This window comes from Pseudoalteromonas sp. CO342X, from assembly GCF_004208915.1.
Classification (GTDB): Bacteria; Pseudomonadota; Gammaproteobacteria; order Enterobacterales; family Alteromonadaceae; genus Pseudoalteromonas; species Pseudoalteromonas maricaloris.
Window position 1 is genome coordinate 230,686 of the sequence record NZ_SGPH01000035.1, and the last position, 57,671, is coordinate 288,356.

General features: G+C 43.8%; 59 protein-coding genes and 1 other RNA gene (2 of these 60 only partly in view). 22 read left to right on the forward strand and 38 right to left on the reverse strand.

Annotation, left to right across the window (positions count from 1 at the left end):
- From EXT47_RS16410 to rsmI, 9 genes are all read right to left on the reverse strand, one after another.
- Positions 1-181, reverse strand: the 5' portion of a protein-coding gene (locus EXT47_RS16410) for a PspA/IM30 family protein (RefSeq protein ID WP_130127083.1). The gene continues 476 nt to the left of window position 1, outside the view; the window shows 181 of its 657 coding nt (coding positions 1-181); the start codon lies at positions 179-181; the stop codon falls past the left edge of the window.
- A 179-nt stretch (positions 182-360) separates the two neighbouring features.
- A complete protein-coding gene (dusA, locus tag EXT47_RS16415) occupies positions 361-1,380 on the reverse strand; it encodes a tRNA dihydrouridine(20/20a) synthase DusA (protein WP_130127084.1) in 1,020 nt (339 codons plus the stop codon).
- A 264-nt stretch (positions 1,381-1,644) separates the two neighbouring features.
- Positions 1,645-3,120 carry a serine hydrolase gene (locus EXT47_RS16425; protein ID WP_130127085.1) on the reverse strand — a complete coding sequence of 492 codons (1,476 nt, stop codon included), beginning with the start codon at positions 3,118-3,120 and terminating at the stop codon, positions 1,645-1,647.
- A 304-nt stretch (positions 3,121-3,424) separates the two neighbouring features.
- Positions 3,425-3,673: a hypothetical protein gene (locus EXT47_RS16430; protein ID WP_039492891.1), complete on the reverse strand. Its 249-nt coding sequence runs from the start codon at positions 3,671-3,673 to the stop codon at positions 3,425-3,427.
- Between the two features lie 445 nt (positions 3,674-4,118).
- Complete coding sequence (locus tag EXT47_RS16435; protein ID WP_130127086.1) at positions 4,119-5,522, reverse strand: MBL fold metallo-hydrolase RNA specificity domain-containing protein; 1,404 nt, start codon at positions 5,520-5,522, stop codon at positions 4,119-4,121.
- A 136-nt stretch (positions 5,523-5,658) separates the two neighbouring features.
- A complete protein-coding gene (locus tag EXT47_RS16440) occupies positions 5,659-6,423 on the reverse strand; it encodes a hypothetical protein (RefSeq protein WP_130127087.1) in 765 nt (254 codons plus the stop codon).
- 22 nt (positions 6,424-6,445) lie between these two features.
- Entirely contained in the window at positions 6,446-6,865 is a 420-nt protein-coding gene (locus tag EXT47_RS16445; RefSeq protein WP_130127088.1) for a hypothetical protein, read from the reverse strand.
- Between the two features lie 267 nt (positions 6,866-7,132).
- Positions 7,133-7,503, reverse strand: an RNA gene (gene rnpB / locus EXT47_RS16450) — RNase P RNA component class A.
- A 54-nt stretch (positions 7,504-7,557) separates the two neighbouring features.
- The gene (gene rsmI, locus EXT47_RS16455; protein WP_130127089.1) at positions 7,558-8,418 is read right to left on the reverse strand and encodes a 16S rRNA (cytidine(1402)-2'-O)-methyltransferase; all 861 of its coding nucleotides are present in this window, start codon (positions 8,416-8,418) and stop codon (positions 7,558-7,560) included.
- A 60-nt stretch (positions 8,419-8,478) separates the two neighbouring features.
- On the opposite strand from rsmI, the gene EXT47_RS16460 reads away from it, so the two are divergent.
- The 4 genes from EXT47_RS16460 to dolP are packed head-to-tail and all read left to right on the forward strand — an operon-like array spanning position 8,479 to position 11,892.
- Entirely contained in the window at positions 8,479-10,365 is a 1,887-nt protein-coding gene (locus EXT47_RS16460) for a penicillin-binding protein activator (protein ID WP_130127090.1), read from the forward strand.
- A gap of 9 nt (positions 10,366-10,374) precedes the next feature.
- Complete coding sequence (locus EXT47_RS16465; RefSeq protein ID WP_069020035.1) at positions 10,375-10,740, forward strand: YraN family protein; 366 nt, start codon at positions 10,375-10,377, stop codon at positions 10,738-10,740.
- Between the two features lies 1 nt (position 10,741).
- Positions 10,742-11,329 (forward strand): SIS domain-containing protein, encoded by a 588-nt coding sequence (locus EXT47_RS16470; protein ID WP_010376705.1) that lies wholly within the window; start codon positions 10,742-10,744, stop codon positions 11,327-11,329.
- Positions 11,326-11,892, forward strand: coding sequence for a division/outer membrane stress-associated lipid-binding lipoprotein (gene dolP, locus EXT47_RS16475; protein ID WP_017219053.1), 567 nt, complete (start codon positions 11,326-11,328; stop codon positions 11,890-11,892). Before EXT47_RS16470 ends, dolP begins: the two co-directional genes overlap by 4 nt.
- 44 nt (positions 11,893-11,936) lie before the next feature.
- Here dolP and EXT47_RS16480 read toward each other — a convergent pair whose 3' ends face one another.
- From EXT47_RS16480 to zapE, 8 genes are all read right to left on the reverse strand, one after another.
- On the reverse strand, positions 11,937-12,362 hold the full coding sequence (locus EXT47_RS16480; protein WP_130127091.1) for a ClpXP protease specificity-enhancing factor: 426 nt from the start codon (positions 12,360-12,362) through the stop codon (positions 11,937-11,939).
- Positions 12,362-12,988: a stringent starvation protein SspA gene (gene sspA, locus EXT47_RS16485; protein WP_017219052.1), complete on the reverse strand. Its 627-nt coding sequence runs from the start codon at positions 12,986-12,988 to the stop codon at positions 12,362-12,364. Before sspA ends, EXT47_RS16480 begins: the two co-directional genes overlap by 1 nt.
- Before the next feature lie 96 nt (positions 12,989-13,084).
- Positions 13,085-13,822 carry a cytochrome c1 gene (locus EXT47_RS16490; RefSeq protein WP_029215832.1) on the reverse strand — a complete coding sequence of 246 codons (738 nt, stop codon included), beginning with the start codon at positions 13,820-13,822 and terminating at the stop codon, positions 13,085-13,087.
- A complete protein-coding gene (locus EXT47_RS16495) occupies positions 13,819-15,120 on the reverse strand; it encodes a cytochrome b N-terminal domain-containing protein (RefSeq protein WP_045987630.1) in 1,302 nt (433 codons plus the stop codon). Before EXT47_RS16495 ends, EXT47_RS16490 begins: the two co-directional genes overlap by 4 nt.
- Positions 15,120-15,710 carry a ubiquinol-cytochrome c reductase iron-sulfur subunit gene (gene petA / locus EXT47_RS16500; RefSeq protein WP_039492902.1) on the reverse strand — a complete coding sequence of 197 codons (591 nt, stop codon included), beginning with the start codon at positions 15,708-15,710 and terminating at the stop codon, positions 15,120-15,122. Before petA ends, EXT47_RS16495 begins: the two co-directional genes overlap by 1 nt.
- A gap of 514 nt (positions 15,711-16,224) precedes the next feature.
- The gene (gene rpsI / locus EXT47_RS16505) at positions 16,225-16,617 is read right to left on the reverse strand and encodes a 30S ribosomal protein S9 (RefSeq protein WP_161796706.1); all 393 of its coding nucleotides are present in this window, start codon (positions 16,615-16,617) and stop codon (positions 16,225-16,227) included.
- Positions 16,618-16,625: 8 nt separating this feature from the next.
- Entirely contained in the window at positions 16,626-17,054 is a 429-nt protein-coding gene (gene rplM / locus EXT47_RS16510; RefSeq protein WP_010376694.1) for a 50S ribosomal protein L13, read from the reverse strand.
- Positions 17,055-17,408: 354 nt separating this feature from the next.
- Positions 17,409-18,497 (reverse strand): cell division protein ZapE, encoded by a 1,089-nt coding sequence (gene zapE / locus EXT47_RS16515; RefSeq protein WP_130127092.1) that lies wholly within the window; start codon positions 18,495-18,497, stop codon positions 17,409-17,411.
- A 123-nt stretch (positions 18,498-18,620) separates the two neighbouring features.
- Between zapE and EXT47_RS16520 the strand changes: the two genes are divergently transcribed.
- The 3 genes from EXT47_RS16520 (at position 18,621) to EXT47_RS16530 (ending at position 21,726) form a co-directional block, all read left to right on the forward strand.
- A complete protein-coding gene (locus EXT47_RS16520; RefSeq protein WP_010376689.1) occupies positions 18,621-19,076 on the forward strand; it encodes a YhcB family protein in 456 nt (151 codons plus the stop codon).
- Between the two features lie 115 nt (positions 19,077-19,191).
- Positions 19,192-20,544: a DegQ family serine endoprotease gene (locus EXT47_RS16525; protein ID WP_010376687.1), complete on the forward strand. Its 1,353-nt coding sequence runs from the start codon at positions 19,192-19,194 to the stop codon at positions 20,542-20,544.
- Positions 20,545-20,646: 102 nt separating this feature from the next.
- Positions 20,647-21,726 carry a trypsin-like peptidase domain-containing protein gene (locus tag EXT47_RS16530; protein ID WP_130127093.1) on the forward strand — a complete coding sequence of 360 codons (1,080 nt, stop codon included), beginning with the start codon at positions 20,647-20,649 and terminating at the stop codon, positions 21,724-21,726.
- A 70-nt stretch (positions 21,727-21,796) separates the two neighbouring features.
- Here EXT47_RS16530 and murA read toward each other — a convergent pair whose 3' ends face one another.
- The 7 genes from murA to EXT47_RS16565 are packed head-to-tail and all read right to left on the reverse strand — an operon-like array spanning position 21,797 to position 26,453.
- Positions 21,797-23,056, reverse strand: a complete 1,260-nt coding sequence (murA, locus tag EXT47_RS16535) for a UDP-N-acetylglucosamine 1-carboxyvinyltransferase (RefSeq protein WP_130127094.1) — start codon at positions 23,054-23,056, stop codon at positions 21,797-21,799.
- 12 nt (positions 23,057-23,068) lie between these two features.
- Entirely contained in the window at positions 23,069-23,326 is a 258-nt protein-coding gene (locus EXT47_RS16540; RefSeq protein WP_045987632.1) for a BolA family protein, read from the reverse strand.
- 5 nt (positions 23,327-23,331) lie between these two features.
- A complete protein-coding gene (locus EXT47_RS16545; RefSeq protein WP_039492913.1) occupies positions 23,332-23,637 on the reverse strand; it encodes a lipid asymmetry maintenance protein MlaB in 306 nt (101 codons plus the stop codon).
- Positions 23,624-24,310: a phospholipid-binding protein MlaC gene (locus EXT47_RS16550; RefSeq protein WP_130127095.1), complete on the reverse strand. Its 687-nt coding sequence runs from the start codon at positions 24,308-24,310 to the stop codon at positions 23,624-23,626. The genes EXT47_RS16545 and EXT47_RS16550 overlap by 14 nt, the downstream gene beginning before the upstream one ends.
- A 2-nt stretch (positions 24,311-24,312) precedes the next feature.
- Positions 24,313-24,858 carry an outer membrane lipid asymmetry maintenance protein MlaD gene (gene mlaD, locus EXT47_RS16555; RefSeq protein ID WP_010376676.1) on the reverse strand — a complete coding sequence of 182 codons (546 nt, stop codon included), beginning with the start codon at positions 24,856-24,858 and terminating at the stop codon, positions 24,313-24,315.
- Between the two features lie 12 nt (positions 24,859-24,870).
- Entirely contained in the window at positions 24,871-25,650 is a 780-nt protein-coding gene (gene mlaE / locus EXT47_RS16560; protein ID WP_010376675.1) for a lipid asymmetry maintenance ABC transporter permease subunit MlaE, read from the reverse strand.
- A gap of 2 nt (positions 25,651-25,652) precedes the next feature.
- A complete protein-coding gene (locus tag EXT47_RS16565) occupies positions 25,653-26,453 on the reverse strand; it encodes an ATP-binding cassette domain-containing protein (RefSeq protein ID WP_205991266.1) in 801 nt (266 codons plus the stop codon).
- A gap of 174 nt (positions 26,454-26,627) precedes the next feature.
- Here EXT47_RS16565 and EXT47_RS16570 point away from each other — a divergent pair, with 174 nt between their 5' ends.
- The 12 genes from EXT47_RS16570 (at position 26,628) to mgtE (ending at position 36,260) form a co-directional block, all read left to right on the forward strand.
- Complete coding sequence (locus EXT47_RS16570) at positions 26,628-27,587, forward strand: calcium/sodium antiporter (protein WP_010376669.1); 960 nt, start codon at positions 26,628-26,630, stop codon at positions 27,585-27,587.
- 9 nt (positions 27,588-27,596) lie between these two features.
- The gene (locus EXT47_RS16575) at positions 27,597-28,568 is read left to right on the forward strand and encodes a KpsF/GutQ family sugar-phosphate isomerase (RefSeq protein WP_045987635.1); all 972 of its coding nucleotides are present in this window, start codon (positions 27,597-27,599) and stop codon (positions 28,566-28,568) included.
- Complete coding sequence (kdsC, locus tag EXT47_RS16580; protein ID WP_045987636.1) at positions 28,568-29,119, forward strand: 3-deoxy-manno-octulosonate-8-phosphatase KdsC; 552 nt, start codon at positions 28,568-28,570, stop codon at positions 29,117-29,119. The genes EXT47_RS16575 and kdsC overlap by 1 nt, the downstream gene beginning before the upstream one ends.
- Complete coding sequence (gene lptC / locus EXT47_RS16585; protein WP_017219042.1) at positions 29,116-29,670, forward strand: LPS export ABC transporter periplasmic protein LptC; 555 nt, start codon at positions 29,116-29,118, stop codon at positions 29,668-29,670. Before kdsC ends, lptC begins: the two co-directional genes overlap by 4 nt.
- Positions 29,660-30,202, forward strand: a complete 543-nt coding sequence (gene lptA, locus EXT47_RS16590; RefSeq protein ID WP_130127096.1) for a lipopolysaccharide transport periplasmic protein LptA — start codon at positions 29,660-29,662, stop codon at positions 30,200-30,202. The genes lptC and lptA overlap by 11 nt, the downstream gene beginning before the upstream one ends.
- Positions 30,202-30,927, forward strand: a complete 726-nt coding sequence (gene lptB / locus EXT47_RS16595; RefSeq protein WP_010376664.1) for an LPS export ABC transporter ATP-binding protein — start codon at positions 30,202-30,204, stop codon at positions 30,925-30,927. The genes lptA and lptB overlap by 1 nt, the downstream gene beginning before the upstream one ends.
- Positions 30,928-30,973: 46 nt before the next feature.
- A complete protein-coding gene (locus EXT47_RS16600) occupies positions 30,974-32,473 on the forward strand; it encodes an RNA polymerase factor sigma-54 (RefSeq protein ID WP_039492928.1) in 1,500 nt (499 codons plus the stop codon).
- A gap of 29 nt (positions 32,474-32,502) precedes the next feature.
- The gene (gene hpf / locus EXT47_RS16605) at positions 32,503-32,790 is read left to right on the forward strand and encodes a ribosome hibernation promoting factor (protein ID WP_010376661.1); all 288 of its coding nucleotides are present in this window, start codon (positions 32,503-32,505) and stop codon (positions 32,788-32,790) included.
- A gap of 1 nt (position 32,791) precedes the next feature.
- Positions 32,792-33,250: a PTS IIA-like nitrogen regulatory protein PtsN gene (gene ptsN / locus EXT47_RS16610; protein ID WP_010605936.1), complete on the forward strand. Its 459-nt coding sequence runs from the start codon at positions 32,792-32,794 to the stop codon at positions 33,248-33,250.
- Positions 33,243-34,109, forward strand: a complete 867-nt coding sequence (gene rapZ, locus EXT47_RS16615; RefSeq protein ID WP_010605937.1) for an RNase adapter RapZ — start codon at positions 33,243-33,245, stop codon at positions 34,107-34,109. Before ptsN ends, rapZ begins: the two co-directional genes overlap by 8 nt.
- The gene (locus EXT47_RS16620) at positions 34,110-34,379 is read left to right on the forward strand and encodes an HPr family phosphocarrier protein (protein ID WP_010376658.1); all 270 of its coding nucleotides are present in this window, start codon (positions 34,110-34,112) and stop codon (positions 34,377-34,379) included.
- 522 nt (positions 34,380-34,901) lie between these two features.
- Positions 34,902-36,260, forward strand: coding sequence for a magnesium transporter (mgtE, locus tag EXT47_RS16625; protein ID WP_039492930.1), 1,359 nt, complete (start codon positions 34,902-34,904; stop codon positions 36,258-36,260).
- 67 nt (positions 36,261-36,327) lie between these two features.
- Here mgtE and pmbA read toward each other — a convergent pair whose 3' ends face one another.
- The gene (gene pmbA / locus EXT47_RS16630; RefSeq protein ID WP_130127097.1) at positions 36,328-37,677 is read right to left on the reverse strand and encodes a metalloprotease PmbA; all 1,350 of its coding nucleotides are present in this window, start codon (positions 37,675-37,677) and stop codon (positions 36,328-36,330) included.
- 136 nt (positions 37,678-37,813) lie between these two features.
- Between pmbA and yjgA the strand changes: the two genes are divergently transcribed.
- Positions 37,814-38,332, forward strand: a complete 519-nt coding sequence (gene yjgA, locus EXT47_RS16635; protein WP_039492934.1) for a ribosome biogenesis factor YjgA — start codon at positions 37,814-37,816, stop codon at positions 38,330-38,332.
- A 277-nt stretch (positions 38,333-38,609) separates the two neighbouring features.
- Here the strand turns inward: yjgA and tldD are convergent, their stop codons facing one another.
- From tldD to EXT47_RS16680, 9 genes are all read right to left on the reverse strand, one after another.
- Positions 38,610-40,049: a metalloprotease TldD gene (tldD, locus tag EXT47_RS16640; RefSeq protein WP_039492936.1), complete on the reverse strand. Its 1,440-nt coding sequence runs from the start codon at positions 40,047-40,049 to the stop codon at positions 38,610-38,612.
- Positions 40,046-40,861, reverse strand: coding sequence for a carbon-nitrogen hydrolase family protein (locus tag EXT47_RS16645; RefSeq protein ID WP_039492938.1), 816 nt, complete (start codon positions 40,859-40,861; stop codon positions 40,046-40,048). Before EXT47_RS16645 ends, tldD begins: the two co-directional genes overlap by 4 nt.
- Positions 40,854-44,783 (reverse strand): YhdP family protein, encoded by a 3,930-nt coding sequence (locus EXT47_RS16650; protein ID WP_130127098.1) that lies wholly within the window; start codon positions 44,781-44,783, stop codon positions 40,854-40,856. The genes EXT47_RS16645 and EXT47_RS16650 overlap by 8 nt, the downstream gene beginning before the upstream one ends.
- Before the next feature lie 13 nt (positions 44,784-44,796).
- The gene (gene rng, locus EXT47_RS16655) at positions 44,797-46,269 is read right to left on the reverse strand and encodes a ribonuclease G (protein WP_045990521.1); all 1,473 of its coding nucleotides are present in this window, start codon (positions 46,267-46,269) and stop codon (positions 44,797-44,799) included.
- A 3-nt stretch (positions 46,270-46,272) separates the two neighbouring features.
- Positions 46,273-46,839: a nucleoside triphosphate pyrophosphatase gene (locus EXT47_RS16660; RefSeq protein WP_039492943.1), complete on the reverse strand. Its 567-nt coding sequence runs from the start codon at positions 46,837-46,839 to the stop codon at positions 46,273-46,275.
- On the reverse strand, positions 46,839-47,321 hold the full coding sequence (gene mreD, locus EXT47_RS16665; protein ID WP_026001073.1) for a rod shape-determining protein MreD: 483 nt from the start codon (positions 47,319-47,321) through the stop codon (positions 46,839-46,841). The genes EXT47_RS16660 and mreD overlap by 1 nt, the downstream gene beginning before the upstream one ends.
- Positions 47,311-48,153 (reverse strand): rod shape-determining protein MreC, encoded by an 843-nt coding sequence (gene mreC / locus EXT47_RS16670; RefSeq protein WP_010376644.1) that lies wholly within the window; start codon positions 48,151-48,153, stop codon positions 47,311-47,313. Before mreC ends, mreD begins: the two co-directional genes overlap by 11 nt.
- On the reverse strand, positions 48,153-49,196 hold the full coding sequence (locus EXT47_RS16675) for a rod shape-determining protein (protein WP_010376642.1): 1,044 nt from the start codon (positions 49,194-49,196) through the stop codon (positions 48,153-48,155). The genes mreC and EXT47_RS16675 overlap by 1 nt, the downstream gene beginning before the upstream one ends.
- 67 nt (positions 49,197-49,263) lie before the next feature.
- Positions 49,264-51,276, reverse strand: a complete 2,013-nt coding sequence (locus EXT47_RS16680; RefSeq protein ID WP_010376640.1) for a formylglycine-generating enzyme family protein — start codon at positions 51,274-51,276, stop codon at positions 49,264-49,266.
- A gap of 299 nt (positions 51,277-51,575) precedes the next feature.
- Here EXT47_RS16680 and EXT47_RS16685 point away from each other — a divergent pair, with 299 nt between their 5' ends.
- Positions 51,576-52,487 (forward strand): 1-aminocyclopropane-1-carboxylate deaminase/D-cysteine desulfhydrase, encoded by a 912-nt coding sequence (locus EXT47_RS16685; protein ID WP_039492944.1) that lies wholly within the window; start codon positions 51,576-51,578, stop codon positions 52,485-52,487.
- Between the two features lie 21 nt (positions 52,488-52,508).
- On the opposite strand, the gene EXT47_RS16690 is transcribed toward EXT47_RS16685, so the two are convergent.
- From EXT47_RS16690 to EXT47_RS16705, 4 genes are all read right to left on the reverse strand, one after another.
- Positions 52,509-54,095, reverse strand: coding sequence for an EAL domain-containing protein (locus tag EXT47_RS16690; RefSeq protein WP_130127099.1), 1,587 nt, complete (start codon positions 54,093-54,095; stop codon positions 52,509-52,511).
- A 255-nt stretch (positions 54,096-54,350) separates the two neighbouring features.
- On the reverse strand, positions 54,351-55,004 hold the full coding sequence (ssb, locus tag EXT47_RS16695; RefSeq protein ID WP_130127100.1) for a single-stranded DNA-binding protein: 654 nt from the start codon (positions 55,002-55,004) through the stop codon (positions 54,351-54,353).
- 17 nt (positions 55,005-55,021) lie between these two features.
- Complete coding sequence (locus tag EXT47_RS16700; protein WP_130127110.1) at positions 55,022-56,389, reverse strand: MFS transporter; 1,368 nt, start codon at positions 56,387-56,389, stop codon at positions 55,022-55,024.
- A gap of 139 nt (positions 56,390-56,528) precedes the next feature.
- Positions 56,529-57,275: an ABC transporter substrate-binding protein gene (locus EXT47_RS16705; protein WP_039492948.1), complete on the reverse strand. Its 747-nt coding sequence runs from the start codon at positions 57,273-57,275 to the stop codon at positions 56,529-56,531.
- 180 nt (positions 57,276-57,455) lie between these two features.
- On the opposite strand from EXT47_RS16705, the gene uvrA reads away from it, so the two are divergent.
- Positions 57,456-57,671 carry the beginning of an excinuclease ABC subunit UvrA gene (gene uvrA / locus EXT47_RS16710; RefSeq protein WP_010605951.1) on the forward strand. Its footprint extends 2,607 nt past the window's final position, so the window shows 216 of its 2,823 coding nt (coding positions 1-216); it begins with the start codon at positions 57,456-57,458; its stop codon lies off the right edge, out of view.

The window sequence follows — 57,671 nt, forward strand, 5'->3', positions numbered from 1 at the left end:
CTTGGCGCTGCGCTACTTTTTGTTGGCAAATAAGCTCTGCTGCCGTTGCACGACAATCAGATAGCGCTTCTTCTAAATCACGCACTAACTGAGTTGCCATTTTTTGTGGGTCTTCGGCTTTGTCTAGTAACGCGTTAAGTTCTGCTTTGATAAGATCTTCAATTCTGTTGATGATGGTCATTGTTCGGCTCCTTTTATAATATAGTTAGACTATTCCAAGAGCCGTGCCAAAAATAAAAACAAAATTAAATCATTGAGTTAAGGTTTTTTGAAAAGAAAAATAAATTTATTGAGATACATTAAATAGTGAAAAAGACGATAAAATCGTCTTTTTCACACACAGGATTGGAGCAATATATTTTACGCTTCAGGTACAAAAGACAGCGCCTTTTCCATCACCTCTATGCCAGCCTCTTTTTTGTGACCATTTTCTGATAAGTGACGACGGAATCCTCTCGCTCCGGGCTGATTTTGAAAAATACCCAACATGTGACGCGCAATATGCCAAAAGTTTGCACCATTCGACATTTCACTTTCAAAGTAGTCATACATGCTTCTTACGACTTGATGGCGAGTTTGCGTAAACGCAGCTTCGCCATACAATAGCTCATCAACCTGCGACAACATAAACGGGTTGCTGTAGGCTTCACGGCCAACCATTACGCCGTCAAGGTGAGCCAAATGATGCTGGCATTCCTCAAGAGTTTTAACACCACCATTAATACTGATATGCAGATCTGGATAGTCTTTCTTTAATTGATAAACGCGAGGATAATCTAATGGTGGGATCTCACGATTTTCTTTCGGGCTTAAGCCTTGCAACCATGCTTTACGGGCATGAATGATAAAGTCATCACAGCCCACCGCCTGCGAGGCTTCAATCAACGCTGTAAGAAACTCATAGGAATCTTGTTCATCAATACCAATGCGCGTTTTTACCGTTACCGGAATATTCACTTCTGCCTTCATCGCCGCCACACAATCAGCAACGAGCTGAGGCTCAGCCATTAAACACGCACCAAAGCGCCCATTTTGCACGCGATCTGACGGGCAACCCACGTTTAGGTTTACCTCACTGTAGCCATATTGCTCAGCACGCTTAGCACACTCTGCCAACGCCTTAGGATCAGAGCCCCCCAACTGCAACGCCACTGGTAACTCATGCGCACCAAATGCCAAATAATCCCCTTTACCAAAAATAATCGCACCTGTAGTGATCATCTCAGTATAAAGCACCGCATGTTTAGTCAGCTTACGGTGAAAGGTTCTGCAATGTCGATCCGTCCAATCTAACATGGGTGCAACGCTAAAGCGGCGAAAGGCATCAACGCAGTGGTTCGGTGTTTGTGGCTCTAAGGGTGGAGTAGGTTGTTGGCTCATGGTATGACTTTCTCAATCAGGTTTACTATCAATGACCTGTACTAGTTATGTCCATAGCAGTACATAGCTCAAATAGGTGATTGCGTAGTATACCGTAGCTTCTAATACTTCGTTAAGTATAGACAGCAATTTATTGCCAATAGTAAATAACCTGAGGTTTGGATAATTTCTTATCCAAACCTCAGGTTATTTACTAAAAAGCCGCAAGTAATTGAACTTGCGGCTTTCGATTTGCTTAGACTGCCTTCACAGTCTTATGGTAAGTTAAAGATACTCCTTCACTACCGCTACTTTATTTTTTGCGAACTGACTGTTTGGGTTTATCGCAAGTAACTGCTGATAATGCTCAAGTGCTTGTGCATACTGCTTATTTAACTCATACGCTTGCGCGATGCTGTTATGGTAATATGGCTGCTCGTTATTTTGTGTCAGCGCAAATTTAAAGATTTCGATACCATTATTAACTTGACCATCTTCAACAAGCTTATTGCCCCACTCCACCAAGATCTCTAAGTCATACATTACACCGATATCTTGCTGCGCTTTTGCAAACGTAGTCGCAAAGTCGGTAAAGCCATGTTTATCTGTAAACTGCTTTAAGTACACCATCGGCTGATAGGTCTTTTGCTTACTAGCGTCGTTAAAGTTGGGAATATAATACGCGGCAATGTCATCAACAAACTCAATGGGTAACCCGCCTAAAAGGTTGGTGAGTACAACCACAGAAAGCTTGTCTTCAGGGTAAGTGATCACTGTAGTCGCATTCCCACCACTTGCGCTAATTGCTGGGTGATATTTACGTTGGATCACTTGCCAGCCCATAGCATAGCCGTTTTCTTTGTTGTTAAAGGCTTCAGTACGGCCATTGTTAAGCTTTACTGGCGTCCATAGCATATCTAACTCTTTAACCAACTCGCCTTGTTGTAGTGATACAACATAGTTAGCTAGTTCCGTTGCGGTTGAACTCATTCCCGCTGCGGTTCTCAACATATAAGGGAATTCGCCGTAAAAGTTTTTGTAATTCCCCTCACCTAAATGAATATATTGGCGAGCCTGATTTGGCACCATAAGTTCAAGATAATCAAAACCTGCCTGCGCAGTTTGCGGCATGTTAGCACGTGCTAACTGCATCTTGGTGATAAAAGCAGGAAACCCTTCAGGTGCATATTTATCAATGACTTTACCCAAAATCACATAGCCGGTTTGGTTATAACTAAAACGCGAGTTAGGTGTAAATTGAAGAGGCTGCTTTTGCACAGCTTGCCATGAGGCTTCCGCATCATTCGGTACAATGGTTTCTAGGGCATAATTTGATGCCAGGATCGGCGGCAGACCTGTGGTGTGACCCATTAATTGATTAATTTTGAGTTGCAGCCAAGCTTTAGGTAAATCAGGTAAGTGTTTACCAATTTCATCGTCAATGTTTAGATAACCTTGCTCAGCTAACTGTACAATCGCAACACCGGTAAACGCCTTTGTCATCGAATTAATCGGAAATAACGTCTGCTCAGTCACAGGCACTTGATGCTGTAAGTCTGCAAAACCATAACTTCCTTGCTTAATAATTTTATCGTCTTTAACTACGGCTAACTGTAATCCGGGAATATGCCTTTCTTTCATGAGGGTTTTGATCAGCTTGTCTACCGACTCAGCCTTCACCAAGGATGAAAATAATGCCGACCATAAAAGCGTGCCAAACCATAACACGGTTGATAGTAAAACTTTGTTGTTCTTGTACATGATTGTTCCATCGTTCATTTACATTAAGAGATGGTTAGTTATTTTCAAGTCTTATGCCAAAACAGAATTCACTTTATTTTCAATAGTTTAATTAAAAATTATTGCTTCCAGTTAAGCCTACATAAAAACAAAATAGTGAAAAAGATAAAGAAATAGTGAATTTGACGAACACATCAGGGGATTTCGGTGAACAGTTGAATAATGAGGCATACAGCACGATCATTCTCTTTCAACGGCAAGGTATTGTTGCTGTATTTGTTTAAACGCTGCTGTTTGTTTAAAAGAGAGCATCGCGGCATCAAACTCATTTGCTCGTTCGGCCAAACGCCCAAACTTGGGTAACGTGATATAGGGCTTTTAACTCCATAATTGCAGTTAAATCATTTTCAAATACAGCATCAACCCGCCCTAATAGCAACATTTGCAAACTACTTTGGGACGTATTGGTTAATTGGATATGCTTCGCTAAGTGTTGACGCGTACGCTGATACTCGTCATCAATCGCTTTGTTTCCGTCAAATGTGATGGTGCTATCTTTTCTGACTATGATCACGTTTTTTGATTTAGGATGGGCTGATTTTGAAAAACCATATAACTTGCGTAACCTCGCCGCATAAGTACCGTCAAGACAATATTACACAGCCCTTTTGCGCCATGTATGACACTCTGGGCCACGGAAAATATTCAATCTTTATCGGCCAATCAAGTCGCTGAACTAATGTTTGCAACACCTTTACCGCATAGCCATCCGGCTCACCGCCAGTATTAAGCATTGTTTTAGGGGCCAGTGTTAGACTCCAGATAAGGTGCTAATGGCTTATCTGACGCGCGCGCTTTTGCACTACCAAGAGTACAAGCTAAAACACTGAATAAATATAAGATAAAGCAAAGTCTCAAACTCAAAATCTCATTAGTTGGCACTGCAATGACACATACTACTATTTGCTATCACTTATTATTGTGTCGTTAGTTATATAACTATTTTTAGCAGATAGCCGCTAAAACTCTATTGTTTCCCCCAATACGGGAATTTCAGCCTGAATGTTATGTTGCAGCTTAAGCGCTTCTGCTAGTCCTTCCAATGCGTCGGGTTCACCGTGAACAAGTATCACTTTAGGACAACTTTTAAAATGGCTAACCCATTCAATCAATGCCGCTTGCCCGGCATGTGCTGAAAAGCCGTTTAGTGTTTCGATATTTGCTTTCACTATAATATCATCGCCAAATAATTTGATGTGTTGGGCGCCGTCAACCAATATCCTTCCTAAGGTGCCTTTGGCCTGATATCCGACAAAGATGATGGTATTGCGACTATCCCAAATGCGATGTTTAAAATGATGCGTGATCCGCCCACCTGTGCACATTCCACTACCCGCGATGATTAATGCCCCGCCGCTTATTTTGTTGATTGCCATTGAGTCTTCGGCATCTACCATCAAATGCAATGTAGATAAGAAATTCTTGAGTAAGCTTTGCTCTCCGGTATGAAGTTTTTTAACGCCTTCACAATCCAAAGTCGGGAGCCACTGATCGTATACTTCAGTGACCTTAATAGCCATTGGACTATCGAGAAAAACTTGCCAATTATCAAGCTCACCGGCGTGCTGTAACTTACCTAGATAAAGCAATAGTTCCTGCGCTCTGCCCACTGCAAACGCGGGGATCATCACATTACCACCGCGTGCAAACGCATCGTCCAAAATGCCTTTTAGTTGAGTTTGTGTATCACCTAAAGACTTATGTTCACGGTCCCCATAGGTACCTTCCATTAATACAATATCAGCTTGTTCTAGCAACGTAGGATCATTCATCAACAGTGTATCTTTATTACCAAGATCACCCGAAAAAACCACCTTTTTCTGTTTCCCTTGCTCATCAAAGGTTAGCTCTGTGATTGCCGAGCCAAGAATGTGCCCAGCATCGTGAAAGCGCACACTCGCGACTTTTGCAATTTTTACTTCTTGCTGATAAGCAATAGGCTTGAGACAGTCCAATACATCCAGTACATCTTCTTTCGTGTACTGTGCGGGAATATCATCGAGCCCCTTACGCGCACGCTTTCTGTTTTCTCTACGCAAATCATTTTCGTATAAACTTAACGCATCAAATAGCATAATGGGCAACAATTGCGACGTCGCCTCTGTGCAATAGATTGGGCCTGTAAAGCCATCATGTAATAAGTAAGGCAGCCTACCCGAATGGTCCAAGTGCGCATGGGAGAGAATAACCATATCAATACTATTTGGATTAAATTCAAATTGCTCACGCGAGATAAGGTGCTTTGCTCTCATCCCTTGATGCATACCGCAATCAAGTAGTACATCACCTAATGAAGGCGAGCTAATAAGGTGGCAAGACCCTGTAACTTCTTGCGCAGCCCCATGGAAGGTAATTGTTGCCATCGCTTTTACTCATTTCTTCGCTCGGGGTAGTTCCCCTTGGGTTTATGTAAGTTTAGTTACAAAAATCCGAGTTGCTTATGTGCTGCATCAAAAGAGTTACAGATGTGAGTTTTATAGTTTTAGCTGGTATAACCAATTAAAGTAGATACTCAATGTCATTGTCATTAGCTATCACGGTTAGCTTTGGCATTTTCCCTTCTAAAGCCTGTAGACGAGATATGTTTTGCTGAGGGTGGCCATAACTATTGTCGCCAACAGATATAGGGCACTCAATATTTGGAAAAGCAGTTTGCCACCTAGAGACACTTAAATAACCCGCTTCACCACCATGGTGAGGGGTCACTAGGATCACTCCCCTATCACTAAATGAGGAGGTGCTTACCGCGTCCAATATCTTCGGATAATGATGATCCCCTGTAAGTAGAGCCACTTTATTTTTACCTTTGATCGCTAACATGATACCAGTTTGATTTCTTGAGCTGCCGGCGCTAGCTCTGTAGACATCTATCGTTGCTGAAGAGTAAATCGAGCTGAGCGTGATTTCTCTTCCTTTTCGCGAAATTGTTGAACGTAAACATACAATAGCAACATTATTACTCTCTAAGTGCTCTATGGTATCTCTGTAAACTAAAGTATCGGGAATATTATCTGGACCAAATACAGCGTCACAATCAGCGAGCTGTGTGGGGCTGCAAAACTTTAACGCTTGAAAATGATCCATATCCCAGTGACTGATGATAACGGTATAGCGACGACCATTCATTGCACGCATTCTTCTAGAAATGAGATCTTTCACTTGCCTGTCACTATATCGTTGAGATGCTCCAAAATCATAAACTAAGACATGCTCGGAGCTGTGCACTTCATTCCAATTACCTTGGCCACAATTAACAACGGTCAAACTATTCCACTGACGCTCTAACTTAATAAACGGGAGAGTAGGAGTAGAGGGAGAAATAAATTGCGTATCGGTGAGATACTGACTGACTGAATGAAAAATGAGAGCGTGTGCGTAGTGAGTATGCGACAAAAGCACTTCCCTCACCGTCTTCTAATTCAAACTCCTCATTTTCTAATTCAAACTCCTCAAAAAAGGTATACGGCATGCTATAGAAAGAACCAGCAGCTAGACGGCTATGTCTCATATGTGGAGTAGTCAGCCGGTAAAACCTTGCCACTTCAGGTATCAACTCTTGCCCAAACAACCGAGCTACCGCCTGAGCATCTTGATAGCAACAAAAGTCGATAATATACTCTACTTTGTCACCTTCACCCGGCCTGCTATAGCTCTCTATATAAATCACAATATTTCGGGCTGATTGTTTAGTTTGGTTGCTGCTCACAACTTCTCTCTCTTATTCCATTTTATTGAGCAAGCCTACTTTATAAAATTGAGCTAACTTACTCGACTCAATAGCCTATGCAAAATCTAACGCTGCTATTACTATGATTACATACTAGCAAAATAGTGCATTGGCGCAAAAATCAAAAAGTTAGATGAAAGTGATTAAGTTTAAAGATACAAAGTCAGTTAGGAAGTTAATACTAAAAGTTGGTAGTTTGAGAGAACCACTCGATTTACTTCAGCAAATCAAGCGGTTCTCTTGAATAGGGTGAGTCAGCCTATAAGCCGGGTTCTGTTCACTCCCGAAGGAGATCGATAATCATTCGTCTAGGCCTAGGATCGCTCCTAGGCTCGAGCAACCTACCCGGTTCCGATGCGGGCCACACCATAAGGAACCCTATTTGGTCTTGCTCCGGGTGGAGTTTACCTTGCAACCAACTGTTACCAGTGGTCCGGTGCGCTCTTACCGCACCCTTTCACCCTTACCGGTCCCGAAGGACTTAGGCGGTCTTCTCTCTGCTGCACTTGTCGTAGGCTCACGCCCCCCAGCCGTTAGCTGGCACCCTGCCCATTGGAGCCCGGACTTTCCTCCCCCTGATCATTTTCGTCACAGGCAGCGATTATCCGGCTGACTCAGGCGGGCGATTATACGCACTTTAATGCAATAACGCACGCGATAAATTGCGTGTATTACGCTTCTCGTTCAGCAATGATAGCCTTATACAAAGCATTCTTTTTTAGCCCTAAATATTCAGCTGCTACGCCGCAGGCCTTTTTCAATGGCATTTCTGGCTCTAGTAACTCAATCAGCTTTTTCGCTTCTGGCGTTAATGCTTGTTCATCTCTTTGTTCACCAGATAGCATCAACACCAGTTCACCTTTTTGCTTTTCAGGCGTTGCGGTTAAAAACTCAATGAGCTCGGTAACCGTGCCACTGAAAAAGGTTTCATAGGTTTTGGTCAGTTCTTTAGCAAAAACAACTTGTTGTGTTTCGCCCAGCGCGATTTTCATATCTTCTAGACTTGCCATAATGCGGTGGGTGCTTTCGTACAAGATACTAGTGATGCCAGACGCGACTGCATCTTTAAAAAATTGCTGACGTGCTTGGCTTTTTGCAGGTGAAAATCCCACGAATTGGAATTTATCTGTTGGTAAGCCAGAACAACTCACCGCAGCAATGGCGGCACACGCGCCAGGAACGGGAGTCACTGTGGCACCTGCTTCACGGCACAGGTTTACCACGGCATAGCCTGGATCGCTGATAAGCGGCGTCCCCGCATCAGACACTAGCGCGATGTCTTTACCTTCGTTTAACCAATCTAAAATTTGCTGCGCTTTTTGCTTCTCGTTGTGATCATGCAGTGCAAAAGTTTTTGCTTTAATGCTAAAGTGGCTCAATAATTTACCGGTGTGGCGCGTATCTTCGGCAGCGATTAAATCGACCTGACTTAACACTTTCAGTGCACGTTCACTGATGTCATCTAAATTACCTATTGGTGTCGCTACAATATGTAGGGTGCCGATTTTGTTTTCGTTGTGAAGATTAGCCATTGAGCTCTCCAATATCAGTCAGTAAGATATCCACTCAGTCGTGAAAAAGAAGGTTTGCCTGTGCAGTTTAAAAAGATAGCGCTTTTAGTTGCCATATTGTCGGGGTTATCCGCTTGTAGTACAAGCACAAATGTCACCAAATCCGCCCAAGAAACTAAAACAACTAAAGCCGTTAGCCAATCGGATGACAATGCCGCGTCGTTATTTGCAAAGGCGCAGACTAAAGAAGGCGTTGCCAAAATCCAATTGCTATATGCAGCCAGAGACGCTGCTATCTTAGAAAAAGACTGGCAAATGTTAGAGCAAATTGGTTTAGCGATGGAAGCAAAAGCCAGTGTTGATCATATTCAAAACAAATTATACATCGCACTTGCTCGCAAAGAATTGTCGCAGTATGCCAATGCGTTAGCCATCCTGAACACACTAGAGGGTAGGCTCAACACCCCTGAACACCAAGCTTGGTATGAGTATTTACTGGGTAGTATTTATGCCTCTCAGCAACTACCAAAAAAAGCATTGGTTGAATACTTTAAAGCGGCCGATATTGCCAATGAACATAACTTAGCGGTGGCGGGGCTAAACGAAGAGATTTGGCTCGCGCTACAGCAGCTATCAAGTTACGCCCTAGAGCGCTTTGATTCTGGCTCGGTTTTACAACGTGGTTGGGTAACACTGGCTAAATATCAACAAATTTATTTGGGTTCGAGCGTCCAGCTCGACCAAGCCATGAATAATTGGCGTCGTCGTTTTACTAATCACCCTGCGGTTGCTTTGCTGCCTAAAGATTTACAAGGCGCGGTTGCGCTTGAACCTTACCAAGTTAAAAGACTTGCGGTGTTGTTACCACAATCAGGTGCGAGCGAGCGACTCGGTACAGCGCTTAAAAATGGTTTCTTGGCTGCTACTGACGAAGGGACGATTGAAGAGGTCTTCTTCATTGATGAAATGGCATCCGAGTCTGAAATAGTAACGCAACTTGCTGAGGCAAATGTCGATTTTGTCATTGGTCCATTATTAAAATCCAACGTTGAAAAACTACTCGCAGATAAAGGTTTTGCGGCTTACCCAACTTTGTTTTTAAATGCACGCGAAACGCTTACGCCTAGCAGTAGTGAACAGTACTTTTTTGCGCTTAACCCTGAGCATGAAGTCGAGCAAGCAATGAAGCACTTTCTTGCTAAAGGCTATAAAAAACCCATGTTACTGGCTCCAGCGAATGCCTCTGGTAAGCGTTTAATTGAGTATTTTGATCAAGGTTGGAAACGCTACAGTGAGACCGCACCAGAAGTGGGTTATTATACCAATAGTACCAACATGGCGGATGTCATCACGGATATTTTAGAGGTCGATGCATCCAAAGCACGCACTAGCGTCATCAAAAGTCTATTTCGCAAAGAGGTCAAAAGCGAAACACGCTCTAGACGCGACATTGATGCCATCTATATTTTAGGTGATACAATGGAAACTAGACTGCTCAAACCTTATTTAGACGTCAATGTCAGTACATTCGCCGATAGGATCCCTTTATATGCAAGCTCTCGCAGTTATAGTAAACAAATTGATGTTACTGATAAGGGCGATTTAGAAGGGCTTTATTTTACCGAGCAGCCTTGGATGCTACCGGGTGCTGTTGAAAAAGCACCGCTTCGAGATGCCTATCAATCTTTATGGCCTGAGCAGGCCGACTTAGAGCAGCGCTTGTTTGCAATGGCATATGACGCCACGAATTTAGTCCCCGAGCTGCGCCAACTGGCTTGGCTCTCGGGTAAAAGTTTTGATGGCTTAACCGGCCAACTCAGCATCCGTGGTGGCAGTGATGTTGTGCGAAAGCTCAGTTGGGCACAGTATCATAATAAACAAATTCGTTTAGTGAGCTTAGATGAACAGCCTCCACTACCATTATTTATGCAACAAGAGAAACCTGCGGGAGACTCTTTGATCAGATAGGATATCTGGATGTTTAAAGGACTATTTAGCAACACACGGAGTAAGGGCGAGCATTTTGAGGTGATTGCGGAGCAATTCTTGGTAAAACAAGGATTAACCCCCGTCACCAGAAACTATCTCTGTAAATACGGAGAGATAGATCTCATTATGCGAGAGTCGCAAACCTTAGTGTTTATTGAAGTAAAGTATCGCGATAGCAGCCACTTTGGTGGCGCAATTAACGCACTATCAAAAACTAAGCTTCAAAGATTAAAGCGTAGTATTTATAATTATTTAGCACAGCAAAATTTGCATAACACGCAACTTAGAGTCGACTTTGTTGCCATTCAAGGGGCCGATCCCCCTGAAATAAACTGGATTAGAAATATTTTTTAGCATGCAAGAATCTATAAAATCTATATTTACAGAGTCAATTCAAGCGCAGATAGCGGCAGGCGAAGTATTGCCTAAAGCGCTAGAAACCGCAGCTATGACCATGGCTCAGAGCCTGATCAATGGCAATAAAATCATCTGCTGCGGCGCGCCAAGTAATCATATGTTGGCGCACCACTTCGCAACCATCTTAAGCAACTTTTACGAAACCGAACGCCCGTGTCTGCCCGCAATTGCACTAACGAATGAGCAATATAATTTGGCGTCACCAGAAAATGGCAAAGCCAGAGAGCGCTTTGCCAAGCAAATACGCGCATTCGCGCAGCAAGGAGACTTGCTGGTGGCGTATGCCATAAACGGGCAAGAAAAGGCGGTTATTGGCGCAGTGGAAGCGGCTCTTACGAGAGATATGAAAGTCATCGCGCTAGTTGGCGATGATGGTGGTGAAATTACCGGCCTGTTGGGCCCTCAGGATGTAGAGATCCGGATCCCAAGTAAACGCCCAAGCCGGATAATCGAGTCACAACTATTCAATACTCACTGTTTAAGTGAGCTAATCGACGCAATTTTATTCCCTCAGGACGAAGTATGATGATGAGAATAACCTCTTTACTTGCCGCCATCTTGTTACTACAAGGGTGTGCTGCTGCGGTAGTTGCTGGTACAGCCGGTGCGGTGTCTGCAGCAAATGATAGACGCACTATCGGTGCACAAATTGACGATAACAATATCGAGATCAAAGGTACACTTGCTATCAAAGAGATTAAGCGCCTTGCTGATCATGCCAATATCACGCTTGTAAGTGTTAATGGCGTAGTATTAATGATTGGTCAGGTCACTAATCAAGAAATGAAAACGGAAGCTGAGCGTGCGCTACAGAACGTTGCAGGGATTAAGCAAGTACATAATCAGTTGAGAATAAGCTCAAACATCGGCATCACGACGCAAACACATGATACTTGGCTGACCTCCAAAGTTAAAACCAAACTGCTGGCGGCCGACGAAGTCAATGGCGCAAATATTAAGGTAGTTACCGAGAATGCCGAAGTGTTCTTGATGGGCTTAGTCTCTAAGCAAGAAGCAAACTCAGCGGTAGAAATCGCCAGAAATATTAATGGTGTAAAACGTGTGATCAAAGCCTTTGAGTACATCTAAACAATAACGTATAGCCATAAAAAAACCTGCATCCGCAGGTTTTTTTATTTTATCACTCGAAGGTGAGAACCTTTTTTCTTTTCAGGTTCTGGCTTAGTCTCTGGCGATTGTGAGACTTCCGTCTCTTCTACCAAATCAAGCTCTTCATCTTCAAAGATTTCTTCTTCAGGTGTAAATACCGTGCCTTCACCATTTTCTCTTGCATAAATAGCCAATACTGCACCATTAGGCACGTATACCTGCATTGGTTGGCCACCAAACCGGGCGTTAAAGCTCAGCGCTTGATTGTCCATTGAGAAGTTCGTCACAGCAGACGGGCTTACGTTCAACACAATTTGCCCTTCCTGCACAAATTGTGTTGGAACCTGTACCGAGGGAAAGTCTGCGTTCACCACTAAATGGGGCGTACATTCGTTATCGACAATCCACTCGTAAAATGCGCGTAGTAAGTAAGGACGATTAGACGTCATTACGATCTGATCTCACGCTCTGCATCCGTTAGCGATGCTTGGAATGAGTCACGCTCAAATAAACGCAGCATATATTCTTTTAGCTCTTTGCTACCAGCGCCATTCAGCTCAATACCAAGCTGTGGTAAACGCCAAAGTAGTGGAGCTAAATAACAATCAACTAGGCTGAACTCTTCACTCATGAAGTAAGGTGCTTCATTGAAGATAGGTGCTACAGCTAGCAGCGCTTCAGTTAACTCTTTACGAGCTTGAGCCGCTTCATCACCACCCGCAGTGATCTTTTCAGCAAGCGAGTACCAGTCAGTTTCAATGCGATGCATCATTAAACGACTACGACCACGCATTACTGGATACACAGGCATCAGAGGAGGATGCGGGAAGCGCTCGTCTAGATACTCCATAATGATATTCGCTTGGTACAAGCCAAGCTCACGATCGATTAGCGTAGGAACAGTGCCATACGGGTTAATCTCGTGTAGAGCTTCTGGTAAGTTGTCCTTTTCAGCCTGATGAATATCAACACTTACACCTTTCTCAGCAAGTACAATACGTACCTGGTGACTGTACATACAGTTTGACCCAGAAAAAAGTGTCATTACAGGGCGCTTATTGGCAGCAACGGCCATGCCTACCTCCATTAAAAAACTAAAAGTAATTAAATCACTTTAAACAGCAAAAGGGGCGAACGCCCCTATTGCAAAAATTACCTTTGAATATTCAAATTAATGAACATCTCTCCAGTATTCTTTCTTCAAGAAGAATGCCAGGATGAAGAAGATAACTAAGAAACCAATAACCTTAATACCAATAGCTTCTGATTCTAGGCGAGAAGGCTCACCTACATAAGCTAAGAAGTTTGTAAGGTCACGTGCTGCTTGGTCATATTCATCAACACTCATCTCACCGGTACCATCTGTTTCAGTGCCGACAACTTTAGTCACTGTGTGACCATGTTCTTCCACTTCTTCAGTGATCGGTGTTGGCAAGCCTTGTAACTCTTGTAGTACGTGAGGCATACCGACCAATGGGAAAACAACGTTGTTCACACCAAATGGGCGAGACTCATCTTTATAGAATGACTTCAAGTAAGTATAGATGTAGTCCGGAGACTTAACACGAGAGATAAGTGTTAAGTCAGGTGGCGCAGCACCAAACCATTTTGCTGCATCATCTTTAGCCATAGAGTTTTTAATATGACTACCTACTTTTGAACCATCGAAAATAAGCGTTTCTTGACCAATTTCAGTTGGAATACCGATGTCACGGAAAGTACGCTCATAACGCTGATATTGCATTTGGTGACAGCCAAGGCAGTAGTTCATAAATAACTTAGCGCCACGCTGTAGAGATGCTTTATCAGTTAAGTCATTGTTTGCTTCCATCAAAGGCACTGATGGGCCCGCTGCCATCGATAACGTTGGCAACAATGCGAATAAACCGATTACTAGCTTTTTCATCATTTCGTCAACCTCGTTGGTAGTGGCTTCGTCTTCTCGTTTTTACTGTAGAAGAATAGCAACACGAAGAACATAAAATAAGTTACTGTCGTGATTTGCGACAATAGCGTTTTAAAGTCAGTTTGCGGTGTTGCACCAATCCAGCCAAGGATAACGAATGTGACAACAAACTGAGCAATGTTCAACTTATGGAAACCACAACGGTAGCGAATTGAACGAACCGAACCACGGTCAATCCAAGGCAGTAGTGCCAATGCTACGATTGAAGCGCCCATTGCAATTACACCAATCAACTTATCAGGGATAGCACGAAGGATCGCATAGAATGGCGTAAAGTACCAAACTGGGAAAATGTGCTCTGGTGTTTTAAGCGGGTTTGCCGCTTCAAAGTTTGGTGCTTCAAGGAAGAAACCATTCATTTCCGGTGCAAAGAACACAATGGCACAGAAGAAAATTAAGAAGCCAGCAACACCTAAGACATCTTTTACTGTGTAGTAAGGGTGGAATGGAATTGCATCCACAATGTCTTTTTTATCAGTGTAGTATTCATGGAATTTAAACTTAGGTTTGTCTTCCTCAGCTACAGAGCCTTTCTTGCGCTTGATCTCAACACCGTCAGGGTTGTTTGAGCCTACTTCGTGCAGTGCAACAATATGAAGGAATACTAAGATAACCAGTACTAATGGTAGTGCAATAACGTGTAGTGCAAAGAAGCGGTTAAGCGTCGCACCAGAAATAACGTAGTCACCACGGATCCAAAGCGTTAAGTCATCACCAATTACAGGGATTGCACCGAATAATGAAATGATTACCTGAGCACCCCAGAAAGACATCTGACCCCATGGTAATAAGTAGCCCATGAAAGCTTCAGCCATTAGTGCTAGGAAGATAAACATACCGAACAACCACAGTAATTCACGTGGCTTTTGATAAGAACCGTAGATCATACCGCGGAACATGTGAAGATAGACCACGATAAAGAATGCGGATGCGCCGGTAGAGTGTAGGTATCGCAATAACCAACCATATTCAACATCACGCATGATGTATTCTACTGATGCAAATGCACCTTCAGCAGAAGGCACAAAGTTCATGGTTAGCCAGATACCCGTTACAATCTGGTTTACCAGTACTAGAATGGCGAGTGAACCAAACAAATACCAGAAGTTAAAGTTTTTTGGCGCTGGGTATTGAGCAATGTGCATATTCCAGACGCGAGTCATCGGAATACGAGCATCAATCCAATCAACAACTTTACCCACAACGCCCGTATTTGCTGCTTTATCTACATTAACAGACATTATGCAACCCCTTCTTCTTCACCTACCAAAATGGTAGTGTCGTCAATAAAGGTATACGGAGGGATCTCTAAGTTTAGTGGTGCAGGTACGTTTTGGAATACGCGCCCCGCCATATCAAACTTCGAACCGTGACAAGGACAGAAGAAACCACTATCAGTGCCTTCTACTTTTTCACCAAAGCTTCCGTTAAGGAAAGATGGTGAACACCCTAAGTGAGTACAAATCCCAACCGCGACGAAAAGCTCAGGTCGCTTAGAACGGTAACCGTTCTGCGCTGATGCCAACTGCTGTGGCTCTTCAGAGTTAGGATCACGAAGTTTGTCTTCGTGTTGCTTCATTTGTTCTAGCATTTTTGGTGTACGATTAACAATCCAAACTGGTTTGCCTCGCCACTCAACACGAATAAGTTGTCCAGACTCAAGCTTGCTGATATCTACTTCTACAGGCGCACCTGCAGATTTAGCTCGCTCACTTGGATTCCAGGACGCAATAAAAGGAACAGCAGCTCCAACCGCACCAACGCCACCTACAACAGAGGTAGCGATAGTTAAAAAGCGACGTCGGCTGTTGTCTACAGGCGCATTGCTCATCCACTTATCTCCACTTGATTCCCAACACTTGCTATATTGAGAACATCAGTTACAGCAGGTTAATTTAAGAAATTACAAAATAGACGCGATCATAAATAAATACCTTGATTAAAACAAGGTTATTCCAGATCCATGCCCGAATAAACCCGCAGAAAATCATCTATGATTACTTCGAGCATGAAACCGAGTATTTATGATATCGCATCTGACACAACAATATACTGACTAAGATCAACCCCCCGACTAAGGATACGCACCAAATCGCGTGACTGGATCTCAGGTCTTTCTACTTGCTTCGCCAATTGTAGCAAAAAAAACCGCCAAGTTACCGCTCGATTTGCACTAATTATTATATTTATTGAACTTTTTTAACTCGACGCGATATTTTTGAGCAAATAAGCAGGATAAAACGAACGAGATGCCTCGTTAACTCGAGAGATGGATGTGCATAGGAGATGCTAAAAACAAAAAACCCAGCATAAGCTGGGTTTTTGAATTCTTGAAACGTAATAAATTAACGCTTAGAGAACTGTGTCTTCTTACGTGCTTTCTTAAGACCAACTTTCTTACGCTCAACTTTACGAGCATCGCGAGTAACAAAGCCAGCTTTACGTAGAGCTGGACGTAGAGACTCGTCAAACTCCATTAGTGCACGTGTGATACCGTGACGGATAGCACCCGCTTGACCAGTTGTACCACCACCTGCAACAGTGATGTATAGGTCAAACTTTTCTGTCATTTCAACTAGCTCTAAAGGCTGACGAACAACCATGCGAGAAGTTTCACGACCGAAGAACTCTTCTAAAGAGCGCTTATTGATTACGATGTTGCCAGTGCCTGGGCGTAGGAATACGCGAGCACTTGAACTTTTACGACGACCTGTACCGTAGTATTGATTTGCCATGATAGTGCTCCTTAAATGTCTAGAACCTGAGGCTGCTGTGCAGCGTGGTTGTGCTCGTTACCAGCGTAAACTTTAAGTTTACGGAACATTTCACGACCTAGAGGACCGCGAGGTAACATGCCTTTAACCGCTTTCTCGATGATCATTTCAGGCTTTTTAGCTTGAAGTTTCTCAAAGTTGATAGACTTAAGGCCACCTGGGTAACCAGAGTGAGCATAATACATTTTGTCCTGAGTTTTGTTACCAGTTACAGTAACTTTCTCAGCGTTGATTACGATGATGTAGTCACCAGTGTCAACGTGTGGAGTATACTCAGCTTTGTGCTTACCGCGAAGGCGACGAGCGATTTCAGTAGCGATGCGACCTAAAGTTTTACCTTCAGCGTCAACTACGTACCAGTCACGTTTTACAGTTTCTGGTTTAGCAACAAACGTTTTCATTATAAAAATCCAAAGTTTTCAATTTTAAAACCACAGGCAGTCCTTGGACTACCGCTCTACTTGTATTTGCTTTAACCCCTTCGAGTTTAAGACTTTTATGCCGCTCAAGTCAGTGGCTAAGCCGACGAGGGCAATAGAACGCAACGTGGCAGGCCGCGGATTATAGCAAGCCTTCTGGGTGAAAACCAGCGCTTGGTGCTTTTTTCTACAAGAAAATCGGAAGAATTTCGAAAAAAATAGAAAAGGCAAAAAATCCAACGAAATGACGACGTGTGCGTGACAAGGACTCGTTCAAATAGGATATTTACAAACACCCACACTGAACAAGTCCTCTTAACAAAAAAGTAATTGCCGTTAGGCTAAATGCTCTCTTGCTAAATACTCATGGGATTGCATTTCTTGCAAGCGGCTAATGCAGCGTTTGAACTCAAAATTCAATGTACCTTCAGTATAAAGTTCAGTAATAGGCACTGCAGCCGAGATAATAAGCGTTACATTACGCTCATAAAACTCATCGACGAGCGCAATAAAACGCCTTGCTGCATCATCGTTTTGCTGACCCATTTGCTTCACATTAGATAGAATCACGGTGTTATATAAGCGACTGATCTCCATGTAATCCACTTGCGAACGAGCGGTTTCACATAGCGCAGGGAAATCAAACATAACAATACAATCAGACACCATCCGAGTGTGGATCATCCGACCTTCAATCTCAATCGCCTGTCCGGCTTTACCTGGCTCCGGAGAGAGTTTGTTAAAGTAGTCGAATAAGTTTTCATCCGCTTGTTTATCAAGTGGGCTGTGAAAAATTTCCGCTTGCTCCAACGTGCGCAAGCGATAGTCAATACCCGAGTCCACATTGACTACCTCAGTATTGGCTTTTACCAACTCAATGGCTGGTAAGAATCGCGCACGCTGCAAGCCATTTTTATACAAATCATCAGGCACAATATTCGATGTGGCCACTAACACGATACCGCGCGCAAACAGCGCCTGCATTAATCCACCCAGTAACATGGCATCAGTGATGTCTTGCACGAAAAATTCATCGAAGCAGATAATGTCAGTTTCAGATTTGAAGGTATCAGCGATGCTTTCTAGAGGATTTTTCACTTCATTAAGCTTTTTCAGCTCTGCGTGAACACGATGCATAAAGCGGTGAAAATGCACTCGCATTTTACGCTCCGTCGGCAACGCATCGTAGAAAGTATCAACTAAATAAGTTTTACCACGCCCTACTCCACCCCAAAAGTACAACCCTTTCACTTTTGGCGGCTCAGCTTTACCAAACAAACGCGAGAAAAAGTTTTGTTTAACCGGGGGCTGATTGATAAGGTCGTCATACAGTCGCTGTAAATGCTTTACGGCATTTTCTTGCGCGCTGTCATATTGAAAATCATCACGTTGTAGATCTTGCTGATATTTTTCCCAAGGCGTCATCGACTTAAATATTTTTTTACGATTTGTTTGTAGGTTATATTAACACGACTGTATTCACAGCGTATATTTAACTCTAACTGAGTTTTAATTTTATTTGCCGTTTAGGCACACAGGGAGAAACCTATGACTACCGTTACTTGGCTTGGATTACTGATCATTGTTGCCATTGCTGCATTCTTTTTAGGTGGCTTTGTAACGAAAAAGCAGTTCAAACATGACGAACTGGAAGTGCAAGCACAACAAGCTAAACACGACCTTGAGCAATATCGTCAAGACGTATCAGATCACCTAGCTAGCACCAAAAAACTAGTAAATAAAATGCAGGATAGCTATCAGCAACTGCTTACCCATGTAGAAGAAACCAATCAACTACTGACACAGGATCGTCCATCTCATCCTGCGGATCCTTTTTTCTCGAAAGAAACCACAGAACAACTACAAGCTTCTCTTCAAGCACGCCCAGAGAGAAGACGTAAGCAAGACCCAAGTTTTGAGGCTCCACCGAGTGACTATGCCGAAGGTGAAACTGGGTTATTTTCTGGTCAAAAAAAAGAAAGTGAGCAAATTAAAGCCTCTTGATGAAACTTTTTGTTGACCCCATAGTCTTTAAAAGAAGTTATTGATTACTCATAAGGGGCTAATTATCAGCCCCTTATGACTTATATTAACGCTAATAGCGGAGTACTTCACGACTATGAAATTTAAACTATCTTTGTTATCGGCCGCTTTACTTTCTTCTAGCTTATTGCTGTTACCGCAGCAAAGCATGGCCAAACTTCCTGTTGCCGTAGACGGCCAACAACTACCAACGCTAGCACCTATGCTCGAAAAGGTCGCTCCGGGCGTTGTTAGTATCCAAGTAAAAGGCGCTAAAGAAGTGCGTCGCCGTGTCGACCCTTTCGACTTTTTCTTTGGACAACCGCAGCCTCGTAGCCAAAAGCGCCCTTTTAGTGGCCTCGGCTCAGGTGTCATCATCGATGCAGATAAAGGCTATGTCGTTACAAATAATCACGTTATTGATGATGCAGACGAAATGCTGGTCACTTTAAAGGATGGCAGAGAGTTTGAGGCCAAATTAATCGGTAGCGACGCCGAATCCGATATCGCATTGCTACAAATCGACGGCGAAGACCTAACAGAAATCAAACTCGCTAATTCAGACAAGTTGAGAGTGGGTGATTTTTCCGTTGCTATTGGTAACCCATTTGGATTAAGTCATACAGTCACCTCAGGAATAATCAGTGCACTAGGCCGTAGCGGCTTAAATATCGAAGGCTATGAAGACTTTATCCAAACAGATGCGGCAATCAACCAAGGTAACTCAGGTGGTGCGCTAGTTAACTTAAACGGCGAACTCATTGGTATCAACACTGCTATTTTAGGCGCGTCTGGCGGTAATGTCGGGATCGGCTTTGCTATTCCATCAAACATGATGAAAAACCTAGTGGATCAAATTGTTGAGTACGGAGAAGTTCGTCGCGGTTCACTGGGCATATTGGGTCGTACCTTAGATGCTGGTCTTGCTAAAGCACAAGGCTTTGATGTTAAGCGCGGTGCTTATGTCATGCGCGTAGTGGAAGATTCAGCAGCGGACAAAGCGGGTCTGAAAGCCAATGATGTCATTGTCAGCCTCAACGGCGACGACATTGAAAGCTTTAATGAACTCCACGGTAAAGTGGCTACGATGGGTGAAGGTCGTGAAGTACGACTTGGTGTCTACCGTGATGGCAAAACCAAGTTTATCGACGTAGAGCTTGGTGGTAAGCAAGAAGAACAAGCGAATGCAGAGGATGTACATCCAAACCTACGAGGCGCGGTACTAGAGAGTGGCGAGCGCAATGGCAATGAAGGTGTCGTCATTACCTCAGTAGAACCTCGCTCACCAGCTGCACGTGTTGGCCTTGAAGAAGGCGATGTGATCATGCAAGTGAATCGTCAACGTGTCACTAGTGTTAAAGATATGTCTAAACTAATTAATGGTATTAAAGGTAATATCGTACTTGGGATTAAACGCGATCGCGAGACGGTTTTCTACCTCATTCAGTAACGAAATAGACAAATATTAAAAATGAAACACAGCGAAACTTGTCGCTGTGTTTTTTTTTGTGTCATTATTAGCAGTATTAGATAACGATAAATATAAGCTCTTGTGTTCAAATTAATTAAATTCATTTTTCCACCGCTGCTTGCCGGACTTGGGATCGCTTTTATCATCATTTGGTTTAATCCTGAGCTGAGGGATAACTTGCCAAAACTTGAGGCCCCACATATTCAGGCCCATCATATGAGTTTTGCTGATGCTGTAGAAAAAACGGCTCCAGCGGTCGTAACGATTTTTTCCGAGGGCTTTAGCAGTCAGCCAAGATATCAGCGCCAAAGCACGGTTAGAGAACTTGGCTCTGGCGTAATCATGAGCCGAGATGGCTACATACTGACAAACTATCATGTGGTGAACAATGCCGACCAAATCATTGTGCTTCTTCCTGATGGCCGCCAGTATAGCGATACGCAACTGATAGGCTTTGACACGATTACGGACTTAGCTTTATTAAAAATTCCAGCTGAGAATTTGCCTGTCATTCCTATCGATCATGACTACTCACCACGTGTTGGGGATGTGGTGCTCGCAATTGGTAACCCATTGAACATTGGACAAACCATTACGCAAGGCATTATCAGTGCAACTGGCAAACAGACTCTCACAGAAAGCCAGTTCAATAATTTGCTGCAAATGGATGCCGCGATTAATGTTGGTAATTCAGGTGGTGCCGTTGTCAATTCTAATGGCGCACTAGTTGGCATTACCTCTGCACAATTTCGCACGCGTTTGAATATTGATATCCAAGGTATCTCTTTTGCGATCCCTTATGATCTTGCAATGGACGTCATGCATAAACTCATTATGGATGGCAGAGTGATCCGGGGCTATCTCGGCTTTAGAGGCACGCCAGTTGACAATACAGGTAAAAGCGTAACGGATCTCTACACACCAATTGTCGGCCTTGCTGTGAGCGAATTAGACCCGCTAGGTCCCGCATGGCAAGCTGGCATGAAAGAGCATGATATTGTGGTTAAAGTAGGTGGAGAACCTGTGACTAATCCGCAAAGGACACTGAAGACGATTGGCAATACCGCGCCGGGTACTAAACTCGAGTTTGAAGTACTCAGAGGTGGTCAGCGCCTCACCATTACGGTGGAAGTCGCTGAACTCGAAACAGGGTTATATTAGGCAAAAAGGTTAAGCAAAAAGCGTCCAAAGGGACGCTTTTTCGTTTTTATACCAATTTGCTTAATTGAGCTCAGGTTTTACGGCGTTTTATATTTGCACCTAAACGACTTAGCTTATCTTCTATCTTCTGATAGCCCCTATCAACGTGATAGATGCGATCGACTATGGTTTCGCCTGTTGCCACAATACCCGTTAGGATAAGACTCGCTGAAGCGCGTAAATCGGTTGCCATTACCTGCGCACCAGATAACGACTCAGTCTCACCACAGATTGCAGTGTTGCCTTCTAAACGAATATTCGCGCCCATACGCTGTAGCTCTGGTACGTGCATAAAACGGTTTTCAAAGATAGTTTCTGTGATTGTCGCGCTCCCTTCAGCCACCACATTTAATGCGGTAAACTGAGCTTGCATGTCTGTTGGAAAACCAGGATGTGGCATAGTTTTGATATTAACGGCTTTCAAAGCGCGTTGACGCATATCCACGTAAATACTGTCTTCACTTACCTCCACAATCGCATTGGCGGCGCGTAGCTTTTCAAGCACAGGTTCAAGGCTATGATAATCCGTGTTTTTACACAGCACTTCGCCTTTTGCCATTGCCGCAGCAACCAAAAAGGTCCCTGTTTCGATGCGATCAGGAAGGATTTTATGCTCACAACCATTAAGACGCTCAACGCCTTCTATCTCAATTCGGCTCGAACCTGCACCGCAGATCTTAGCACCCATCGCAACTAAGCATTCAGCTAAGTTAATAATCTCTGGCTCTCGCGCAGCATTATCTATCACAGTTTTACCATCGGCGAGGGTTGCAGCCATCAGTAAGTTTTCAGTAGCACCAACGCTGACGGTTTCCATAAAGATCTCAGCGCCACGAAGACGACCTTCGGTTACCGCATGGATATAACCATTTTCAACTTTGATCTTGGCACCCATTTTCTCAAGGCCTGAAATATGCAGATCGACTGGACGAGCACCAATCGCACAGCCTCCCGGTAAGGATACTTGCGCTTGACCGAATCTTGCGACTAATGGGCCTAACGCCAGTACCGACGCACGCATTTGCTTAACGAGTTCATAAGGTGCAAGCACGCTATTTACCGTTGCTCCGTTGATTTCTAAGATATCGCCGTCCCACTCAACTTCAGCGCCCAGTGTTTTTAATAAGGCTTCAGTGGTACCTATATCGCGTAAGTGCGGTACATTAGAAAAACGACTTTTACCATCGCCAAGCAGAGCGGCGAATAAAATAGGTAGGGCTGCGTTTTTAGCCCCTGAAATAGTGACTTCACCGGCTAAAGTGGTGCCACCTTGGATAACAAACTGATCCATTGCGGCACTCCGTTATTGTGGAAGAATAAATTTGCGCTCTTTTTGCCATTCATCAGGTGTGAATGCACGAATACTAACAGCATGGATGGTGCCGTCTTTAATAGTATCCATCAGTGGGCCGTAGATTAGCTGTTCTCTTTTCAGCCTTCTTAATCCGTCAAAACACGTTCCAACAGCAATGACTTCGTAGTGACTACCATTAGCTTTAACGATGATCTCGTCAAGCGATAGTACATCTCTCAATAAAGTTTCGACTTGATTTGTTTCCATTAGACTCACTCAAATAGGGTTGTCACCTGCCCCAACTCCATTAAATTTTGCAGTTGCTCAGGCGTATTTTTCAGCTCGAGACGAATGTCGCGCTGTTTCAATTGACCTAAAGAGTGAATTAACCAAGCTAAGCCCGCGGTGTCAACCCTTGTCACCTCAGAAAGGTTAAAATAGACGGTTGATTGTGCATTTTTCAACACTTGAACGATGGTCGACTGTTTCAGTGCGCTTGGTAAACTCGCTCTCGTAAGTTCACCAGTTAACACGATTTCACCTTTACTTTCGGTGAATGAAATACTAGGCGTCACCATCATCTCCTCTAAATTGCACCGGAAGCTTGCTCTTCTTATCTAACAGTTGGATCACATGCTCAATACCCTGCTGGCGTAAAATACCATGTAGCTCCGATTGTTTGGCATCGAGTAAACTAATGCCTTCCGCCATCATGTCAAAAGCACGCCAGTCACCGTCTTGACCGCGTCTAACTTTGAAATCAATTTTGATATCAGGCTTACCAGGCTCTACAATTTTGGTCTTAACAACCACCACACCTTCATTTTCAAATGGGCGATGCTCACCAAACTCTACCTTTTGGTCTTTATATTGAGTAAATACACCAGCATAAGTCGCTACCAAGTAATTTTTGAATACCTCAATAAACTCTCTAATATGCTCGACAGCAGCAGCTTTCTCCTCTTTACTTTCGATGTTGCGAACCTTTTGAATATAAGAACCTAATACACGATACGCAGCATATTTGTAATCAATGTAAGGCAAGAGCTCTTCTTCTACGATAACGCGTAAGTGTTCTTTGTCTTCTTCAATGATGTTTTGCTCTTTCGTAACACGCTGAAAAGTTTGCGCCGCAACTTGCTCAACCATTTTATAAGGATCACTTGAGTCCACTTCTTTCGCCTGAACCAATGCGGTAGCCATCAATGCTACAAGCAAAGTCAGACATTTTGCATAGATGTTTTTTAACATATTTACTCGCTCCCTTGATTAAATAGGAACTGACCAATTAGCTCTTCTAATACCAGTGCCGATTTTGTATCTGTGATCATGTCACCGTCTTTTAGCGCTTTTGTTTCCACACCAAAAAGAGACTCAAGATCAACGCTATCTTCACTCGTTACCTCCTGACCAAGACATTTTTGCTTCGCAGATTCAGCAGCAATAACGGGAGAAATACCTAAGTATTGCTCTCCCAAAATGCCCGAAGTCAAAATCGAAACCGACGACGTATCGGAAAACTGACACTCGTAGTTTTTATCTAAACTCATTGAAACTACCGGCACGAACTCTTGTGGATGGATGTGAATTCCATCAACACGACCAATCACAACCCCACCCACCTTAATTGGGGCGCGGGTTTTCAACGAGCCTATATTTTCGAACTTAGCATGCAAAGTGTAAGTTTCACCATTGCCGCTTAAGCCTGAATTAGCTACCTTTAGCGCCAACATAACAAATGCAGCAATGCCCAATGCCACGAACAACCCAACTAAAATTTCTATTTTCCGTGTATTCATTTTTAAAACCTTTTAACTTGAGAACATAACCGCTGTTAATACAAAGTCAAAGCCAAGTACAGCCAGTGAAGAATGTACTACCGTCTCTGTCGTCGCTTTACTTATTCCTTCAGAAGTGGGAATACAGTCATAGCCTTTGTATAGCGCGATCCAAGTTACTAATAGTGCAAATACGAAACTCTTAATAAGACCATTTAAGATGTCTTGTTGAAACGACACTTGCGATTGCATAATTGACCAGAAGCTACCTGAATCTACGCCTAACCAATCAACCCCCACCAAGTGTGCGCCTAAAATAGCGATCGCAGAGAATATCAATGCGAGTAACGGCATACTAATAAAACCGGCCCAGAAACGAGGAGCAACCACGCGTTTAAGCGGGTCTATCGCCATCATTTCTAAACTAGATAATTGTTCCGTAGCCTTCATCAAACCGATTTCGGCAGTTAACGCACTGCCTGCACGTCCTGCAAATAAGAGTGCAGTTACCACAGGGCCCAGCTCTCTAAGTAAACTCAAAGCAACCAAAGGTCCAAGGCTATCTTCAGCGCCATACCCAACTAACACGGTATAGCCTTGTAATGCCAATACCATGCCGATAAATAAACCAGACACCATGATAATCAACAATGATTGATGACCAACCATGTAAAGTTGCTTTATCAACAGCGGCGTGCCTTTTCGGAAATTAGGTAAGCTACATAGCGCACCAAAAAGCATTGTTGTGGCACGGCCAAGTGCAGCAAAACGGCTGAGGGTTTTGTGGCCTAGTTTTTGTAAAAAGTCGACCATACTCACTCTCCTTGCAACAGCGCTTGCTGATAATCAGGCGCTCTAAAGTGGAATGGCACCGGCCCATCCGCAAGGCCCTGTAAGAACTGCTGCACTAATGGCGATTCATGTTCAAGCATCTGCTCAGGGGTTCCTGTACCAATCACACCTTGCTCAGCAATAATAACGACGTGGTCGGCAATGCTCAGTACTTCAGTAACGTCATGAGTGACTATCAGCGACGATAATCCCAATACTTCATTAAGGGACTTAATCAAGCGAACTAGAACCCCCATGGAGATCGGATCCTGACCTGCAAACGGTTCATCGTACATAATTAATTCAGGATCAAGCGCGATAGAACGTGCTAAAGCTGCGCGTCTTGCCATACCGCCAGAGAGCTCTGCCGGCATTAAATCTTTTGCACCACGAAGACCAACCGCTTGAAGCTTCATTAGCACCACTAAACGGATTAGTTCTTCAGATAACTCGGTATGCTCGCGTAGAGGAAATGCCACATTGTCAAACACGCTCATATCGGTAAACAAAGCACCGCTCTGAAATAACATACTCATGCGCGTTCGAGCTTGATACAAAGCTGCTCGTGACATGTTAGGGATACTGTTTCCAGCAAAAAGAATATCACCGCTATCAGGCTTAAGCTGACCACCGATTAAACGCAGCATGGTGGTTTTACCAATGCCACTCGGTCCCATTATTGCGGTAATTTTGCCCTTTGGTACAGAAAAGCTCATGTTTTTGTAGATGATCCTTTCACCCCGAGAGAAGGTTACATCCTTGATTTCTACAATTGACTGCGACAAGTCGCTCTCCAGATCCAGACTATATTCATCCAAGTATGATACTTTTTTTTCAAACAAGATGGAAAATCGTTTTGGTAAAATTTTGTAAGTAGTGAAATGTAACGGTTTGCTTATACTTTCCAGAGCGCTTTTGGTAGTATCTATCGAAATTTTAATCCTATTGGCTAGAGGTTCATGGTTTTATCGTTTGTTATTCTCATTCTTGGCTTTATTGCACTGGTTTGGAGTGCTGACCGCTTTGTTTTTGGTGCGGCCGCTCTTGCACGAAACTTTGGTGTGCCAACATTAATTGTTGGTTTAACTATCGTGGCCATGGGTTCTTCAGCACCAGAAATGATGGTTGCTGCGCAAGCCGCTCTTGCAGATAAAACAGACACCGCCGTAGGCAATGCCATAGGTTCTAACATCGCTAATATCTTACTCGTTTTGGGTCTCACTGCGTTATTAAGGCCACTCTCCGTAGGCTCTGGTATTTTGCGCCGCGAAATGCCGCTGTTAGTCATCGTTTCATTGGCTGCTTGGTATATCGTTAGTGATAACCACTTTAGTTTCGTAGAAGGTGTTTTGTTATTAGTCGGTTTCGCCGCTTTTCTTCTTGCACTTATCATTATCACCAAGCGTGGTGGTGGAGATAATGATGACCCATTTGTCAGTGAAGCCTGTGAAGAAGTGCCAAATAATATTCCAACTCAAAAAGCCGTTTTCTGGTTAATCGTGGGTATGATTTTACTGCCTATTAGCGCGGACTATCTCGTTGGCGCTGCGGTTGACATCGCCAAATATTTTGGCATGAGTGACCTGCTAATAGGATTAACCATTATCGCCGTTGGTACTAGTTTACCCGAGCTTGCGGCATGTGTTGCTGGCGTACTTAAAAAAGAAGACGATCTAGCGCTTGGCAATATTATTGGCTCGAACATCTTTAATATATTGGCAGTGCTATCTATTGCTGGGATTATCAACCCATCTGTCCTCGACGCCAATATTGCGTCACGTGATATCTTTATTATGCTTGGCGCGACACTGCTGCTTATCCTAATGAGCCTCAGCTTAACAGGCCAGCGCCGCATCAACCGCTTGGAAGGTGGCATACTTGTCGCAAGCTTCGTCGGTTATATTTACTACATCATTTAAGGAAGCCTTGTGACAACGAACCCATTTATTGATTCTGCAAATCAAGTTTTTGCTACCGAACTTGCAGCAATAGAAGAAGTGCAACAGTTTGTTGATCAACAATTTGTAAAAGCCTGTGAAATTATGTTTGGCTGCCAAGGCCGGATCATCGTGATTGGCATGGGTAAATCAGGCCACATCGGTAATAAAATTGCAGCGACACTCGCAAGTACTGGCAGCCCCGCATTTTTTGTTCATCCAGGTGAAGCAAGTCACGGCGACTTAGGTATGATCACCAAAGATGATGTGGTTTTGATGATCTCCAACTCAGGGGAAACCCAAGAGGTGATCTCTATCCTACCTGTGATTAAGCGTTTAGGTGCCCCGGTAATCTCTATGACGGGCAACCCGAGCTCTACAATGGCTCGTAATGCGACAGTTCACCTTTGTGTTAGAGTATCGAAAGAAGCCTGCCCATTAGGACTTGCACCCACGGCCAGCACCACAGCTACGCTAGTGATGGGTGATGCACTCGCAGTTGCGCTACTTGAAGCCAGAGGTTTTACGGCAGATGATTTTGCACTTTCCCACCCTGGTGGTAGTTTGGGAAGACGTCTACTACTAACCGTTGCTGATGTCATGCATCAAGGAGATGCAATCCCTATGGTCAATAGTCATTGCACAGTTAAAGAAGCTTTATTTGAAATGTCCGCTAAAAGTTTAGGTATGACGGCAATCGTAGATGAAAGCTCGCAATTACAGGGTATTTTTACCGATGGTGACTTGCGCCGTATTATCGAACAAAAGGTCGATATTCACACCACCCCAATCACGCAAGTAATGACGGCTAAAAGTACGACTGCACGCGCCGATATGCTCGCAGCTGAGGTACTCAATATCATGGAAACCAAACGAATTAATGGCTTGATTGTGGTAAACGAAAACAACATACCGGTTGGCGCCTTGAATACGCAAGATTTACTTAGAGCGGGGGTGCTGTAATGCAATTTGAAGATTTATATCAGACGATTTCACCTGAAGCTTGGGAAAAAGCAAAACAAATCAAATTATTGATTTGCGATATTGATGGCGTATTCTCAGATGGACGTATATACCTTGGTAATAATGGAGAAGAACTGAAAGCATTTAATACCAAAGATGGGTTTGGTATTAAGGCCTTGATTGATAGTGGTATCGAAGTCGCCGTTATCACAGGTAGGCATTCACAAATAGTTCAGCAACGCATGACTAGTTTAAATGTAACTTATATTTACCAAGGCCAAGAAAACAAGTTAGTGGCATATGATGAACTGAAGACTAAGCTCAGCCTTAGTGATGACGAAATTGCATATATTGGTGATGATGGCCCAGATCTACCCGTAATGGAGCAAGTCGGTTTTGCCGTTGCCGTCAATGATGCACACCCTCTTGTTAAACATATCGCCCATTACACGACCTTGATGCCTGGTGGTTTTGGTGCCGTGAGAGAACTGACTGATCTTCTAATGCTCAGCCAAAATCACTTATTGACTTCCAAAGGATCAAGTACATGACCGTATTACGTGTCATCTTACTCATTGTTTTCGCTTCTCTAATGGTATGGATGTGGTCGCCCATGTTTAATCCATCAGAGGCGGACTCAGCAAAAGAAGATGAACCGTTAGCTAAGCCCGATTATGTTGCAACCACGCTTCAGCAAACGACCTATAGTGAAAATGGCTTATTAAACTATCAGGTAACTGCTGATAAGATGGAGTTGTATCAAGATCTTGGCTTTAGTCACTTTGAAAAGCCTATTTTCACCTTATATAACGGTGAGCAGAATTGGCAAATAAGTGCATTAGAAGCAACACTGTACGAAAACAATACCTTGATATTAGAAGGCAATGTGCTGGCAAAGAATTTAACGCCTAACGCCATGATCACCGATATCAATGCCGATAATGTAAGAGTTGAAATTAAGCAAAAATTGATGAAATCGGAACACCCTGTCGTTATCACAGGTCCTAGTCTTAGGATCACGGGTAAAGGGCTGCATGCAGATCTACAAAAGCAAGTGATCGAACTCATCAACCACACAAAGACAATTTATTATGACCAGTAAAATCATTAACAAACTAATTTTCATCGGCTTGCTTGCAAGTTCTACTTTAGCAATTGCTGCAGAACAAAATGAAGTCATTATTGATGCTGGCCGTCAGCAAGCTCAACTGCAAAGCAACATCGGTATTTTTGAACAGAATGTTGTTATTATTCATGGCAACAGAAAAATAAATGCCGATCGCCTAGAAGTCCACCGCCGCGCGGAGCTTGGTACTAACAAGCAACTGCTTGTTGCTACTGGCAGCCCAGCTATTTTCAGTGAACGTCAACCTGATGGTAATTTGCTAGAAGCCAAAGCAAACGAAATTCGTTACGACGTTGCGAAAGGCACCTTAGTCATTTCTGGCGATGCGGAAATCAATCAAACTGGGCAAAAAATCAATGCGCAAGTCATCACCTATGACATTGAAAAGCAATTGATCAGTGCTGAGCGCTCAGACCAAGAAGATTCTCGGGTAAGAACCATCCTTGTTCCTGTTGATGACAAAAAAGACGCAAAAGATAAAAAAGCGCAGGAAGAAGGTAACAATTAATGAGCGAGCTCAAAGCAACTGGTCTAGCAAAGAGTTATAAAGGTCGTCAGGTCGTCAAAAATGTTGGTTTAAGTGTTCAGGCTGGCAGCATTGTAGGCTTATTAGGACCAAATGGAGCGGGTAAAACCACTACGTTCTACATGATTGTAGGGTTAGTACCAAGCGACAAAGGTTTTATTCAGATTGATGATGAAGATATCACTTTGCTACCAATGCACAGCCGCGCGCGACTTGGTATTGGCTATCTACCACAAGAGTCTTCAATCTTTAGAAAACTCACGGTCTATCAAAATTTGATGGCGATTTTAGAAACTCGAAAAGACTTATCTAAAGTTGAGAGAGAAGCTGAACTAAACGAGTTACTGGACGAATTTAATATTCAACACATTCGTGACTCACAGGGCATGGCATTGTCGGGAGGCGAAAGAAGACGCGTAGAGATTGCTCGCGCTTTAGCCGCTAATCCTAAGTTTATCCTGTTAGATGAACCTTTTGCTGGTGTTGATCCTATTTCGGTGTTAGATATAAAGACAATCATAGAGCACCTAAAAAACCGCGGTATCGGTGTGCTAATCACCGATCATAACGTTAGAGAAACACTGGACGTATGTGAAAAAGCCTACATCGTTTCACATGGTGAGTTAATCGCTGCAGGCACGCCAGAACATGTTTTGGCAGATCAAACCGTAAGAGATGTCTACCTAGGCGAACAATTCAAGCTATAGTTAAGACGTAGTATTAATAACTGTTAAAAAGGATTGTTAGAGATACATGAGGCAATCATTACAGCTGCGCATGGGGCAGCAACTTACAATGACTCCACAACTGCAACAAGCCATTCGCTTGCTGCAGCTTAGTACATTGGATCTGCAACAAGAAATACAAGAAGCATTAGACAGCAATCCATTGTTGGAAGTGGAAGAAGGTGATAATACTGACGGCGAAAACGCTGACCAACACAGCCAAGAAAAGAGCAGTGCTGACGACAATCAAGATTCAAGCGATGAAGCGCAGGTTAGTGACTATGAAATAGACTCAGATACCGCCATGAGCAAAGACACTGTCAGTGATGACCTTGCCATGGATGTCACTTGGGACGAATATATGAGTGCAGCACCCGCTGCAAGCTCAGGCCCACTTCCCGATGACGATAATGTTTATCAAGGGGAAACCTCTGAATCTCTCCACGACTATCTCATGTGGCAACTTGAGCTGACACCATTTAGTCCAACAGATAGAGCGATTGCGATTGCGATTATTGAAGCGGTCGACCTGTCAGGCATTTTAACACTGTCTTGCGAAGACATTTTAGAAAGCATTAATGATGAGAGTAGCGAAGAGCCTATTGAGCTGGATGAAGTCGAAGCCGTGCTCAAACGTATTCAGCTTTTCGATCCTGTCGGTATCGCAGCGCGCAGTTTACAAGAATGCTTGTGTATTCAGCTAAATCAATTCGCCCCAGATACACCATGGATTGCCGAAACGAAAATGATCCTGACAGAGCATATCGACTTGCTTGCCAGCCGTGACTATCGAACTTTGGCAAAGAAAACGCGCCTTAAAGAAGCCGATCTCAAAGAGGTCATGACGTTAATTCATAGCCTTAACCCAAAACCAGCGGCAAGCATTATTCATGAAGAGCCTGAATATGTGATCCCTGACGTATCAGTGAAAAAAGTAAAAGGTCGCTGGGTCGTAGAGCTAAATCCTGATGCTATGCCTAAAATAAGAGTAAACGACCATTACGCTGCGATGTCTAGAACGGCAAAATCCAGTACGGATAGTCAGTTTATTCGCTCACATTTACAAGAAGCAAAGTGGTTTATTAAAAGCTTAGAAAGCCGAAATGATACTTTATTAAAAGTTACCAATTGCATTGTGCAACAACAACAGGCATTCTTTGAACATGGCCCCGAAGCAATGCGCCCTATGGTGCTAAATGATGTTGCTGAAATGGTTGAGATGCATGAGTCCACAATTTCCCGTGTGACAACACAAAAATACATGCATACACCTCGGGGAATATTTGAGCTGAAGTATTTCTTCTCTAGCCATGTAAGTACAGAAAATGGAGGTGAGTGCTCCTCTACAGCAATTAGAGCACTTATCAAAAAGCTGATAGCTGCAGAAAATACCGCGAAGCCATTGAGTGACAGCAAAATTGCAGATATCTTAGCTGAGCAAGGAATTAAGGTAGCGAGACGCACGATTGCAAAATATCGTGAATCCCTAGCCATTCCACCGTCAAATCAGCGTAAAAGCTTGATATAAGACGTAAAACCCAAGAAGGAAAAATGCTTATGCAACTAAATCTAACTGGTCGCCATGTAGAAATTACTGACTCATTAAGAGACTATGTCACCAACAAGTTTGCGAAGCTAGAAAGGCACTTTGATCATATCAATAACGTGCATGTGATCCTTGATGTCGAGAAGCTAGTACAAAAAGCAGAAGCAACATTACACGTAAACGGCGGCGAGCTATTTGCATCAACAGAGCATCAAGATATGTATGCCGCAATTGATGGCCTTATCGACAAGCTAGATCGTCAAGTTATTAAACACAAAGAGAAGCTCACTCGACACTAAGATGAAATTAAGTGAATTAGTGAACAAGGACTGCAGTAAAGCTGCGGTCCTTTTTAATAGCAAAAAACGTATTTTAGAATACATCAGCGAACTGGCTCATAGCCAAATTCCAAATACCAGTCAGCATGCTATCTTGGACGCCTTAATGGCGCGAGAGAAATTAGGCAGCACAGGGATCGGTAAAGGCATTGCCATTCCCCATGGTCGACTTGAAGGTTTGGATAAAATCCTTGCAATGGTGCTTGTCAGCGAGCAAGGGATCCAGTTTGAAGCCATAGATAAGCAGCCTGTCGATATTTTTGTCGCGTTCATCGTACCCGAAGGTGATAATCAACAGCACCTGAAGACCTTAGCGGCGATTGCTGATACACTCAAAGACAAGTCTTTTTGCAAAATGCTTAGGCAAGCAAAAAGTGACGATGAGTTATATGCAGTGATCCAAGGTGAACTTGATGAGTGATGAAGAAAAAGGACTCGAGCTTATCATTATCAGTGGCCGCTCAGGCTCTGGTAAATCTGTAGCGCTTCGAGTATTGGAAGACTTAGGCTACTATTGTGTAGATAACATTCCGGTCAATTTGCTGCCGTCTTTAGTCCGCAGCGTTTCGGACAATTATAATAAAATAGCAGTCAGTATTGATGTCAGAAACTTACCTAAAGAACAGGACGAGTTTAATGACATTCTTGAATACTTACCAGGCTTTGCCAAACCTACCCTGTTTTATTTAGACAGTGACGATCAAACCCTGATAAAACGCTTCTCAGAAACACGCCGTTTGCACCCTCTTTCACTGCATAATCTTCCACTAGATGTTGCAATAAAGAAAGAACGGGAATTGTTAGACGTATTGATCACTCGCGCCGATTTTCTCATTGATACTACAGGCCTGAGCGTTCATCAACTTGCAGAAGATATCCGCGAAAAAATCTTAGGTAAAAAAGACAAACAACTCATTATTACCTTTGAATCTTTCGGCTTTAAACACGGTATCCCAAAACAAGCGGATTACGTTTTTGATGCGCGCTTTTTGCCCAACCCACATTGGGAGCCTGAGCTTAAGCCGCTAACTGGCCTAGATCAGCCAGTCAAAGACTATTTGTCGAGTCACAGCATCGTGCAAAAGTTTACTTGGCAGATCCAAACCTTTGTACAAACTTGGTTACCACACTTAGAGCGTAACAATCGCAGTTATCTAACGATTGCAATAGGATGTACAGGTGGGCAACATCGCTCGGTATATTTAGCGCAAACCATTGGTGAGCGTTTTGCTAAAACCCATCCCAACGTCAAAATTCGCCACCGTGAGCAAGAGGGTTAAATGCTAGAAGATACGTTTTTAATCCAGAACAAGCTTGGTCTGCACGCTAGAGCAGCGACGGTTCTTGCACAATTAGCAACCCAATTTGATGCCGAAGTGACCTTATATCAAGGAGACAAAAGTGCAGCTGCTGACAGCGTACTAGCGCTGTTGTTACTTGAAAGCAGCCAAGGGAAAGAAGTCCGAGTGGTTTGTGAAGGTCCTGATGCTCAGTATGCACTAGACGCCATTGGCGGACTAATAGAAAATAAATTTAATGAATCCGAGTAACTTGGGCTACTAGCACCAAAATAGCACTAAGGTCTGATTCATTTAGTCCGTGCTAATCTCCCCCTCCGTAACCAGACTGGTCTAATACCAATTAGTCTTAATACTTACTCAATTTGAAGGAGCAAACCTGACGCTAACTGTGTTAAAAATTTCTCATTTAGAACAACTAAATAGCAAAATTTTCGCCGTGTTATCAACAAGGTTTTCTCGCTTAAAAATAGATCACTTAATTAAGCGAATTGGTATAATAAGTCTCTCATAATTAAGCGTAAACCTTGGTAGTTCCCAATAAACTGAGTTACACTGTAATACCAATTTAGGTTTCTCTCGTGCAGTAAAGCGAGTTGCCGAGAAAATCCTACTTTATCGTTGCGTACACCTTTAACGTGTATTAACGATAACAACCCACCAGCAGAAACAACACGAATAAAATTCAAATTAAGAAATTGATTTCTGCGATAAAATAAATGAATAGGGTTAACTTAATCACGTTAGCCACCATTATTATCAAAAAGGATGCCTATGCCTGAAGTATTTGAACAAGACTACACACTGGAACAACTCCAAAAGGTAACTAAAGCCTTAAACAGTGGTCAGTTTGTTCAAGTTAGGCGTATGCTCGCAGAAACAGCTCCTTGTGATACAGCACTGCTTTTAGAATCATCCCCTCATAAAGTTCGCTCTATGCTGTGGCAGCTCGTTGACCCAGATATCCAAGGGGATGTCTTAGAGGAACTGTCAGAGGACGTAAGACTTGGGATCATCGCCCAGATGGAGCCGGAGCTAATTGCTGCCGCTACAGAAGACATGGACGACGATGACCTTGGTGATGTTCTGAGAAGCCTGCCTGATACCGTCTACCAAGACGTTATCGGTGCGATGGATAGCCAAGATAGAGAACGTGCGACACAAGCATTGTCCTACAAGGAACACTCGGCCGGTGCGCTAATGAGCACTGACACGGTCACTATTCGACCCGATGTTACCTTAGAAGTTGTATTTAGATATCTACGTCTTAAAGGCGAATTGCCAGACGGTACGGACGAGTTGTATGTAGTTGATAAAGACAACTGCTTTTTAGGCACGCTGCCTGTCAATACCTTATTAACTAAGTCTCCTGACAGTATGGTTCGAGACTTGATGGATGAAGATAAGGAAACGATCCCTATCTCCATGGATGAGTCTGAAGTGGCGCAGCTTTTTGAGCGTCACAACTGGATCTCGGCTCCTGTAGTTGACGATAACGCCCATTTGCTTGGTCGTGTCACCATTGATGACGTTGTTGACGTCATCCGTGAAGATGCTGAGCACAGCTTGTTAAGTATGGCAGGTCTTGAAGATGAAGAAGACACCTTTGCGCCAGTTCTAAAAAGTAGCCAGCGCCGCTCTATTTGGCTTGGAATTAACCTGCTAACCGCCTTAATGGCAGCGTTTGTTGCAAGCTTCTTCGAAGGTACTCTGGATATTTTACCTATTCTCGCGGTGTTAAATGGCATAGTACCAAGTATGGGCGGCGTTGCCGGTAGCCAAACGCTAACCCTAGTGATTCGTGGTATTGCCCTTGGCCATATTAACCAGACTAACCAAAAGTTTTTAATGGGTAAAGAGCTGGCGATCGGCGCCTTAAACGGCGTGCTGTGGTCAGTATTGATCGCTGGGGTTATTGCTGTATGGCAATGGGACTTCACACTCGGTGCAGTTATTGCCTTCGCAATGTTTATGAACTTAGTCGCAGCAGGTATCGCGGGTGCCAGTATTCCAATTATGCTAAAGAGAATGAATATCGACCCAGCACTAGCTGGTAGTGTGGTACTAACAACGGTTACCGATATTGTCGGGATCTTTGCATTCCTTGGCACCGCAACTTGGTTATTAGTGTAACAGTAAGAGTGTCGAAATGGCGGGAAATGCTGGTCAAAACCAGCATTTCTTGAGCTGATGAAGGGAGTTATTCGCCCGCTATTTGCATATTATTGAGTAGTATAGAGCCGGTTTGTACTGCGCCTCGGCATTCAATATCACCACCAACGCCTTCAATCCCCATAAACATATCTTTTAAATTACCAGCGATAGTAATTTCACTTACAGGATATTGAAGCTCACCATTTTCAACCCAAAAACCAGCAGCTCCCCTTGAGTAATCACCAGTTACCGTATTAACACCTTGTCCCATTAGTTCAGTGACTAACAAGCCAGTGCCCATCGACGCAAGTAGGCTGGTTAAATCGTCGTGTGTTGGTTTTACTAACCAGTTATGGATCCCACCTGCGTGACCTGTCGCTTGCATATTCATTCTGCGTGCGGCATAGCTTGCCAATAAGTAAGTATTAAGCACGCCATCTGTGATAATTTCACGGTCGATGGTTTTTACACCTTCGCTATCGAAAGGACTCGAAGCAAGCCCTCTTAGTAAATGTGGCTTCTCTTCAATATTTACGCAGCGATTAAAAATTTGTGTGTCTAAAGAATCCAACAAGAAGCTAGACTTACGATATAGCGCGCCGCCGCCAATACCTGACACTAAGTGCCCAAATAAGCTGTTCGCGATATCCGCTCGAAAAATAACTGGTACTTTACGCGTCGATAATTTGCGACTGCCTAATTTTGCTAGCGTAGATTGCGCAGCTTCTAAACCAACTTCTTCAGGGGATTTTAGCTCTGTGTGTACGCGAGATAAGGCATATGCAGAGTCCCGCTGCATTTGCTCACTTTCTTTACCGATCACCATGGTGCTCAGGCTGTGTCTGGTACGTGGGAACCCTGCTATTAAGCCATGGCTATTGCCATATACACGGATCCCTTGGTGACTCGATAAGCTCGCGCCATCAGAATTGACGATTCGAGGGTCGAATTCTAACGCGGCTTTTTCCGCAGCAATACATTGCTCAATGGCTTCATCGGGAGAAACTTGCCAAGGATGGAAAAGATCTAAATCTGCTGGTGACATCTCTAGCAAGGCTTTATCCGCCACACCATTACAGGGGTCATCCGAGGTAAATCGAGCAATATCTACGGCTTTTTCAACCACTGAGCGCAAGGCTTCAGGACTCAGATCCGCTGTTGATGCTGAGCCTTTATGATTACCCACATACACGCTGATACCAAGACCACCATCTTGATTAAACTCAATGGTTTCAACCTCTCCCATTCGTGTACTTACAGACAGACCAGAGGTGCTAGACATCGCTGCTTCTGCCGAGGTTGCACCTAGTTTTTTAGCATGCGCTAACACATCGGCAACTGCATTTTTCACATCATCAATTTGATTATATATAGGGTGTTGTTGAGGTTGAGTCATAGATACCTTATCCGCTCGCTCGTCTAACTAAAACATATTAGTTAATATGCTATCACAGCTACTAACTATTGTAGTGATCAATTGTGGTATACTCTAATGTTAGAGACCTTAATATTTACTAGTATAGACAAGAACAATGGCTAAACACGAGCAAACGACCGAAGAAGAGATTATTTACGTTTCAAAAAGCGAGCTAAAGCGCGAGGCGCTAGAGTTGCATGAACTAGGCTGTGAAATTGCAGGGCTTGCCAAGAAGCAGCGTGAGAAGTTACCTCTAACGGACGAGCTTAAAGAGGCCATGACTGTTGCGGATAGGATCCGTGCTAAAACAGATGCTTACCGTCGTCATATGAACTACATTGCCAAGACATTGCGTAGTACTCCAAATGTCGAAGATATTCAGGCTGCGATGGATTTGATGCTAAATAAGAACAATAAAGCAGACGTATTGCTGAATAAGATTGAGCTTATTCGCGATGAAGTGATTGCCAAAGGAGATAGCAAGATTAATGAGCTATTGGATAAGTATCCTGAACTTGAGCGTCAAAAAATGCGCCAGATGGCGCGCCAAGCAAGTAAAGAAGTAAAAGCTGAGAAGCCAGGCAAAGCCTACAAAGAGCTGTTCCAATATTTAAAAGAAGCAATTATGCCGTAACGCTATATTGTGCTTTGATACAATACAAAAAGGCGCTGATGCGCCTTTTTGCTTATTAACCTAAGCTTCGGATAATTAATGCCTTTCTAGCAGCCAGTTTTTGCGCTAACTGCGTTGAATTCACTTCCAATAGCCAGCTATTGGTGCGTAAATTCGTCTAGTTATCCCTAAAACTCTCTGGCTAGATAAGGAAATAATTTAATGTATGTTTAAAAACAATTAGTTAGCTCATTCCTTATCCAAACCTCAGGTTTATTAATAATTATCGTAGGTAGTATTACGCCGTACCACCGACAGTAATTTCGTCAATCTTCAAACTCGGTTGGCCGACTCCCACAGGGACGCTTTGACCATCTTTACCACATACTCCAACGCCTTTATCAAGCGCAAGGTCATTACCTACCATAGAGACCTTTTTCATCACCTCTGGGCCATTGCCAATAAGCGTTGCGCCTTTAATGGGTTGGGTTATCTTGCCATTCTCAATTAAGTAGGCTTCAGATGCTGAGAATACAAATTTGCCGGAGGTAATATCCACTTGACCACCGCCAAAGTTACTCGCAAAAATACCTTTATCTACGCTACGAATGATCTCTTCTTGACTGTGCTCACCCGCAAGCATGTAGGTATTTGTCATTCTCGGCATCGGTAAATGGGCATAAGACTCACGACGCGCATTACCTGTAGGCGCCACGCCCATTAAGCTCGCGTTTTGCTTGTCTTGCATATAGCCTTTCAAAATACCGTTTTCAATCAGTACATTGTATGCCGCTGGCGTACCTTCATCGTCCACATTCAAAGAGCCGCGACGGTCGGCTATCGTGCCATCATCCACCACAGTACAAAGACTCGAAGCGACTTGTTCACCTATTTTGCCACTGAATGCAGAGGCTCCTTTACGATTAAAATCACCTTCTAGGCCATGTCCAACAGCTTCGTGTAACAAAACGCCCGGCCAACCAGAACCAAGCACCACAGGCATCGCACCTGCTGGTGCATCAATGGCTTCAAGATTCACACGTGCTTGGCGCACAGCTTCTTTGGCAAACTGCATCCATCTCGGTGCACCGTCTACTAATTCTTTAAAGTAACCATAGTCTAAACGCGCACCACCACCGGCACTGCCACGCTCTCTGCGACCATTTTTCTCAAGCAGTACCGAGCAATTTAAACGTATTAACGGGCGAATGTCGGTTGCAAATGTGCCGTCGCTTGCGGCAATTAACACTTCTTCATATACCGCAGACAGCGAACTGACCACTTGCTGCGCCTCAGGTGCTAAATCGCGAATGCACTGTTCAATCTCTCTTAGTAAAGCCACTTTATCCGCATCACTCATGCTGGTAATTGGCTGTGCTGGTTGAAATTGAATGGGTGCTTTTACATCGCTAAATACTTGGACTTTACTGCTTTCGCCAGCTTGCGCAATGCTACGTGCAGCTTCTGCAGCTTTGGTTAAGGCTTCAATATTGATGGCATCAGAATAACTAAAGCCAGTCTTCTCACCACTCACTGCACGCACACCAACACCACGTTCGATGTTGTAGCTGCCGTCTTTGACTATGCCGTCTTCCAGCACCCAAGTTTCGTGGTAGCTTGATTGAAAGTACAGATCGGCATAATTTACTTTGTGCTGATGAATATACTCGAGAGTTTGTGATAATTGCTCACGTGTCAGCTGGCTATTGGTCAGTAAATTCTGCTCTACATTACTCATAAAAACTCACTTTTAAATCGGTTATGATCCACAATCGGCATTTTTTGCCGGATCGAATCAAGAAACGCGCTATCTAGCTGCTGTGAAATGGGTTCTAAACTCTCATCAGAGTCAATTAAGACTTCACCCCAAGGCGATACAATTAAACTGTGTCCATAGGTTTCTCGGCCATTTTCATGACAACCTACTTGCGCGGCTGCAACTACATAGCATTGGTTTTCTATCGCCCTCGCCTGTAATAATGGCTGCCAGTGTGCCTTGCCCGTTGCACAGGTAAAAGCACTCGGGACTAAAAATAGCTCAGCTCCCTTCGCTCTCATCATTTGGAACAAACCGGGAAAACGCAGATCATAACACACGCTTAATCCAATTCTGCCAAATGGACTATCCACTACCACGACATCCTGTCCACGCTCTGTTCGCTCAGACTCTCGGTATTGTTTAGTTTTATCACTCACATCGGCGTCAAACAGATGGATCTTATTATAGTGTGCTACGATTTCGCCACTCGCATTAAATAAGTAACTCGCAGCCAGATATTTATCGTTCTGACTTGGTATCGCGATGGTACCTGCCGCCAACCAAATGTTATGTTGTTGACACAACGCTGAGAGCTCTCCAAGCAGCGCTTCATTATACTGCGCGTATTCCCAAGTCTGTTGCGCATTGTCGCAAAATGCCAGCCAAGTTTCAGGCAAACAGACTAAGGTTGGCTCTTCAATCACTAACTTAGCCAGCTGGTTTTTAAGGTACTCTATATTTGCTTGGGGTGCTTTAGCCGAGCACATTGGCAATGCAATCACCTTAGTCATTACCACTTTCCTTATTTTGCGACACAAGAGGTTGTTCACTTTGCTTAAGTGTAGCACTTGGATGTGATTCTGAATTTAATGCTGGCTCTTCTTTACTTGTATTCTTATCAGCTCCATCTGGCGTCGCTTCTTCACTAGGAGGCACAACCGGTTTGGGTAACTCAATTTCTTTACTCTTACGATCAACCTCGGTAACCACTGGCTCTTGCATCGTTCCGGTGATTTTAAAATTAATCTCAGAGATCACTCGCGCGGAGTGGATAACCTTATCTAATGCTAGCGCAGCTAACCCCGTCACAGGGTTCACCGCCCATGCCATAATCACAGGTAAACTCGACGTGACTTGTGGTGCGACGGCCAAATCATAATTAATTTCGTGAGTATTGAGGTCAGCATAGCCACGTATCGTTAGATCTGCAGGCACGCCATCGAGCTTTGAATCTTCAGTGATCGCAATACCATTCGTTAGTTGTACCGAACCACTCATACTGTTATAGAAAAAGCCTTTAGAAAACACATCTCTAAAGTCCAAGCGTAGCTTTCTGATCAAAGAGTCCAAACTCAGTAGAGAAAAGACGCGTGCCCCTTTATCACTTATTTCTGCCAAATGACCTTCACCTAAGCGCCAAGTCAACTCGCCTCCTAGGCTAGGTAAATCCATTTCGTACGGTGCGCCTTGCCAATTGAGGGCAAAATTAATATTGGCGCGGGAATCTTTGATAGTCGAAGTAATATCAAACTCATCCGTTAGTTCACCAAAATCATCGCTGTTTAACGCGCCACTTAGCGTCGTTTTACCTTGCTCAAAGCGGCCACTGGCATTGAGTTTATGATCTTTTTTGTCAATCACTAACTCAGAGATATTGAGTCTATTACCATCTCCAAACAACGACATATTGACCTGATCTAACTGATATTCACCGACTTTACAGTCACTGCATACAAATTCGGTTGCAGGTAAGCTCAACAACCAATCTAATGAGTGAACGTCTTTTTCCACTGTCTCTTGCGCTTGCGGTTCTGCCTTAGGTAAATTTAGACGTAAATAATCACTATTAATGTGAATAGGCCGACTTGAGTTTGACGCTGGAATAGCCACTTGTGAGCGCATTTCTTTACTATTGATTTTAAGCTGCATCGCGCCGTCAATCGCGGCCATAGTAAAGTCAACATCATGGAAAGGGATCTCTGAGAACGTTACTTTTGAGAAAGAGCCATTTACCTGATTCAGTGCTGGTAGAAATGTAGGGTTGGAACCTGAACTTGGCGCTTTGATAATGCGGTTGATCAGTGGCAACCAAGGCAGCAGCTCGACTTCTTGTTGTTTGATTGTGATATCAAAACCGGATGTATTTAAGCCTTCATCTTTACTGCCAATTATCAGGTGTGCATTACGCATCGCACCGGATCCATTATCAATGATGCCATTAAAATACAATTGATTATCTAGGCTTGCCGTAACAAGATTCGAAATATCATCCCCTAATACAGTGCCACTTAGCAGTTTAGCTTGTTCAGCGGGTTTAGCGAATTGATCGGGTAAGTGACTTGCAATCCCCCGTAAATCACTCGCAAATTTGGCTTTATAGTTAAATCCAGCATCGGAAAAATTAAGGATAAGCTCAGTGCTCAGCACGCTATTGCCTTCAAAGTAGCCGTCAATAATTCCATTTGCGTGCGGTTGCAGTTGCTCAATCCCTGCTTCAAGACTGACCTTGGTCGTTACTTGATAATTTTGCTTATCTCCGCTCCCTGATAAGTCTAACGAAAGGGGCATGTCCAGCCACTTAGCAGACAAATTATTCACTTTGATAGTGTCATCATCGAAGCTAACCACACCTTTCACTTGCTGTAATTGCATCCCAGGCTTTGCCAAAAAAACAGGATTGTTGTCTAGGTAGATGTCACCTTTAGCATGTACGGCACCTGAGTGCAGGTCGACGGCCAATTGCACATCCCCTTTTGCATCACCTTTACCTTGAACAATATCTAATATATTCGCGAGCGGATCTGCGAGCGGTGTTGCCGCAAAGAAAGGCTGTAACGTGCTCGCTTCTGTGGTGTGATTAATATCAACAGTCAGCACATCAGCGTGATTTAAATCCGCAATACTCACAATGACACCCTCATCAATACTTTGATTAACAAGTTCCCCACGGTGTGCGTAGATATCCATTCTTTCGTTTTCGAAGTGTAGTGTGACATCACCTGAAGTAACGCTAGGCCAATCCGGCGCAAAACCAAAAGTAACCTCATTCAAACGTGATTTAACTTCAAACTGACCTTGCTTATCAGCGAATGGAAATTGTGAAAGCGCCCCACTCAGTAAGACTTGAGTTTGCAAGTGCTGACCACCTTGGATCCCTGCTTCTAAATAATCGACTAAGCTTTTACGCATAATACTGACAGGAAAGTACTGTGAAGCGATTTCACCACGCCCACCGAGTAGCTCCGCATATAAATCAAGCCGAGGGTCATCTGATAACTGCAAGGAAAATTCTGTGGCTAACGCTACGTCTTGATTACTAAGCCAAAAGTTGGGACTGGAAACTTGCCAGCCTTGCGTTTGTTGATTGCGAATATAGACATCACCACTGAGCTGTTGGAGCTTAATATTATCTTTGAAAGTCTCTTTTGATAGTAATTCAGTTTGTTCAGCACTTAAATTGAGCCTAATTTGCTCATCAGTCGCACTCACCTCTAATCTGGTACCATAAATTCCAGGGATCCCATGAAATGGCTCAAAAGCTATCTCCTCAATGACCCCCCATGCCGCAAAAGCATTATTAGTACCTAGGCTGAATTTCGCTGCGCTCAATTGACCATTAGGATTCATACCATACAGCAAATCTCGCCCAGGGAATTTAGCAAGTTGTGCTAACTCAGCTAAAAAGTTGGCGTTAATATCTTTTAGCCAAAAGGTCTTGTTATCTTTATGCCATTTCGCTTCAAATAAAATAGGAGCAAGCGCTTCTTGATTGCGACTAAACTGGATACCGCTACTTTGCACCCACCAACCTTGCTGATCTGGCTTTAACAGAAATTGCGCATCGTCTAATGCTAACGTGCGCTGATTTTCATCTTCTTGCCAAGTCAACGTACTGGGTTTGATATCCACTGTGATATCTTGCAATATACCTTGCTCAAAGCCTAACCATAGCTGAGCATTGATGTCTGCTTTTAGGTCTGGATGCGCTAAGGTGATAAGCTCTTCTAGCCAATCAACCGGATTAACCTTATCCGCAGATACATAGATATTCCCCGCCAATTCACGTAGCTTTCGCCCTGATAAAGAAAGACGAGCGTTAAACTGACCTTGAGAAAACCCGGGTAATGCGATTTCTCCCGCCCCCTCATGTAATGCGCTAGAATTTTGCCACACTAAATCTTTCAATAGTAAACTGTGGGTCTTACCACTAGAAAAGGTGATATTTAGACGACTGTTTTGCACCGCAAAATGCCCAACATCGCCTAAGAAAAGGCTTTCAATTAATGCTTGCTGCTCAAAAGCCCCTTGATCTTGAGCCGCGTTTAATTTGCTCAGATCTATATCGGCTTCAAACCCTTCCAGTACAAAATAGTTAGATGCGATCTGCATTTGCCGTACAGACTCAAATACATTGAGCTGCAACGAGGTTTTGGCAATATTAATGGAAATTGGCGAGTCTTTATTATCTTTAAAAGAGAGCGATTCCAACACTATGGCAGGCCCATTGCCCTCCCAACTCGCACTGATCTGGCCAATACTAATATCAACATTCAGTTGCTTTTGGATCAGCGCTTCGATGTTACTTCTATAATCATTTGCATAGGGTAAGGCATACTTTAGCGCAGACACCAGCACCGCGAGTGTCACTAAAGTGATCGCAAAAACTTGCCACGCTTTACGCAGACAGAAAAAACAGACGGTCTTAGCCTGCATGTACAGCTACCCTTTACATCATTACTACGTCAAACTGCTCTTGGCTATATAAGCTCTCAGTTTGAATGCTAACCTGCTTACCAATAAATAATTCAAGCTCAGCTAAATTATGATACTCATCGTTGATCAAGGCTTCGCTCACCGCTGGCGAGGCATAAACCATAAACTTGTCGGCATCATAAGCACGATTCACACGCACGATCTCCCGTAGGATCTCATAGCAAACGGTTTCGACCGTTTTTAGTGAGCCACGACCGGAGCAAGATGGACACACATCACAAAGAATATGTTCTAGGCTCTCGCGCGTGCGCTTACGGGTCATTTCTACAAGCCCAAGTGCAGAGAGTCCATTGATATTGGCTTTCGCTCGGTCTTTAGACAACGCGGTTTCTAAAGAGTGCAATACTCGGCGTTTATGCTCGTCAGATATCATGTCAATAAAGTCGATAATAATGATACCACCAAGGTTTCGTAACCTTAGTTGCCTCGCAATTGCAGACGTCGCCTCAACATTGGTATTAAAAATCGTCTCTTCGAGATTACGATGGCCAACAAACGCGCCGGTATTAACATCAACCGTTGTCATTGCTTCCGTTTGGTCAATGATAAGGTAGCCACCAGACTTTAACTCAACCTTTCGATGTAGTGCTTTTTGGATCTCAGTCTCAACATCAAACAAGTCAAAAATAGGGCGTTCACCGGGGTAATACTCAAGTGCACTTGCGAGTTGGGGAACAAACTCTTCAGTGAAAAGCTTTAGCTCTTGGTAAGTTAACTTTGAGTCAACACGGATACGTTCCATGTCCTCACCAACATAATCACGCAAGGTGCGAAATGCTAAGGTAAGATCCTCGTGCAAAATTTTTGCTTTGCTCGTTTTACGGCGGCGAGTCACAATTTTTTGCCAAAGCTTTTTCAAAAACTCCGCATCATGCTGTAACTCTGCTTCCGAAGCGCCTTCAGCAGCGGTACGAACGATAAAACCACCGTTTTCGTCATTATATTGTGCGACAATTTCTTTTAATCGGTCGCGCTCTTGTTCGGTTTCAATACGCTGACTCACACCCACATGCGTCGCGTCAGGCATAAACACCAAATAACGTGAAGGAATAGTGATGTCCGTTGTCAGTCTAGCGCCTTTTGTGCCAAGCGGATCTTTGACCACTTGTACCATAATGAACTGGCCTTGTTTAACCAGCTCACGAATATCCTGCACTTTCTTAACTGGGGACTCGGCCACCCCCTCTTCGATGGAAGCACTGTTCACGATATCTGACGCATGTAGAAACGCCGCTTTTTCCAAGCCGATATCCACAAAAGCAGCCTGCATACCAGGAAGAACTCGGCTTACTTTGCCAAGATAAATATTACCGACGATGCCGAGGTTACCGATCCGTTCAACTTGAACTTCTTGCAGCACCCCATTTTCGATTAAGGCTACGCGACTTTCACTTGGGGTGACATTGATTAGTAGTTCGCTACTCATATTTTATTTTAAAAACCGTTGAATTAATTCGTCTGTCTCATATAAAGGTAAGCCGACAACTGCAAAATAGCTACCTTGGATCTCAGTTACAAAGCGTCCACCTACCCCTTGGATCCCGTAACCACCCGCTTTATCTTGCGGCTCGTTGGTGTCCCAGTAGGCATCAATTTCGGTTTCGCTCAGCGTTTTAAAAGTCACATTGGTCACAATCACATCGCTCAATACTTTGCTTGTATCTGCAAGTGCAATCGCTGTCATCACCTGATGCGTATGACCAGAAAGGCGCTGCATCATCGCTTTGAAATCCGCTTTATCACGAGGCTTACCAAGCGCTTCTCCGTCAATGACAACCACAGTGTCACTGCCAAGAACCGGCTTATCGGTATACCCTAGCGCCACACCTGATTGCGCTTTTAAACACGCTAAACGCTCCACAAGCTGTAATGCGCTTTCATCGTCTAGCGGACTTTCATCAGCATCAACACTAAATTGCTCGAACGAATAGCCAAGCTGAGAAAGCAGCGCTTTGCGACGCGGAGAAGCCGAAGCTAAATATAAAGAAATAGACATTATCTGATCCTAAACTGTCTACGATATTTTCTCAGCAGTGGGAATATCCACAGCCAGCACACCATACCCGTAACTGCAGGCCAGAGATAATGCGGGTTAAAGTAGATATCAAGCAAGAAATGATTAAGCCAAAATTGTAACAAATGATAGAGCGCGAGAAATAGCCCGATCAGCACTGCTTGCTGCCAGATGGAGAAATTACGAATTTTCTGAAAGTTACTGGCGGTAATATAAATACAAATGGAATAGGTCAACGAGTTCACCCCGAGAGGCGCGCCCATCGCTAAATCAATTATTAGGCCAGTCATCCAAGCCCAACCAATATTCACACGGTGAGGAACGGCCAAAGACCAGTACATCAACACCAACAATACCCAGTCAGGACGAAATGGTTCAAGTGAAAAAGGCAATGGCATAAGTGCCATGATTAACGCAACAAAGACACTTAATGCAATCAATAAGTTGCTATGTTTACTCATGATTAATTGCCTCTTGGCTACGTTTACCTAACACCACGAGTAAGCGAATGCGATCTAGTTGTGCAATCGGCTCTGCCTGTACTTGTGCAAACGGTAGGCCTTCGTCTCTATCTATCTCAGTAACTACAGCCACCGGATAGCCTTCAGGGAAAGTACCACCAAGCCCGGAAGTGACCAACACATCACCAATGCGAATATCCATGCTATGCGGTACATGAGCAAGGCGAACATTATTGATTTTACCCGTCCCCTCTACCACAGTGCGAACGTCATTACGCAATATTCTGACCGGTGTCGCATGGGTGGTATCAGTCATAAGCAGCACTCTTGAGGTCGTTGTACCGACTTGAGTGAGCTGCCCAACAATGCCCATTTCGTCAATAACAGCCTGCCCTTCGCTGATCCCATCAATAGTACCGCGATTAATCACCACCTGATGGCTATAAGGGTTAGAATGAACAGACAACACTTGAGATATTAAACGTTGATTGGTTTCCCTAGCTGAAGCACCTAATAAAGCGCGCAACTCTTGATTTTCTTTTTGCAAAAACTGAAGTTGCTGTAATTGCTCACTCTGTATTAATTGTTTTTCTCTGAGTGCTTGGTTTTCTTGTTGCAGCTTTTCTCTGGTATTAAGGCTTTTCAGGCCCAAGTTGAACGCTTCATAGGGAATATTAGCGACGTACAGTAGCGGACTGACCAAAGTGTTTAAACTGGTTCGCACCATAGTCCCACCAACCGTGTAGCGGTCACCAATGATCAGAATAATACTAAGCACAACTGCGACAGTAAGTCGCAGTTGTAAAGGAACGGTTCGGCCAAATAATAAATTCATCAGTCGTAACTAAATACGTCACCACCGTGCATGTCTATCATCTCTAACGCTTTACCACCACCTCTTGCCACACAAGTTAATGGGTCATCGGCAACCACCACTGGAATACCAGTTTCTTCCATCAACAAACGGTCTAAATCTTTGAGTAATGCGCCACCACCTGTTAATACCATGCCATGGGCAGAAATATCAGAGGCAAGCTCTGGTGGCGACTGCTCTAGCGCAACCATTACTGCACTTACAATCCCCATCAAAGGTTCTTGTAACGCTTCTAGGATTTCATGCGAGTTGAGTGTGAAAGAGCGCGGCACCCCTTCAGCTAAGTTACGGCCGCGAACCTCAATCTCAATCGGTGTTTCACTCTTAAACGCTGAGCCAATTTCATGTTTGATATGCTCAGCCGTCGCTTCACCAATTAGACTTCCGAAGTTACGACGTACGTAGTTAATAATCGCTTCATCAAACTTATCACCACCGATACGTACTGAAGACGAATAAACAACACCATTTAGTGAGATAATCGCCACTTCCGTCGTACCACCACCGATATCAACAACCATCGAACCCGTTGCTTCAGATACTGGTAGACCAGCGCCAATTGCAGCTGCCATTGGCTCCTCAATTAAGTACACTTCACGCGCACCGGCACCCATTGCGGATTCACGGATAGCACGCTTTTCAACTTGCGTTGCACCACAAGGTACGCAAATAAGTACACGAGGGCTTGGACGCATAAAGTTATTATTGTGCACCTGTTTAATAAAGTGCTGTAACATTTTTTCTGTTACATAGAAGTCTGCAATCACCCCATCTTTCATCGGGCGAATAGCTTTGATGTTACCCGGCGTTCGACCTAGCATTTGCTTAGCCGCAGTACCCACTGATGCAACGCTTTTTGGGCCACCTGCTCGCTCCTGACGAATCGCCACCACCGATGGCTCATTCAGTACGATGCCTTCTTCTTTTACATAAATAAGTGTGTTTGCCGTCCCTAAATCGATAGAGAGATCGTTAGAAAATAATCCGCGTAATTTTTTAAACATGAGGCTGGGTGACCTTTCAGAATTCTGTCAAACAAAGCAGCATCACCTGCTGCTCTTAATTTACTACTTATCGCTCTCGAACAAGTCGAAAACCTATATAATTCGCTCTAAAATCTGGCGCTAACGCTAAGCGAGTTGACACTCGAGCCAAACTCGGCGCGAAGTTCCATGCACCGCCACGCACTGTAACATCGCTCTGAGAAGCACGCTTTTGCGTCCACTCCCAGACGTTTCCTACAGTATCATATAAGCCATAGCTATTCGGTGAAAATTGGGCAACTGGTGAAGGACTTTTATTAGACCACTCACTGCCACACCAACCACAATTAGCTAGGTTTCTTCCGATTTCATTACCCCATGGGTACTCAGATGCAGTGCCTGCACGCGCCGCATATTCCCATTCAACTTCATTGGGTAATCTAAATTGTTGTCCTTTTTCGCCAGATAACCAGTTGGCATACGCTTTGGCATCATCATAAGCAACACAAACAACGGGAAAATTATCTGATTGCTCGTAACCGGGGTTTTCCCAATTATATTCAAGCTCCCAAACCGGTTCGCCATTTTTATAGTATGCGCAGCCTTTACCTTGTTCGGCTAAGGTTTTATATCCAGTGCTTTGTGCAAAACGGCGAAAAGCCGCCACTGTAACCTCAGTGCTCTGCATGGCATATGAATGACTCAACACTTTTTCAACAATGGGACGCTCATTTGGTAAACCATTACCCGTCAGGTCGCCCATTTTAAAAGTGCCTGCGGGGATAATAGCTAGCTCATTTTCGGTGGTTGCTACGGCGACCACTTGTGCTTGTTGCGCTTCAGGCTCAGGCTTTTTCGTTACAACAGACGTTACCGATTGGCGTTTCTTCACCAATTTCGCATTAATGGTTTGTGCCGCTCGTAGGTTAATGCGCGCTTTATAAGGTTCATAACCTAATTTACGGATCTCAACATCATAAAATCCGGCAGGAATTGCTACTGTCGTTTTTGTCGCGCCGTAGCTGACTCCATTAATAAATACTTCGTCGTCGTAAACATTTGATCTTAAAGTTAACTCGACTGTTTTATCAGCCGTTTGTGACTTTTTTACAAGAGGGGTCTCCACGACTGGCTGCTTTGTAATAGTCGCAACTTCAACCGGATCACTTTGCTCGTCCGAAAAAGTCAGTTGATTATCACTGTAGACTGTCGAGTAGTTCGACTGGTAATTTACGGCAAGCGGAGTGCCATACTCAGCACAATAACGATTGTCTAAGCTCAGCAGGTTACATAAGCGGCTGCTATTTACATCACCACGCATCGTTACGCTGAGATTAACGTTGTAGTTGCCTTGTCCACTAAATCCACTATTTACAACATGACTGCTCACCACTTGAACCTGCGCGCCAGCCATATTGCGTTTTGGCTCGACAACACGGCTCTCGGTTAGGTTTGCAAAAATCTGATCAATAAAGCGCTTAGTTGCTTTTTGAAGCCCCATTTGCTGACCACGCTGTTCACAAGCCGCCAAGGTTTCTGTGCGCTTACAGTTAATCGTGTGGTCTACCTCTAGCGTACCTTCACGAGTAAACTCATTACGTAGTCGCTCTACTCGCGCTGTGCCAAGCTGATCTTTTAAGTTTTCAAGCGTATTTACTAAGGTGTGCTTAGTTACACGGACTTGCTCAATATCTTTACGCTGTGATGCAATCGCCGCAATCTGCATCGCAATGTCTTCTTTATTCTGCTTGTGATCTGCCACTGCTTGCTGATAACGCGTTTGCGCAGAAGAAATATCAATGGAAGGATCATCAATTAGCCGACGATACAACTCATTCATTGCATCTAAGGCCTGATTTTTTTCTTTGTCTAACTCACCTGAACGTTTTCTCAATAACTCAAGTTGAGACTGCAGACGCGTTTCCTCTGCTAGGTGCTTTTCTAAAACGACCGAGTATCTGTCTAATTCGCTTTGCTTATTAGACAATTCAGACTCGATGGCAGTGACCGTCGCAGTATCTTGCGCCATAGCGCTTTGAGCAACAGTACCCATGGCCAGGATCGAGGCCGAGACAATAAAAGTTAAAGGAGCAATTCGCATATGTTCCATTCCCAACAGCGGCAATTGTTTGGTCTTGTTATTTCTTATAGTTAGGGCTCTATGCTATGTACTTACAAAGTAAAACACAAGCTTTGCACAATTAATATCTGAGTTTACAACTATTAACCAGCGTCTTGCCAGTTTTTAGCTGAGATTTTGTCTATTTTTCTCTAACATCGCGATGTGTTACTAATTCGAGTCCAAAATAGCAGATAGGTAATCAAGGATGTATGATAACCTCTGGAGTGAAACGCTCGGTTTATTTATTATAGTGCGCAAAATATCAGGCTGATTTCATCATGCAAACCATCACCAATATCGCCGAGTCACCAATCCAAACTATTCACCACCCGACATTGGATAAATACGGTTTAACGTTGCAGGTTAAGCGTGATGATTTGCTCCACCCTGTGATCCAAGGAAACAAATGGCGTAAGCTAAAATACAACATACTCCACCTAAAGCAAGCTGGCCTTGAAGAGTTAGTCACTTTTGGCGGGGCGTTTTCCAATCACTTATATGCTACCAGCATGGCGTGCAAGCTTTTCGCAATCAAAGGTCACTTAATTGTTAGAGGCCCAGAGATTGACCGGCACAACCCAACGCTAAAAATGGCAAGCGCTTGTGGACTAGCACTTCATCCCGTGAGTCGAGTCGAATATCGGCAAAGAAATCAACCTGAATACATTCAAACTCTGCAAGCCAAGTTTAATAATGCTTATCTCATACCAGAAGGCGGCACTAATGCACTTGCACTGCAAGGCGTTGAAGAGTTAGCGCATTCCTTGCCTCAAAGTGATTATGTCATGACAGCTGTGGGCAGTGGTGGCACAGTGGCAGGACTAATCTCGGGGTTACCTAACCACACGCAGGTTTTAGGTGTTACGGTACTAAAAGGTGCTGAATACCTAGCACAGGAAATACATGAACTAATAACAGCTCAGCGCTGCGCGCCATGGCAGCTACTCCATGGTTTTCATCACGGAGGTTACGCCAAGACTACACCTGAATTGCTGAGGTTTTGTCATGAAATGAAGGTAAAATATCGTTTGCCTCTTGAGCCTATTTACACTGGTAAACTGTTTTACGCCATTTTCACTTTGGCTAAACAAGGATACTTCAAAAGAGGCAGTGTGATCACCGCAATCCATACAGGCGGTTTACAAGGATTAGATGGTTTGAGATATCTGGTAAATAAAAAGTCGACCTAATCAGCTTATGCGGTTAGCGTTTTAGTGAATATCAGCGAGCTGTTGTAACGGTGCGGAGAAATAATGCCCTTGGGCTCCTTTCACTCCAAGCCCTTTGATGCAACTCAGTTCAGCAACGGTTTCAATCCCCACTGCATATACTGGAATACCTAAGCTTCTTGCTTGAGCGACTATTTGCTTTACTGTGCGTTTACGATACGCAGATTTTTCAATGCCATGTACCAGCTCATAACTAAGCTTGACAGCTTTTACCAACTCGGCAAGCGGTGAGCGCCCTAGCGTCAGAGCCTGCGTAACGTTATCCAAATAAATATCGCACCCAAGTCGGTTCAACCTATCAAAAGCTGCTAGCAATCGCTCTCCATGTTGATAGACCTCTTCTATGCTAAGTTCAAAGCCTATTGCCGCACCACTATGAGACGCAATGAGCTGCCCCTCTAGCCAATCAATAAACTGGCTATCCACCCAGCTCGAGATATGTAAGTTAATACTTACCTTACCAAAACTCCTTTCCTGCTCATACACAGACAACACCTGCTTCACTATCGCTCTATCCAGAAACTGAAATTGCTCTGGCGTGTAAAGGTGTTGCATCACCTGCTTGGCCGAAATTCGACCCATTTCTTTGTGAGTCACTCTTAGTAGCGCTTCGCTTACAATTACGTCTTCGGCTAAAAAGTCGAACAACGGCTGGAAGAATAAGGAAAACTGTCCGGCTTTCAGATAACTCAGCAAAGCCTCACCATCTTCGTTAAGGCGTTTTGCCAATAACTCTGTGAGATGAACTAGATGAGTATGTTGCCACACTTGATTTTGCGCGATCGAAAGCGCTGATTTTGCGCTCTGATAAACCTGAGTCTGTTGTTTATTTTCCTGATAAAAACAAGCGCCAAGTTTCACTTTGCTGCGAGATAAATCCCCCCGAAACTCTAACAGCACTCGATAAACGATTTCGTGCATTTGCTTTACCAAATCCATACCTTTAGTCGCCCCTATCTGCTTTACTGTCACGGCTAATGCCCCAGAAGCTAGATATTTAACTGCCACCGTCCCAAACTCTCCAACGCCTTTAACCAGCGCAAGCTGAAAATGTAACTGCAGATCAACCTCTTTAGGCGTACTGCACTGCCAATGGATTAACGCAAATAATGCATACTGCCCTTCAGGAGCTGGGGCTGGTAAAGCCACAGGCTTTTGCGCATGTGAGGTAGACTCAGCCTTACCGTATAAAAACCACCACCGATGTACGAATAACACCAGTCCAATCGACAATAAATTGAAAAATATCAATATATATCCATGACTTATCCATATAGATTCATGATACAAGGTAACGGTTTGGTCGTTGGCAACAAATTGATGTTCTTCTGCATTCGCAACAGGTAACAACGAAAAACCATACTTCGTAGCTATTTCACTTACTCCCGCAGCAAAAGCTTCAGCTGATAGCTGCGAAATTTCAGCCGCGGCTTCTTCGCCTTGTGTGTGAACCTGAAGGTGCAGTAAATGATTAAGAAGGAAATTTAGACACAACAACACCGCCAAACTTACCGCGACTAGCTTTTTTTGATACTGACGACTAAATCCATCTAACAGCTGAATTGGCATAATGTTTTGATTGGGTGGAAAGATAACTGAAGTGTTGTTCAAAATAGTGCAAAACTCAAGCGAGATGCGGCTTTTAATTGTACAGAAAGGATAAGCAACTGAGCCAAAACTAGAAAAGCGTTAAGTTTATTAATCGTGCAAGATGGTAAGCTATATCTAAGCTTACTCGTCACCATTTTCTTAGAGATATTTATACCACTAAAAACAAAAAACCCCAGCATGATGCTAGGGTTTTCTTAGATGCTATACCACCATTTAGAACGGAATATCATCATCAAAGTCAATTGGTGGCTCCATAGGGTTTGAGCTACCGCCTGATTGAGCATTGTTTTGGTTCTGTTGTGGTGCAAAACCACCTTGAGACTGACCACCAAATCCAGAAGACTGCTGAGAATTCTGTTGCGATTGCTGTGGTGCGAATCCACCTTGCTGTTGGTTTGACTGGCTTTGCTGTGGCTGCGAATATTGCTGCTGAGGCGCTTGATTATAGCTTTGCTGACCATAATTATTTTGCTGCTGTTGACCGCCTTGGTACTGGCCGCCACCTTGACCCTGCTGCTCGCCACGGCCACCTAGCATTTGCATTTGGCCACCCATGTCCACCACGATTTCTGTTGTGTACTTTTCTTGGCCGCTTTGATCTGTCCACTTACGAGTCTGTAGACGACCTTCAATGTAAACCTGCGAGCCTTTTCTTAAATACTCACCCGCAACTTCCGCAAGTTTGCCAAACAACACCACACGGTGCCATTCTGTACGCTCTTGCAATTGACCGGTGTTTTTATCTTTCCAGCTATCCGTAGTTGCAATGCTGATGTTAGCCACGCCGTTACCGTTTGGCATATAGCGAACTTCAGGATCTTGGCCCAGATTACCTACCAAAATTACTTTATTAACACCACGTGCCATGGTATTGTCTCCTCACACTATGACAAGCCCAGCACTTGCTTGGCTTGCTTCAAATCAAAAATTTTATCATCTACTTTTAGGTAGCTACGATTCTCATCTCTCACTACCGTGGCCTCAAGTACCCCAGGTAATGAAACCAATTGGTCTGCCAATTCCGTCGCTTGTTGCTCATTTTCTACAGCAGAAACTAAGCTGATCGCTTTGCTCTTAGGTGGCACTTGCATGCCCCATGCGATAACAAACCATATTACCCCAATAATGGCCGTTGCGGCAAATATCGTATCGACCGCAAAATTTTGTGCCAAGATACCACCCAAAGCACCACCTATAAATGCGCCAAGAAACTGGCCAGATGAAAAGACTCCCATCGCCGATCCCTTTTGGTTTGCTGGAGCTATACGAGAAACCAACGCAGGCATAGTTGCTTCGAGAAAATTAAAGGCAATAAAATAGACCAGCATTGCACCTGCGATCACCCAAAGTGAATCTACAAAGCAATACAAAGTAACCGAGCTTACCACTAGCATTGCAATAGACAGCAAGAATGTCTGCTTTTCTTTTTGTTTGCGGATCGCCACTATCATCATCGGTGCCATCAAAATGAAGGCGAGTAAAAATACCGGAATGTAGAGTTGCCAATGCCTATCTGCTGCAAGGCCGTCACGGATCAACTGACCAGGCAAGGCTACAAAAATTGTAGTCAGCGTCAAATGCAATAGCAACACCCCAAGATCAAGCCTCAGTAACTGTGGGTTTTGCACCAAGCGACGAATATCTGCAAAGCTTGCTATTGTGTCACCTTTTGGGGCTTTATTTACCGCATTTGGCACCATAAAGGTAATGATAGCGATACCTACAATTGCCAATACCGCCGTCAGCCAGAAGATCCCTTCGATACCAAAAGACGCTGCAATCATTGGTCCTAATAACATGGCTACAGCAAAGCTCATACCAATGCACATGCCAATGACCGCCATTACCTTCGGACGCTGCTCGTCACGGCTCAAATCCGCAGCAAGCGCAAGTAACGCACTTGCAATCGCGCCCATGCCCTGTAGCGCTCTACCAAATGTCACCCAATAGATTGAATCCGCTAATGCCGCGATAACGGACCCTAATGCAAATACCAACAACCCACCAATGATGATTGGCTTACGGCCGAACTTATCAGACAACCAACCCATAGGTATCTGGAGTACAGCTTGAGTCAAACCATAAGCACCAATAGCCAAACCAATCCACAGTGGCGAGACATCCTGTAAAGACTGGCCGTAAACAGCTAACACAGGCATCAGCATGAACAAACCAAGCATGCGGAAAGCGAAAACGCCAGCAAGAGAAATCGCGGCGCGCTTTTCAGTTGGGTTTAAAGAGTCATTAGACATAAGGCGGTATTCATCACTATCGAAAATCACGCGCAAGTTTAACAAACTCTTTTCTTAACTTACACTAGCGCGAACGGATCTTTGCAATGCGATTGTTACCATCATGAATTTGAGCAGCTTACTTCGAGAGAAAAAAGCGCTAGTTGACGCCGTACTTGGCCGTGATCTGAGCTAATTTTCCGCTACGTTTAACCCGTTCAAATGCTTGACTCAAACGCTGCAAACGCTCGCTCGAGGTGCGTGCCTTGCTAAAGGCAAAATATACTGGGTTTTCGTTAATAACCAACGAGCTAATCGCAAACTTTTCAAAATCAGGGTTATTTTTACTTTGATACAGGATGTTGAATTTTTCTTCTAAAAACCCTGCTATCCGTCCTTTTTTGAGCAAATTCAATTTTACCTGATTGTCGGGTACATAAATAAATTGTGTTTCACTGTCGGTACGACGCGCAAGGCGAGCTGTAAACGCCTCACCGTAATAAGCATTACGCTGAATAGCGATGGGCTTTGACAGATGGAATAACGACTCAAGTGAGTCAAGCTGATGAGGCTCGCCTGAGTTCATTGCAAAAACAATGGTTTCCATGCGTTGGGGACCAATAAAATACGCAAACTGTTCACGTACTGGTGTTTTTGTGACGCTCAAAATAAGATCGATGTCGCCCTCCTCTAAAAGCTTCAGCGCCCGACCCCAAGGAATACTTACGAAACGATAGCTACACCCCGCTTCATCTAATAAGGCTTTAGCGAAATCAACATCCATACCGTGCCAAACAAGGTCGTCATTTAACTTAGACTGCGCCGCATAATTCTCAAACCGCACCACCAGCTCACAGGCGAACACATTTTGGCAAAGCAGCGCCAAAAGCAATAAAAGTCGATACAAAATCAATATCCCAAGTTGATCGGTTTAATAAGTTTAGTTCGTTTAGCAGAGATAACTTAATTTTGTATTCGGGATGCGGTAATCTGTTCACTTCACATCATGCTTTGACTGATCCAGGTTTCAATATAGTGGATTAGTATCGCGTACTCAGTACAGCGCACGAAAAAACACAAGGGTCGTATGGATAAAATAGAAGTTAGGGGTGCCCGCACCCACAATTTAAAAGACATTTCACTCACTATTCCAAGAGACAAGTTGATAGTGATCACGGGTCTTTCTGGCTCAGGGAAGTCGTCTTTAGCATTTGACACCTTATACGCAGAAGGCCAGCGTCGTTATGTCGAGTCTTTGTCTGCGTACGCGAGGCAGTTTTTATCGCTGATGGAAAAACCAGAT

Excerpts from the sequence above, each read along its gene's own strand:
- dusA (WP_130127084.1), bottom strand. The coding sequence starts at position 1,380 with ATGAGCCAACAACCTACTCCACCCTTAGAGCCACAAACACCGAACCAC.
- EXT47_RS16425 (WP_130127085.1), bottom strand. The coding sequence starts at position 3,120 with ATGTACAAGAACAACAAAGTTTTACTATCAACCGTGTTATGGTTTGGC.
- EXT47_RS16435 (WP_130127086.1), bottom strand. The coding sequence starts at position 5,522 with ATGGCAACAATTACCTTCCATGGGGCTGCGCAAGAAGTTACAGGGTCT.
- rsmI (WP_130127089.1), bottom strand. The coding sequence starts at position 8,418 with ATGGCTAATCTTCACAACGAAAACAAAATCGGCACCCTACATATTGTA.
- EXT47_RS16465 (WP_069020035.1), top strand. The coding sequence starts at position 10,375 with ATGTTTAAAGGACTATTTAGCAACACACGGAGTAAGGGCGAGCATTTT.
- EXT47_RS16470 (WP_010376705.1), top strand. The coding sequence starts at position 10,742 with ATGCAAGAATCTATAAAATCTATATTTACAGAGTCAATTCAAGCGCAG.
- dolP (WP_017219053.1), top strand. The coding sequence starts at position 11,326 with ATGATGATGAGAATAACCTCTTTACTTGCCGCCATCTTGTTACTACAA.
- EXT47_RS16480 (WP_130127091.1), bottom strand. The coding sequence starts at position 12,362 with ATGACGTCTAATCGTCCTTACTTACTACGCGCATTTTACGAGTGGATT.
- sspA (WP_017219052.1), bottom strand. The coding sequence starts at position 12,988 with ATGGCCGTTGCTGCCAATAAGCGCCCTGTAATGACACTTTTTTCTGGG.
- EXT47_RS16490 (WP_029215832.1), bottom strand. The coding sequence starts at position 13,822 with ATGATGAAAAAGCTAGTAATCGGTTTATTCGCATTGTTGCCAACGTTA.
- EXT47_RS16495 (WP_045987630.1), bottom strand. The coding sequence starts at position 15,120 with ATGTCTGTTAATGTAGATAAAGCAGCAAATACGGGCGTTGTGGGTAAA.
- petA (WP_039492902.1), bottom strand. The coding sequence starts at position 15,710 with ATGAGCAATGCGCCTGTAGACAACAGCCGACGTCGCTTTTTAACTATC.
- rplM (WP_010376694.1), bottom strand. The coding sequence starts at position 17,054 with ATGAAAACGTTTGTTGCTAAACCAGAAACTGTAAAACGTGACTGGTAC.
- zapE (WP_130127092.1), bottom strand. The coding sequence starts at position 18,497 with ATGACGCCTTGGGAAAAATATCAGCAAGATCTACAACGTGATGATTTT.
- EXT47_RS16520 (WP_010376689.1), top strand. The coding sequence starts at position 18,621 with ATGACTACCGTTACTTGGCTTGGATTACTGATCATTGTTGCCATTGCT.
- EXT47_RS16525 (WP_010376687.1), top strand. The coding sequence starts at position 19,192 with ATGAAATTTAAACTATCTTTGTTATCGGCCGCTTTACTTTCTTCTAGC.
- murA (WP_130127094.1), bottom strand. The coding sequence starts at position 23,056 with ATGGATCAGTTTGTTATCCAAGGTGGCACCACTTTAGCCGGTGAAGTC.
- EXT47_RS16540 (WP_045987632.1), bottom strand. The coding sequence starts at position 23,326 with ATGGAAACAAATCAAGTCGAAACTTTATTGAGAGATGTACTATCGCTT.
- EXT47_RS16545 (WP_039492913.1), bottom strand. The coding sequence starts at position 23,637 with ATGGTGACGCCTAGTATTTCATTCACCGAAAGTAAAGGTGAAATCGTG.
- EXT47_RS16550 (WP_130127095.1), bottom strand. The coding sequence starts at position 24,310 with ATGTTAAAAAACATCTATGCAAAATGTCTGACTTTGCTTGTAGCATTG.
- mlaD (WP_010376676.1), bottom strand. The coding sequence starts at position 24,858 with ATGAATACACGGAAAATAGAAATTTTAGTTGGGTTGTTCGTGGCATTG.
- mlaE (WP_010376675.1), bottom strand. The coding sequence starts at position 25,650 with ATGGTCGACTTTTTACAAAAACTAGGCCACAAAACCCTCAGCCGTTTT.
- EXT47_RS16570 (WP_010376669.1), top strand. The coding sequence starts at position 26,628 with ATGGTTTTATCGTTTGTTATTCTCATTCTTGGCTTTATTGCACTGGTT.
- kdsC (WP_045987636.1), top strand. The coding sequence starts at position 28,568 with ATGCAATTTGAAGATTTATATCAGACGATTTCACCTGAAGCTTGGGAA.
- lptC (WP_017219042.1), top strand. The coding sequence starts at position 29,116 with ATGACCGTATTACGTGTCATCTTACTCATTGTTTTCGCTTCTCTAATG.
- lptA (WP_130127096.1), top strand. The coding sequence starts at position 29,660 with ATGACCAGTAAAATCATTAACAAACTAATTTTCATCGGCTTGCTTGCA.
- lptB (WP_010376664.1), top strand. The coding sequence starts at position 30,202 with ATGAGCGAGCTCAAAGCAACTGGTCTAGCAAAGAGTTATAAAGGTCGT.
- EXT47_RS16600 (WP_039492928.1), top strand. The coding sequence starts at position 30,974 with ATGAGGCAATCATTACAGCTGCGCATGGGGCAGCAACTTACAATGACT.
- hpf (WP_010376661.1), top strand. The coding sequence starts at position 32,503 with ATGCAACTAAATCTAACTGGTCGCCATGTAGAAATTACTGACTCATTA.
- ptsN (WP_010605936.1), top strand. The coding sequence starts at position 32,792 with ATGAAATTAAGTGAATTAGTGAACAAGGACTGCAGTAAAGCTGCGGTC.
- rapZ (WP_010605937.1), top strand. The coding sequence starts at position 33,243 with ATGAGTGATGAAGAAAAAGGACTCGAGCTTATCATTATCAGTGGCCGC.
- EXT47_RS16620 (WP_010376658.1), top strand. The coding sequence starts at position 34,110 with ATGCTAGAAGATACGTTTTTAATCCAGAACAAGCTTGGTCTGCACGCT.
- mgtE (WP_039492930.1), top strand. The coding sequence starts at position 34,902 with ATGCCTGAAGTATTTGAACAAGACTACACACTGGAACAACTCCAAAAG.
- pmbA (WP_130127097.1), bottom strand. The coding sequence starts at position 37,677 with ATGACTCAACCTCAACAACACCCTATATATAATCAAATTGATGATGTG.
- yjgA (WP_039492934.1), top strand. The coding sequence starts at position 37,814 with ATGGCTAAACACGAGCAAACGACCGAAGAAGAGATTATTTACGTTTCA.
- tldD (WP_039492936.1), bottom strand. The coding sequence starts at position 40,049 with ATGAGTAATGTAGAGCAGAATTTACTGACCAATAGCCAGCTGACACGT.
- EXT47_RS16645 (WP_039492938.1), bottom strand. The coding sequence starts at position 40,861 with ATGACTAAGGTGATTGCATTGCCAATGTGCTCGGCTAAAGCACCCCAA.
- EXT47_RS16650 (WP_130127098.1), bottom strand. The coding sequence starts at position 44,783 with ATGCAGGCTAAGACCGTCTGTTTTTTCTGTCTGCGTAAAGCGTGGCAA.
- rng (WP_045990521.1), bottom strand. The coding sequence starts at position 46,269 with ATGAGTAGCGAACTACTAATCAATGTCACCCCAAGTGAAAGTCGCGTA.
- EXT47_RS16660 (WP_039492943.1), bottom strand. The coding sequence starts at position 46,839 with ATGTCTATTTCTTTATATTTAGCTTCGGCTTCTCCGCGTCGCAAAGCG.
- mreC (WP_010376644.1), bottom strand. The coding sequence starts at position 48,153 with ATGAATTTATTATTTGGCCGAACCGTTCCTTTACAACTGCGACTTACT.
- EXT47_RS16675 (WP_010376642.1), bottom strand. The coding sequence starts at position 49,196 with ATGTTTAAAAAATTACGCGGATTATTTTCTAACGATCTCTCTATCGAT.
- EXT47_RS16680 (WP_010376640.1), bottom strand. The coding sequence starts at position 51,276 with ATGCGAATTGCTCCTTTAACTTTTATTGTCTCGGCCTCGATCCTGGCC.
- EXT47_RS16685 (WP_039492944.1), top strand. The coding sequence starts at position 51,576 with ATGCAAACCATCACCAATATCGCCGAGTCACCAATCCAAACTATTCAC.
- EXT47_RS16690 (WP_130127099.1), bottom strand. The coding sequence starts at position 54,095 with ATGCCAATTCAGCTGTTAGATGGATTTAGTCGTCAGTATCAAAAAAAG.
- ssb (WP_130127100.1), bottom strand. The coding sequence starts at position 55,004 with ATGGCACGTGGTGTTAATAAAGTAATTTTGGTAGGTAATCTGGGCCAA.
- EXT47_RS16700 (WP_130127110.1), bottom strand. The coding sequence starts at position 56,389 with ATGTCTAATGACTCTTTAAACCCAACTGAAAAGCGCGCCGCGATTTCT.